The organism is Ferdinandcohnia salidurans (assembly GCF_042680725.1).
Taxonomy (GTDB): Bacteria; Bacillota; Bacilli; order Bacillales; family Bacillaceae_L; genus Ferdinandcohnia; species Ferdinandcohnia salidurans.
This window is the reverse complement of record NZ_JBHUEK010000029.1, coordinates 1-57,671: the sequence shown is the minus strand read 5'-3', so window position 1 is coordinate 57,671 and position 57,671 is coordinate 1. Positions and strand designations below refer to the sequence as shown.

General features: G+C 37.4%; 56 protein-coding genes and 2 pseudogenes (1 of these 58 running past the window's edge). 21 read left to right on the top strand and 37 right to left on the bottom strand.

Going from position 1 to position 57,671, the window contains the following annotated elements; translation table 11 throughout:
- From ACFSFW_RS19705 to ACFSFW_RS19690, 4 genes are all read left to right on the top strand, one after another.
- On the top strand, positions 1–282 hold the 3' portion of the coding sequence (locus tag ACFSFW_RS19705) for a cytosolic protein (protein ID WP_388040874.1). 63 nt of this gene lie to the left of the window's left edge; 282 of the gene's 345 nt are visible here — the last part of the coding sequence; its start codon lies beyond the left edge, outside the window; its stop codon occupies positions 280–282.
- 144 nt (positions 283–426) lie between these two features.
- Entirely contained in the window at positions 427–1,038 is a 612-nt protein-coding gene (locus tag ACFSFW_RS19700; protein WP_388040871.1) for a hypothetical protein, read from the top strand.
- Positions 1,039–1,161: 123 nt separating this feature from the next.
- Positions 1,162–1,389 (top strand): hypothetical protein, encoded by a 228-nt coding sequence (locus tag ACFSFW_RS19695; RefSeq protein WP_304219873.1) that lies wholly within the window; start codon positions 1,162–1,164, stop codon positions 1,387–1,389.
- A complete protein-coding gene (locus ACFSFW_RS19690) occupies positions 1,379–1,630 on the top strand; it encodes a LexA family protein (RefSeq protein ID WP_388040700.1) in 252 nt (83 codons plus the stop codon). The genes ACFSFW_RS19695 and ACFSFW_RS19690 overlap by 11 nt, the downstream gene beginning before the upstream one ends.
- Before the next feature lie 249 nt (positions 1,631–1,879).
- Here the strand turns inward: ACFSFW_RS19690 and ACFSFW_RS19685 are convergent, their stop codons facing one another.
- The 7 genes from ACFSFW_RS19685 to ACFSFW_RS19655 all read right to left on the bottom strand — a co-directional run bounded on the left by ACFSFW_RS19685 (position 1,880) and on the right by ACFSFW_RS19655 (position 10,074).
- Positions 1,880–2,248, bottom strand: coding sequence for a YkvA family protein (locus ACFSFW_RS19685; protein ID WP_304219874.1), 369 nt, complete (start codon positions 2,246–2,248; stop codon positions 1,880–1,882).
- A gap of 168 nt (positions 2,249–2,416) precedes the next feature.
- Positions 2,417–4,207, bottom strand: coding sequence for an oligoendopeptidase F (gene pepF / locus ACFSFW_RS19680; protein ID WP_388040698.1), 1,791 nt, complete (start codon positions 4,205–4,207; stop codon positions 2,417–2,419).
- A gap of 150 nt (positions 4,208–4,357) precedes the next feature.
- A complete protein-coding gene (gene lsrF, locus ACFSFW_RS19675) occupies positions 4,358–5,239 on the bottom strand; it encodes a 3-hydroxy-5-phosphonooxypentane-2,4-dione thiolase (protein ID WP_388040697.1) in 882 nt (293 codons plus the stop codon).
- 78 nt (positions 5,240–5,317) lie between these two features.
- On the bottom strand, positions 5,318–6,403 hold the full coding sequence (gene lsrB, locus ACFSFW_RS19670) for an autoinducer 2 ABC transporter substrate-binding protein LsrB (protein WP_099361000.1): 1,086 nt from the start codon (positions 6,401–6,403) through the stop codon (positions 5,318–5,320).
- On the bottom strand, positions 6,396–7,403 hold the full coding sequence (locus ACFSFW_RS19665; protein ID WP_388040695.1) for an ABC transporter permease: 1,008 nt from the start codon (positions 7,401–7,403) through the stop codon (positions 6,396–6,398). Before ACFSFW_RS19665 ends, lsrB begins: the two co-directional genes overlap by 8 nt.
- Positions 7,404–7,411: 8 nt before the next feature.
- Positions 7,412–8,413, bottom strand: coding sequence for an ABC transporter permease (locus ACFSFW_RS19660; protein WP_388040693.1), 1,002 nt, complete (start codon positions 8,411–8,413; stop codon positions 7,412–7,414).
- A gap of 152 nt (positions 8,414–8,565) precedes the next feature.
- Complete coding sequence (locus ACFSFW_RS19655) at positions 8,566–10,074, bottom strand: sugar ABC transporter ATP-binding protein (protein ID WP_388040692.1); 1,509 nt, start codon at positions 10,072–10,074, stop codon at positions 8,566–8,568.
- 512 nt (positions 10,075–10,586) lie between these two features.
- On the opposite strand from ACFSFW_RS19655, the gene ACFSFW_RS19650 reads away from it, so the two are divergent.
- Genes ACFSFW_RS19650 through ACFSFW_RS19635 form a run of 4 tightly spaced genes read left to right on the top strand, consistent with a single transcriptional unit; the run spans position 10,587 to position 14,490 of the window.
- On the top strand, positions 10,587–11,504 hold the full coding sequence (locus tag ACFSFW_RS19650; RefSeq protein ID WP_388040690.1) for a sugar-binding transcriptional regulator: 918 nt from the start codon (positions 10,587–10,589) through the stop codon (positions 11,502–11,504).
- Positions 11,505–11,543: 39 nt separating this feature from the next.
- Positions 11,544–13,112: an autoinducer-2 kinase gene (gene lsrK / locus ACFSFW_RS19645; RefSeq protein WP_388040688.1), complete on the top strand. Its 1,569-nt coding sequence runs from the start codon at positions 11,544–11,546 to the stop codon at positions 13,110–13,112.
- A gap of 59 nt (positions 13,113–13,171) precedes the next feature.
- Entirely contained in the window at positions 13,172–13,525 is a 354-nt protein-coding gene (locus ACFSFW_RS19640) for a cupin domain-containing protein (protein ID WP_304219882.1), read from the top strand.
- Positions 13,526–13,554: 29 nt separating this feature from the next.
- Positions 13,555–14,490 (top strand): aldo/keto reductase, encoded by a 936-nt coding sequence (locus ACFSFW_RS19635; protein ID WP_388040686.1) that lies wholly within the window; start codon positions 13,555–13,557, stop codon positions 14,488–14,490.
- Positions 14,491–14,567: 77 nt separating this feature from the next.
- On the opposite strand, the gene ACFSFW_RS19630 is transcribed toward ACFSFW_RS19635, so the two are convergent.
- Positions 14,568–15,347, bottom strand: coding sequence for a Cof-type HAD-IIB family hydrolase (locus tag ACFSFW_RS19630; RefSeq protein WP_304219884.1), 780 nt, complete (start codon positions 15,345–15,347; stop codon positions 14,568–14,570).
- Between the two features lie 359 nt (positions 15,348–15,706).
- Between ACFSFW_RS19630 and ACFSFW_RS19625 the strand changes: the two genes are divergently transcribed.
- Together ACFSFW_RS19625 and ACFSFW_RS19620 are read left to right on the top strand one after the other, a co-directional pair.
- Complete coding sequence (locus ACFSFW_RS19625) at positions 15,707–16,882, top strand: SLC45 family MFS transporter (RefSeq protein WP_388040685.1); 1,176 nt, start codon at positions 15,707–15,709, stop codon at positions 16,880–16,882.
- Between the two features lie 193 nt (positions 16,883–17,075).
- A complete protein-coding gene (locus ACFSFW_RS19620; RefSeq protein WP_099360992.1) occupies positions 17,076–17,480 on the top strand; it encodes a MarR family winged helix-turn-helix transcriptional regulator in 405 nt (134 codons plus the stop codon).
- A 39-nt stretch (positions 17,481–17,519) separates the two neighbouring features.
- Here the strand turns inward: ACFSFW_RS19620 and ACFSFW_RS19615 are convergent.
- A pseudogene (locus ACFSFW_RS19615) lies at positions 17,520–17,924 on the bottom strand (MFS transporter); the annotation flags it as partial.
- Between ACFSFW_RS19615 and ACFSFW_RS19610 the strand changes: the two are divergent.
- Positions 17,924–18,640: pseudogene (locus tag ACFSFW_RS19610) on the top strand (MFS transporter); the annotation flags it as partial. The pseudogenes ACFSFW_RS19615 and ACFSFW_RS19610 overlap by 1 nt on opposite strands.
- Positions 18,641–18,683: 43 nt before the next feature.
- Here the strand turns inward: ACFSFW_RS19610 and ACFSFW_RS19605 are convergent.
- From ACFSFW_RS19605 to ACFSFW_RS19595, 3 genes are read right to left on the bottom strand one after another with little or no spacing between them, the layout of a single operon-like run.
- Positions 18,684–19,337: a TetR/AcrR family transcriptional regulator gene (locus tag ACFSFW_RS19605; RefSeq protein WP_304219887.1), complete on the bottom strand. Its 654-nt coding sequence runs from the start codon at positions 19,335–19,337 to the stop codon at positions 18,684–18,686.
- A gap of 18 nt (positions 19,338–19,355) precedes the next feature.
- Positions 19,356–20,417: an ABC transporter permease gene (locus ACFSFW_RS19600; protein WP_388040683.1), complete on the bottom strand. Its 1,062-nt coding sequence runs from the start codon at positions 20,415–20,417 to the stop codon at positions 19,356–19,358.
- Entirely contained in the window at positions 20,414–21,139 is a 726-nt protein-coding gene (locus tag ACFSFW_RS19595; RefSeq protein WP_388040682.1) for an ABC transporter ATP-binding protein, read from the bottom strand. Before ACFSFW_RS19595 ends, ACFSFW_RS19600 begins: the two co-directional genes overlap by 4 nt.
- 176 nt (positions 21,140–21,315) lie before the next feature.
- Between ACFSFW_RS19595 and ACFSFW_RS19590 the strand changes: the two genes are divergently transcribed.
- A complete protein-coding gene (locus ACFSFW_RS19590; RefSeq protein WP_099360987.1) occupies positions 21,316–21,579 on the top strand; it encodes a phage holin family protein in 264 nt (87 codons plus the stop codon).
- 84 nt (positions 21,580–21,663) lie between these two features.
- Here the strand turns inward: ACFSFW_RS19590 and ACFSFW_RS19585 are convergent, their stop codons facing one another.
- The 3 genes from ACFSFW_RS19585 to ACFSFW_RS19575 are packed head-to-tail and all read right to left on the bottom strand — an operon-like array spanning position 21,664 to position 23,673.
- Positions 21,664–22,080 (bottom strand): hypothetical protein, encoded by a 417-nt coding sequence (locus tag ACFSFW_RS19585; RefSeq protein ID WP_304219890.1) that lies wholly within the window; start codon positions 22,078–22,080, stop codon positions 21,664–21,666.
- A 56-nt stretch (positions 22,081–22,136) separates the two neighbouring features.
- Positions 22,137–22,595 (bottom strand): hypothetical protein, encoded by a 459-nt coding sequence (locus ACFSFW_RS19580; RefSeq protein ID WP_304219891.1) that lies wholly within the window; start codon positions 22,593–22,595, stop codon positions 22,137–22,139.
- A 19-nt stretch (positions 22,596–22,614) separates the two neighbouring features.
- Entirely contained in the window at positions 22,615–23,673 is a 1,059-nt protein-coding gene (locus ACFSFW_RS19575; protein ID WP_388040679.1) for an LLM class flavin-dependent oxidoreductase, read from the bottom strand.
- Positions 23,674–23,941: 268 nt separating this feature from the next.
- Here ACFSFW_RS19575 and ACFSFW_RS19570 point away from each other — a divergent pair, with 268 nt between their 5' ends.
- Positions 23,942–24,304 carry a hypothetical protein gene (locus tag ACFSFW_RS19570; RefSeq protein ID WP_304219893.1) on the top strand — a complete coding sequence of 121 codons (363 nt, stop codon included), beginning with the start codon at positions 23,942–23,944 and terminating at the stop codon, positions 24,302–24,304.
- Between the two features lie 83 nt (positions 24,305–24,387).
- Here the strand turns inward: ACFSFW_RS19570 and ACFSFW_RS19565 are convergent, their stop codons facing one another.
- From ACFSFW_RS19565 to ACFSFW_RS19555, 3 genes are all read right to left on the bottom strand, one after another.
- Entirely contained in the window at positions 24,388–25,461 is a 1,074-nt protein-coding gene (locus ACFSFW_RS19565; protein ID WP_388040677.1) for a branched-chain amino acid aminotransferase, read from the bottom strand.
- Positions 25,462–25,708: 247 nt separating this feature from the next.
- Positions 25,709–26,695 carry a Gfo/Idh/MocA family protein gene (locus ACFSFW_RS19560; protein ID WP_388040676.1) on the bottom strand — a complete coding sequence of 329 codons (987 nt, stop codon included), beginning with the start codon at positions 26,693–26,695 and terminating at the stop codon, positions 25,709–25,711.
- Positions 26,696–26,813: 118 nt separating this feature from the next.
- Positions 26,814–28,550 (bottom strand): methyl-accepting chemotaxis protein, encoded by a 1,737-nt coding sequence (locus ACFSFW_RS19555; RefSeq protein ID WP_388040674.1) that lies wholly within the window; start codon positions 28,548–28,550, stop codon positions 26,814–26,816.
- Between the two features lie 230 nt (positions 28,551–28,780).
- Between ACFSFW_RS19555 and ACFSFW_RS19550 the strand changes: the two genes are divergently transcribed.
- Positions 28,781–29,560 (top strand): ABC transporter ATP-binding protein, encoded by a 780-nt coding sequence (locus ACFSFW_RS19550; protein ID WP_304219936.1) that lies wholly within the window; start codon positions 28,781–28,783, stop codon positions 29,558–29,560.
- A 43-nt stretch (positions 29,561–29,603) separates the two neighbouring features.
- Here the strand turns inward: ACFSFW_RS19550 and ACFSFW_RS19545 are convergent, their stop codons facing one another.
- Both ACFSFW_RS19545 and ACFSFW_RS19540 read right to left on the bottom strand, forming a co-directional pair.
- Positions 29,604–31,004 (bottom strand): tyrosine phenol-lyase, encoded by a 1,401-nt coding sequence (locus ACFSFW_RS19545; RefSeq protein ID WP_304219897.1) that lies wholly within the window; start codon positions 31,002–31,004, stop codon positions 29,604–29,606.
- Between the two features lie 336 nt (positions 31,005–31,340).
- Positions 31,341–31,841, bottom strand: a complete 501-nt coding sequence (locus tag ACFSFW_RS19540; RefSeq protein ID WP_304219898.1) for a cupin domain-containing protein — start codon at positions 31,839–31,841, stop codon at positions 31,341–31,343.
- A gap of 119 nt (positions 31,842–31,960) precedes the next feature.
- Between ACFSFW_RS19540 and ACFSFW_RS19535 the strand changes: the two genes are divergently transcribed.
- On the top strand, positions 31,961–33,283 hold the full coding sequence (locus ACFSFW_RS19535; protein ID WP_304219899.1) for a DUF2254 domain-containing protein: 1,323 nt from the start codon (positions 31,961–31,963) through the stop codon (positions 33,281–33,283).
- Between the two features lie 57 nt (positions 33,284–33,340).
- Here ACFSFW_RS19535 and ACFSFW_RS19530 read toward each other — a convergent pair whose 3' ends face one another.
- Entirely contained in the window at positions 33,341–34,330 is a 990-nt protein-coding gene (locus ACFSFW_RS19530) for an ornithine cyclodeaminase family protein (protein WP_304219900.1), read from the bottom strand.
- Between the two features lie 78 nt (positions 34,331–34,408).
- A complete protein-coding gene (locus ACFSFW_RS19525) occupies positions 34,409–35,698 on the bottom strand; it encodes an MFS transporter (protein WP_388040672.1) in 1,290 nt (429 codons plus the stop codon).
- Between the two features lie 201 nt (positions 35,699–35,899).
- Here ACFSFW_RS19525 and ACFSFW_RS19520 point away from each other — a divergent pair, with 201 nt between their 5' ends.
- Complete coding sequence (locus ACFSFW_RS19520; protein ID WP_165439160.1) at positions 35,900–36,067, top strand: hypothetical protein; 168 nt, start codon at positions 35,900–35,902, stop codon at positions 36,065–36,067.
- Between the two features lie 85 nt (positions 36,068–36,152).
- A complete protein-coding gene (locus ACFSFW_RS19515; RefSeq protein ID WP_388040670.1) occupies positions 36,153–37,151 on the top strand; it encodes a dimethylarginine dimethylaminohydrolase family protein in 999 nt (332 codons plus the stop codon).
- Between the two features lie 46 nt (positions 37,152–37,197).
- On the opposite strand, the gene ACFSFW_RS19510 is transcribed toward ACFSFW_RS19515, so the two are convergent.
- Positions 37,198–38,391, bottom strand: a complete 1,194-nt coding sequence (locus ACFSFW_RS19510) for an ornithine--oxo-acid transaminase (protein WP_388040868.1) — start codon at positions 38,389–38,391, stop codon at positions 37,198–37,200.
- 334 nt (positions 38,392–38,725) lie between these two features.
- On the opposite strand from ACFSFW_RS19510, the gene ACFSFW_RS19505 reads away from it, so the two are divergent.
- Positions 38,726–40,120: a sigma-54 interaction domain-containing protein gene (locus tag ACFSFW_RS19505; protein WP_388040669.1), complete on the top strand. Its 1,395-nt coding sequence runs from the start codon at positions 38,726–38,728 to the stop codon at positions 40,118–40,120.
- Positions 40,121–40,337: 217 nt separating this feature from the next.
- Entirely contained in the window at positions 40,338–40,955 is a 618-nt protein-coding gene (locus ACFSFW_RS19500; protein WP_388040667.1) for a hypothetical protein, read from the top strand.
- Positions 40,956–41,526: 571 nt separating this feature from the next.
- On the opposite strand, the gene ACFSFW_RS19495 is transcribed toward ACFSFW_RS19500, so the two are convergent.
- From ACFSFW_RS19495 to cyoE, 14 genes are all read right to left on the bottom strand, one after another.
- Positions 41,527–42,669, bottom strand: coding sequence for a trans-sulfuration enzyme family protein (locus tag ACFSFW_RS19495; protein WP_388040665.1), 1,143 nt, complete (start codon positions 42,667–42,669; stop codon positions 41,527–41,529).
- Positions 42,670–42,779: 110 nt separating this feature from the next.
- Positions 42,780–43,340: a hypothetical protein gene (locus ACFSFW_RS19490; protein ID WP_304219907.1), complete on the bottom strand. Its 561-nt coding sequence runs from the start codon at positions 43,338–43,340 to the stop codon at positions 42,780–42,782.
- 4 nt (positions 43,341–43,344) lie between these two features.
- Complete coding sequence (locus tag ACFSFW_RS19485) at positions 43,345–43,977, bottom strand: SCO family protein (protein WP_304219908.1); 633 nt, start codon at positions 43,975–43,977, stop codon at positions 43,345–43,347.
- A 309-nt stretch (positions 43,978–44,286) separates the two neighbouring features.
- Positions 44,287–45,978: a cbb3-type cytochrome c oxidase subunit I gene (locus ACFSFW_RS19480; protein WP_304219909.1), complete on the bottom strand. Its 1,692-nt coding sequence runs from the start codon at positions 45,976–45,978 to the stop codon at positions 44,287–44,289.
- A gap of 14 nt (positions 45,979–45,992) precedes the next feature.
- Entirely contained in the window at positions 45,993–46,460 is a 468-nt protein-coding gene (locus ACFSFW_RS19475; RefSeq protein WP_388040663.1) for a cytochrome c oxidase subunit II, read from the bottom strand.
- A gap of 12 nt (positions 46,461–46,472) precedes the next feature.
- On the bottom strand, positions 46,473–46,622 hold the full coding sequence (locus ACFSFW_RS19470) for a hypothetical protein (protein WP_180271122.1): 150 nt from the start codon (positions 46,620–46,622) through the stop codon (positions 46,473–46,475).
- Between the two features lie 420 nt (positions 46,623–47,042).
- Entirely contained in the window at positions 47,043–48,335 is a 1,293-nt protein-coding gene (locus ACFSFW_RS19465; RefSeq protein WP_388040661.1) for a TRAP transporter large permease, read from the bottom strand.
- Positions 48,332–48,787 carry a TRAP transporter small permease gene (locus ACFSFW_RS19460; protein WP_388040660.1) on the bottom strand — a complete coding sequence of 152 codons (456 nt, stop codon included), beginning with the start codon at positions 48,785–48,787 and terminating at the stop codon, positions 48,332–48,334. Before ACFSFW_RS19460 ends, ACFSFW_RS19465 begins: the two co-directional genes overlap by 4 nt.
- Before the next feature lie 97 nt (positions 48,788–48,884).
- A complete protein-coding gene (locus ACFSFW_RS19455; RefSeq protein WP_388040659.1) occupies positions 48,885–49,922 on the bottom strand; it encodes a TRAP transporter substrate-binding protein in 1,038 nt (345 codons plus the stop codon).
- Positions 49,923–50,096: 174 nt separating this feature from the next.
- Positions 50,097–52,331 carry a helix-turn-helix domain-containing protein gene (locus tag ACFSFW_RS19450; protein ID WP_388040658.1) on the bottom strand — a complete coding sequence of 745 codons (2,235 nt, stop codon included), beginning with the start codon at positions 52,329–52,331 and terminating at the stop codon, positions 50,097–50,099.
- Between the two features lie 286 nt (positions 52,332–52,617).
- A complete protein-coding gene (locus ACFSFW_RS19445; RefSeq protein ID WP_388040656.1) occupies positions 52,618–53,223 on the bottom strand; it encodes an SAM-dependent methyltransferase in 606 nt (201 codons plus the stop codon).
- Between the two features lie 25 nt (positions 53,224–53,248).
- Complete coding sequence (locus ACFSFW_RS19440; protein WP_388040655.1) at positions 53,249–54,133, bottom strand: RNA polymerase sigma-70 factor; 885 nt, start codon at positions 54,131–54,133, stop codon at positions 53,249–53,251.
- Between the two features lie 15 nt (positions 54,134–54,148).
- Positions 54,149–55,399 carry a phytoene desaturase family protein gene (locus ACFSFW_RS19435; protein ID WP_388040654.1) on the bottom strand — a complete coding sequence of 417 codons (1,251 nt, stop codon included), beginning with the start codon at positions 55,397–55,399 and terminating at the stop codon, positions 54,149–54,151.
- A gap of 141 nt (positions 55,400–55,540) precedes the next feature.
- Positions 55,541–56,443 (bottom strand): heme o synthase, encoded by a 903-nt coding sequence (gene cyoE / locus ACFSFW_RS19430; RefSeq protein ID WP_388040653.1) that lies wholly within the window; start codon positions 56,441–56,443, stop codon positions 55,541–55,543.
- A 288-nt stretch (positions 56,444–56,731) separates the two neighbouring features.
- Here cyoE and ACFSFW_RS19425 point away from each other — a divergent pair, with 288 nt between their 5' ends.
- Both ACFSFW_RS19425 and ACFSFW_RS19420 read left to right on the top strand, forming a co-directional pair.
- Positions 56,732–57,178: a hypothetical protein gene (locus ACFSFW_RS19425; RefSeq protein ID WP_099360960.1), complete on the top strand. Its 447-nt coding sequence runs from the start codon at positions 56,732–56,734 to the stop codon at positions 57,176–57,178.
- Positions 57,166–57,453, top strand: a complete 288-nt coding sequence (locus ACFSFW_RS19420) for a YxcD family protein (RefSeq protein WP_388040651.1) — start codon at positions 57,166–57,168, stop codon at positions 57,451–57,453. Before ACFSFW_RS19425 ends, ACFSFW_RS19420 begins: the two co-directional genes overlap by 13 nt.
- The last annotated feature ends 218 nt before the right edge of the window (positions 57,454–57,671 follow it).

Below are 57,671 nucleotides of genomic sequence, written 5' to 3'. Positions count from 1 at the left end.
TTATTTGAACTTGATACAAATATTGGATTTTTTGTCTTTTTCGATGGCGCGGATGCCGAGGGAAATATCCATTATCTTGCCCTTCAATATGAAGAAAATAGTGAAGAACCTACATACTGTTTCTCATTTGAGCTAAAGGATTTTTATGAATTTATGGCATTGTACCTTAATGACCTTGAGTTCTCAGATGAAGAATCAGAGGACGAAGAGCAGGAGTATGGAGCAATCCATCATCTCGCTCACCTGCTATACCATATCGTTGAAGATGCAAAACAAGCATAAGAGGAAGGCCACATCAATGTGGTCTTTTTCCTTTTCAAAAAGCCAAAAATATGAAAAAATAGATATATAGAAAATAATGTAAAAATCAAGGTCGGTGATTATTTGTTTGTAGATATCTTTTTTTCGATTGTTTTCATACTTGGTGTGTATTATTTGATTCAATACAGAATCAGTATTAAAAAGGCAGTCGATCTTTCAAAAGAAGCCCTTTTCCCGCAAACGGAAGAGGAGTTCCGTGGCCTCCTCATCCCAAATGAGTATAAGGAAATGGAGCCACTTTCTAAATCAACGAGATCTTATAAAATTGTCAAATGGGGAACGGCGGCTGTAATCGTAGTTCTCATAGGACTATTACTTGTCTTTCTTACAACAGATTATTTAGGGTCTTCCTTTTTTTCTATGGCCTATTTCTTTTTTGCACTCATTAGTGCAGTTCGCCACCGTGGAAACCTCTTTTTATTACCAAAAGGTATTATCCTTCAGGGCCGATATTTTTCCTATAGCCGAGTCAAGGAATATGAAGTCGAACGAATTGTCCGCTGGCATGATTTGTATGGCATTGATGACCGTATAAATTTCGGATATAAGTTAACGATTAAGGTCAAAAGTATATTCCCATTCTTCAATTTCGTTGTTGTTGAAAATGAAGAACATCTTGATAAGATCATCGAATTGCTGGAGACAAACGGCATTCCTGGAAAAAGGATTGCAGACCCAACGCAACAATCAGCTCCAACCATTTCATCCAAATCATAAATCACCAGGTCTTCTAGCCTGGTGTTTTTTTATTTCACATCTCCCAAAATGCGAATAAATGTTCTTGTTTTTGTTGATAATAGAATATACGTTCGTATATAATATAAAAAAGGAGATGATTACATGCGCGGGATTTTACAGCGTGCACTAATTCAGCACACACCTATCGAAATCATCTATATCTCACAAAATGGCATACTTACACAACGTCTAATCAAAGTTTACGAAATCAATGAACATACTATCAATGCCTTTTGCTTGCTTCGTCATAAAAAAAGAACCTTTAAAATAGATAGCATTTTGTCTGCAGATGTACCAAGGAAAAAAGGAGTTGTTAAGTTTGCAAATTAGAACACTACAGATGCGAATGGAGGACACCGAACAGGAATTACTTGAACAAATTGAAAAATATATGAAGAAATTCCACAAAGCTCCGACGATCCGTGAACTTTCTAGACTCTGTACTTCGGTGAGTTCAACAAGCACAATCAAAGCATATCTGGATCGCCTTAAAGAAAAAGGAGTCCTTCATTATGAGCCCAGAACACCACGATCCATCACCCTAAAAAAAGAACTACCCCAGGCAAAATAAGGGTAGTTCTGTTAAACTTAATCAAATACGCCTTGGCGTATTTGCGCCCAGATTTATTGGGCCCACACGATGTGGGTCACAAAGACGTTGCCACAGGAAGTGGCGTTTTTAGTCTTTGATCTTACGCTCGAAAAATTACCTCTGAAAATCTGTGGCATCCGCCGGAGGCATTAACTTTATTCAGTCTGGATTTGAACCATAATCAAACAACTCTTGCTTACATAAGTAGAGGACCTCTGCTGAATAAAGTTAGAGTTTTTCATCCACTTCTGAGGTATCGACATCATCGCCAAACCAGTCAACTAACTTTGCTTTTGCCTTTGCTTTGACATTGTCATCAATATGGATGGCCACTTGGAATAGGGCAACACCCAAGGCACCTAAGTCATCTGTAAAGCCGATACCTACTGCAAGGTCTGGAATGAGGTCCACTGGAAATATAAAATACCCCAATGCAGCAAGAATCGTCACCCTTGCTTTTGCAGGTAAATCAGGTTTTTGAAGTACATAGTACAACAATAGTGCCGTATATACGACTGAATGGCCCGCTCTTAACGCAAACTTTTTAAGTTTTTCCCAAAATTTATGGTCTGAATAATGCTTTTCCATTTCATCCATGTGAATCCCCCATTTTAAGTTATCTGAATCTTTTACTACTATTGTACTACATAGGCGAATAAATGAATCATTGTACAAGCTTTAAAATTTCACTTTCCTTATCTTATGCCTCAAAATCATTTTTACACAAAAAAACCTAGCCAAAATGACTAGGTTGAATCGTTTTAATTAAAAACTTCTTTCAAGCTCATCTACCAATGAACCAACATAGGCAACTGCTTTTTTAATTGGTTCTGGAGTTGACATATCCACACCTGCAAGCTTCATCAACTCAAGTGGTTTCAGTGTTCCACCTGCTTTTAATGCAGATAACCAGCGATCGACTGCAGGCTGGCCCTCTTCTTGAATCATCTGGGAGGCAGCTGTTGAAGCAGTCAGACCTGCTGAATACGTATATGGATATAGACCCATGTAATAATGTGGCTGACGCATCCATGTTAAAGCAGCCAGCTCATCCATTACCACATCATCTCCCCAGAATGTCGACAGCAGCTCTGTTTTTTGTTCACATAACAGTTTTGCTGTAATAGGGGTTCCTTTATCAGCCAACTCATAGATACGACGTTGTAATTCACCTTCTAATATATGTGTGACGAAATTATGGTAGTAGGTGCCTAACGATTGTAAAATCACCCAGCGCTTCATCTGTTCATCATTGGATTGTGAAAGAATATGTCTACTCAACAGCATCTCATTCATTGTCGAAGGCGCCTCGATAAAATATCGTGAAGGGCGATTGTTTGAGATGCGTTGATTACGCCCCGCTAGCACAAAGTGACCAGCATGTCCCAATTCATGTGCAAGGGTAAACGTATTTCGCATAGAATTATTCCATGTCATTAAAATATATGGGTGGGCGCCATATGGGCTCGAACAGAATGCACCCGATCGTTTCCCAACATTATCAGCTAAATCGACCCAGCGATTATGGATGCCTTCCTCCATAATCTTACTATATTCCGGCCCCATAACCTGGATGGCATCAAGAACATACCTTGAAGCCTCCTCATACGTTACCTCTGGGTCAAAGTCTGGATCAAGCGGAGCCTTTAAATCACTATAATACATTTTTTCAAGCCCTAGTACGCGCTGCTTTAATTTAGCGAGGCGTCGCATATGTGGCGCTAACTCAGTTTGAATGGTATGTAACTGATTATGGTACATTTCCTTTGTAACCTGTTGTTCATCAAGTAGCATATCTGTTACAGACTCATACCCACGTAAGCGCGCTTCAATGACTTGCTTTTTTACCTCTGTAGCCAATGTGGCAGCATAGGTGTTTTTATATTTATCCAGTGTTTCAGCAAAAGCTGCAGAAGCCTTACGACGCAATTCCGTATCCGGAGAGTCCTCATATTTTGGGAATGAGTTAAAGGAAAGTGGATGTTCGATGTCATCATCCGTCTTAAATGCTGAAAACTGCATATCTGATGTTTTGCTTCTTTGGTAGATCATATATGGCGAATCCATCACCTCTCCAAACGCAGCTAAAACTTCCTCTGCATCAGGGGATAGTGTATATTCCTTGGCCTCTAAGATATCTGATAACGTTTTTATGAATTCTTGTAATCCTTGTTCCTCTTTTATGTAAGTTTGGATGGTTTCTGAATCTAATGCAAGTAGCTCTGATTTTATAAATGACATACTCGCACTTACACTGGAGACCAAGGATGCAGCCCGGGCAGCATTTGTTTGATAAACGGAATTTGTACCGTCTACCGACATATGTAAATCTGCATAGCTCACTACACGCATAACTCTTTCATGAAGTGCGTCTTTTGCCAATAAGCAATCAAGCAAGTTCTTAGCACTTTTCCCAACAGTCCCCTTAAATTGTGTTACGGTTTGGATGTCAATTTCAACAGACGAAAGCTCTCTTTCCCAAGCTTCATCGGTTTCAAATAAACCTTGTAGGTTCCATGTTTGCTCAACAGGTACTTCTGAACGTAATAATGCCATTTGAATTTCCCCTTTCAATATTTCGTAAAACGAAATATAACTAAATTATATCGTACTAATCTAAAAAGTTAAAATACTTTTTGAAAAGACCAACAAAAATCAAGCTTCTACCTTTATCTAGGTAGAAGCTTGATGTCTAATAATTTTAGATTATTGATTCGTTAAATCTAAGAAAAACTCGTATGCTTCTTTATCCGTATATCCTTCATGAACAACCTTTCCAACAGCCTGAATCATTTCCTCAGGGTATTCTGATTGGAAGATGTTTCTTCCCATATCAACTCCAGCTGCTCCTCCCTGTATCGAATTATAAGCTAAGGAAAGTGCATCCTTTTCAGGAATCTTCTTACCTCCCGCAACTACTAATGGTACAGGACAAGCGGAGGCGACCTTTTCAAAATCATCACAATAATAGGTTTTAACAATTTGCACACCAAATTCTGCTAGCATCCTAGTTGCTAAGAGGAAGAATTGGGTTGTGCGTTCCATTTCCTTCCCGACTGCAACAACACCCATAGTTGGTATGGAATACCTCGTTCCTAAATTGACTGCTTTATTTAATTGTTCAATTGTTTCCTTTTGCCCATCAGCTCCGATGAAGGTTTGGATTGCTATCGCACTTGCGTTCATTCGAATAGCATCTTCAATATCAACAACCATCGATTCATGACTCAAGTCATCCTGCAATACACTTGAGCCTGATGACGCCCGGAGTGCTATTGATTTATTAAAGGTTGGGGGGACACTACTTCTGATTGCCCCTCTAGTTCCCATTAAGCAATCAGCGTAATTGGCTAATTTCGGAATAAGGATATCTAATCTTTCTAAGCCAGATGTAGGTCCCATAAAATATCCATGGTCGAAAGCCAACATGACTGTCTTTTGACTTTTAGGATTAAAAATTCTAGATAATCGATCCTTCATTCCCCAATCTAAATTAGCTGCTCCTTTCACATGAAAGGTGCCGTTATTGGCAAAAGGAGTTTCCTCTAAAAATTTCTTTGCCGCTTTGTTTCCAATTACATCTGCCATTTTTTTCTTCCTCTCCTTACTATATATCTAGAATCGTATCAAAAAGAAAATAAGCGAAAATTCGTTCAAAGTAAGGTTTTAGAAATCATAGTCGCCTGTATTATCCTTCGTGAATACGATCCTTTCAGGTAATACAATAATTCCGGAATCTTCGGCCTCGTACTCATAACCTTGAACAGTATTTGGCTCTACTTTTACTTCCCCTAGTTCCGGAACATCTACAGTGTCACCTACTTTTAGTTCATTTCCTTGAGCTAAATAGTATGCAATATAGACTGCGAGAGCCCCTTGGTCTTTTACGTCCCATAAACCATGGTTTTCGATCGTATCATTTTCAATATACTGTCTCATAGAATTTGGAGATGCAAATCCAGTAATGATCACATCATCCTTATTTAGTCCTTTATTTTGTGCCGCTTGTGCCATTGCAGGTAGAGCAGTTGAGTCAGGACAAATAATGATATCGATATCTGAATATGAATCTAAAATACTTTCACCCACTTGGAGAGATTTTTGTTCATTCCCTTCACCAAATTGAGTTGTTACAACTTCCCATTTAGGATATTTTTCTTTTATATATTTATTTGCATAATCAACCCATGAATTTTGATCAGGCACAGTTGGACTTGAGTAGAACCATGCGACCTGTTGTGCTTCATCAGGATTTTCAAGTTGACTTGCTGCCATGTCGACTAGCATTGCACCGAGGATGTCTGGTGTACCTTGATTTATATATGCAGTTCGATATTTCGGGTCAACATCTGAATCCCACGTAACAACTTTAATTCCTGCATCTAATGCTTTTTGTAAAGCTTGATTTAAACCATCTGAGGTAACTGATGATATCGCTATTGCATCAGCACCACTATTGACTGCACTATTAATAATCTGCACCTGATTTGCAACTGTACCCTCTGGTGCACCATCATATTTCACATTAAATCCAATCTTTTCGGCCATTTCTTGTGCTCCATCATTTCCTGATTCAAAAAATGCATTCCCCGTCATTTTCGGAATAAAAACTACTTCAATATCTCCTGCATCTTTTTCCCCACCGGAACCATTATCTGTACTGTTTCCAGCATCTTTACCGCTACAGGCTGCTAATAATAATGTGGAAAGAGCCACTCCCGTTAATAGTTTAAAAAACTTGGATTTACGCATGTAGATTTCCCCCTCTGTCCTTTTTAATCGTTAAGAACCTTTTCACCTTGGACTTGAATCCTGGAACACCTAAGAATGCAACCGAAGTAATTAAGAGCAATCCTGTAGCTAAGCCTATATATTGTGTTTGAACTCCTCCCATTTGCAATCCTAGCTTTAAGAAACCAACAACTATGCTTGCAAGTGCAGTGCCGATAACACCCCCTTTACCTCCAGTTATTAATGTTCCTCCTAGGACAACGGCTGTTAAAATTGGCATTAAATACTCCGCACCAAAATCAGCTCGAGAACTTCCCAAATACGAAGTTAAAATTACCCCAGCAACACCTGCACTTAACCCTGATAAAATATAGGTACTAGTGATAATCTTCCTAGTATCAATACCTGAGTACTCCGCAGCATTTTGGTTGATTCCAGTTAAATAGATGTATCTCCCATATCTCGTTCTATGAAGTAGAATATAAGCAATTACTAGTATTACAAGAAAGAGAATAACAGAATGTGGTATTCCAAGAATTTTTCCATTTGCTAGATTTATAAACTCTTGCGAAAATCCAGAAATCCCCTCATATGTGCTTGTTCCTGATAAACCAACTAATACAATTGCAATTCCACTATATAAAAGCATTCCCCCTAGCGTTATAACCATGGCCTGAACTTTGGTATATGCGATAAGTACTCCATTCAGCAAACCACAGAGACCTCCAACTAGTACTGCTAAAAGGGCTGCAATCCAAATATTCATTCCAACAAATTGTGCTAGCATACCCGTTACTACAGAGGTTAGCCCAATAATAGATCCCCCTGAAATATCGATACCACCTGTAATTACGACAAATGTCACAAAAAAAGCAATGATGGCAATTCCTACAAAGTCATTAAAACTATTTAAAAGAACATTTATATTCCAAAACCTTGGGTTAATTAAACCAAAGATAATAATTTCACCAACTAACGTTAGAAAAAGGATCAAATTCCACTTTGGTATTTTTTTCAGCATCTCAAACTTCACACCTCCTCCTTTAAAGTTAGCACTCTCGCATTTAATCTTTCCTTTTTCGCCTTCTTATTAGCTCTATGGAAAATGAGCACATCAACTACGACAATAATGATCAATAGAGACCCTGAGATTGTGGCATTCCAAAATGCTGGAACTTTTAAGAATACTAAAGCCGAATTAATTGAACTCATAATAATGGCTCCAATCGCCGCACCAATGACAGAACCTATGCCCCCGCTTAAGGAGACTCCTCCAAGAACAGCGGCTGCAATTACCGTCATCTCTATCCCTAATCCCGCAGTGGTTGAAATAAAACCAACCTGACTTGCAAAGATGAGGCCGGCTAAACTAGCTGAGATTCCGCAAATGACAAATGATATGATTTTATACCTTATTACGGGTATTCCCATTAATATAGCTCCATCCTCATTATCACCAATAGCCGAGAAGTACCTCCCTTTCCTACTATTTGACAAGTAAAGATGTAGGATAATAACGGCCGAAATCACAATAATCCCTAATAGATTCATTCCCAGTAGATTAATCTGTGAGATTTGCTTGAAATTTGCAGGCAGATTTTCAATCCATTTTCCATCTGTGTAAATTACTTGTACAACCCTTACGATTTCCAACATACCTAGAGTCATAATGAACGAAGATATTTTAAGTTTTGTAACCCCTATTCCATTGACTAAACCGATTAATGCACCAATGGCAATCGCTACAATAATCGCTAGGAAGATGCTTCCTCCATCCCTTACAATGACACCGCTTACTGCAGCGCTAAGTCCCAAAGTACCTCCAACAGAGATATCAATTTCTCCAGTCAATAGAACAAAAGTCAATCCAACAGCAAGGACTATATATAACAAACTATTTTTCACAGAATTTAGTATGTTTTCCAGAGTAAGAAAGTCAGAGTTAACTAGACCTACCAGCAAAAAAATGATAATCAAGAAGATAATGGTTCTAAACTCCCTATGCTTTGTTAGGTTATTGATTTTAGACATGCCTATCACTTCTTCCTTTAAGAGGATGTTCAAAAAGTCGGGTAAAAATGACGCATCGAATTTCTGCGTTGGCTTGCTTCTCCTTTCCTCACGTATTAACTGCATACGCTCCGGTACTCAAAGCTGCACCGCCTTGATCTTCTCGGTCCTTTTCATCCTCCTTTTTGAACTGGATTCTTATATGTTCCAAATGCAGCACTCATCACATTTGCTGCATTAATCTCATCAAATCCAAGACAGTCCTCACACGTTCCACGATAAATGGCATATATTCGATCACTAATTCTTTCAATTTCTTCTAAATCTGAAGAGACCAATAAAATCGAATATCCTTGTTCTTTTAGTTGTGTGATAATCGAGTAAATATCACTTCTGGCTGCTGCATCAATTCCCCTAGTAGGTTCATCCATTATGATAAGCTGTGGATTCGTTGATAAAATCCTTGCTATGATTACTTTTTGTTGATTTCCGCCAGACAATGATTTAATTTCTTCATTTTGGCTACTTATTTTAATGCTTAACTTTTTAACATATTCATTCGTAATTGCTTCTTCCAACTTTTTATTTAGGAAAAAGCCTTGATTTTTGATTACTTGTGCAGTGATATTACTACTTACTGAACTAATTGAAAAAGTTCCGTTTAAAAACCGATCCTCCGGAATATAAGCTAAGCCACTTTCAATTGTTTCGTTTGCGGGTAAGTCCGTAATATCCTTTCCATTCAAATAAACTTTCCCGCTAGTTATCTTATTAATTCCATATATAGCCTCTGCAATTTCAGTTCTACCTGCCCCAACGAGTCCTGCAAGGCCGACTACCTCACCCTTATAAACATCGAAGCTTATATTTTTAAAACCATCACCACAAATATTTTTGACCTTAAGGATCGGCTCTTCTTTATCACGATTGATGAAACTTTTCCGAAACTCTTCTTTACCATTTCGTTCGCTTTCTACTGGTAACAAACCATTAATTAACATTTCTTTTGTGAAGTCTTGGATTTCTCCTTTTAACGTCACTTTACCGTCTCGTAGAATGACAGCATGTGTCGATATCTGAAAAACCTCATCAAGTCTATGAGTGATATAAAAAACTCCTACACCATCGGCCTTTAATTTCTCAATTAGTTTGAATAAGCTTTTCGTCTCTGCAAATGTTAGCGAAGATGTTGGTTCATCTAAAATAAGAATCTTCGCATTCCTTAACAGACCTTTTATGATTTCTACTTGTTGCTGCTCAGCAATTGACAATGAAATTGCATATCTATTCAAATCCAAATCCCAGCCTAGTTGGTGAATTAATTTCTTTGCCTGCTCCCTTACCTCTTGTTTTTTCCTATTCAACCCAATTGTGAGATTTTGCTCAACTGACATATTTGGAAATAATAAAGGTTCTTGAGGTACCAAATAGATTCCTTTTTCGTGCGCAATCGACGGATTAAACTGGTTCACTTTCTCTCCATTAACCTCTATACTTCCACTATCCGCATTATAGACTCCTGTAAGAATCTTCATCAGTGTACTCTTTCCAGCACCATTTCCGCCGATAATCGAGATTACTTCAGATTCATAAATTTCTAGAGAGACACCCTTAAGGACTTCATTTCGATTAAAAGTCTTATAGATATTGTCTAGCCTTACCAACCTTTTTTTCACTTCCATAAAAACCCCCCATACCTACAAATCTCTCTATTTTTGTAATCGCTTTCTTTTAACGGTTTTAGATTGATTATCAAATGCGCCTTAGCGTATTTGCGCCCGATTTTTTTCGAGCTCGCTCGAAAAACTACCCCTGAAAAATCGTGGCATCCGCCGGAGGCTTTCACTTTATTCAGTCGGGGTTTAAACCCACCACTGATTGAATACTCAAAATTTCATTCATCCCCCACTTATAGAAGTAGGGACTTCTGCTGAATAAAGTTAAAACATTTTATTAAGGCAGAATAAAATTATTCATTTTCATAATTATTAAAATTTTATAGGCCATAGAACTTTTATATTACATATATATTCCTAGTCTCGAGATTATTCGCCTAATAATAAAAGGATTTTTCTGTAAATGGCTTTTCATGAACTTTGGAAATAGGGATGTTATGTTTGTATCATTTTTGAACATTTGTTGGCATATGAATAAATTGTATTAACCAAAAATATAGTTAAGAAGAGTGATTACAATGAACTATGAAAATGACTTAATCGTAAAAATTGCGTGGCAATATTATATTGAAGGTTTAACGCAGAATGAGATATCAGAATCTCTTAATTTATCAAGAATGAAGGTTATTAAATACCTTGAAAAAGCAAAAACAAACAATGTGATTCAATTTAAAATCAACCTGGAAGAAATCGAGAATCTTAGTCTCCAAAATAAGATTAAGAAAAAATATAACCTAAAGGATATCATCATTGTACCTACATCAAATCAAAAGAATGTTGAAAGTTTAACGATAGCTGCTGCCCAGTATATAGAAGATCGTATTACAAGTGATACGATGTTAAGCATTGGTTACGGAGAAGCTGTATCTAGAACTTTAGGACATTTGCGTATCTCAACAAAATACAAAGTGACATTTGTTTCTCTCTCTGGGGGTGTAAAATTCTATATGCCTACCGCTATCGATACGAGATCAGACTATTATACGAACCCTAACTACAATCATTACATTGTTCCTTCCCCCCTAATCGTATCCTCTAAAAATATTGCAGAGCATTTACGAAAGGAACAATCAGTAAGCAAAATATTAGATATGATACCGTATACGAATTTAACAGTAATCGGAATAGGCGCTCTGAATGATCGAGCCACCTTGATTAAAGAAGGCTATTTCAATACAAATGACTTTGAAATATTAAAGTCAAAAGGCGCAGTTGGCGATTTATTATGCCAGTTTTACGACATCAATGGCAATGTTTTAGATTTAGATTTTCATAAACAACTAATTAGTACTGAAATTGATGTACTAAAATCCCTTAATCATGTAGTAGCTGTTGCTGGCGGCCTTGAAAAAAAGGATGCAATAATTGGTGCACTTAAGGGGGGATATATTGATGTTCTAATTACTGATGAAGCAGTTGCCCAAGGATTGATATAAAGAGAGAACACTATCTTTTTCGATAAGGGGGAAATAGGAATGAAGGGGAAATTCCTAATGGCTATCGATGCTGGAACTGGCAGTGTGAGAGTAATCTTATTTGACACAACTGGCCAAGAGGTTTGCGTTTCACAGGCTGAATGGACACATCATGAAGATAATAGATATCCTGGCTCTATGGATTTTGATATCAATAAAAATATCAGTATCATTACGGACCTCATCAAAGAAACAATCGACAAAAGTAAAATAGACCCAAGTGATATACTTTCCATTTCTACGACTAGTATGAGAGAAGCCATTGTTTTATATGATGACAAAGGCAAGGAATTATGGGCATGTGCGAATGTTGACTCACGTTCTAATAATGAAGTTGCAAATCTATATAGCCAGAGCGATTCACTAGAATCCGAGATTTATAAACTCTCTGGTCAGACATTTTCCTTAGGTGCCATCCCTCGAATACTTTGGGTTAAAAATAACCTCCCTGACACATACGAAAAGATTAAATACGTAACGATGCTTAATGACTGGATAACCTATCGTCTCACAGATATAATCTCAGTCGAGCCGTCAAACGGCTGTACAACTGGACTCTTTGATTTAAAAAGCAGGTTATGGGATCCAGGTATCGCCGAAAAAGTAAATTTGAGAAATGATATTTTTCCAATTGTATACGAAAGTGGTACGGTAATTGGAAATGTAACGAATAAAATGGCAACGCTTACAGGATTAAGCCCTCAAACAATGGTTGTTGCTGGAGGTGGAGACGCGCAGCTTGGTTGTATTGGCGTAGGGGTTATTAATGAAGGAGATGCTGCTATTTTTGGAGGGAGCTTCTGGCAATACGAGTATACGACAAATCATGTTGAAATCGACGATGAATGCAGAGTTCGAATTAATTGCCATGCTGCACCTAATACTTGGCAATACGAAGCAATTGCCTTTTTTCCAGGCTTAGTGATGAGATGGTTTAGAGATAGTTTTTGTGAGCTTGAAAAGGACATTCAAGATAAAACCGGAGAAAGTATTTATGTTCAGATGGAAAAACGAGCACAAAACATTCCTGCCGGAAGCTTTGGGTTGCTATGCACTTTTTCAGATCAAATGAACTATAAATCTTGGAAGCATGCCTCACCTGGTTTTATTAATTTTAAACTTGATTCCCAGAAGTATAACAAAGCAAGCTTTTATAGATCTATTATGGAAAATGCAGCTTTTGTAACTAAGGGGAATATCGAATTGGTTAATGCTCTAACAAATACTTCCCCTGAATCGATTATTTTTGCGGGTGGAGCTTCGAATAGTGAGTTGTGGTGCCAGATTGTTTCCGATGTCCTTAATAAACCTATAAAAGTTCCGGTTGTAAAGGAATCGACTGCCCTAGGTGCCGCTATTTGTGCAGGTGTGGGCGCGAAGGTTTATGAGGATTTTAATGATGCTATAGCAAAAGTCATTCATTTCGAAAGAACCTATTTACCGAATCAAGAAAATCGGGAAGTGTATGAAGAGTTATTCAGTAAGTGGAAGGACATTTACAAGCATCAGCTTGAATTAGCAGATAGTGGTTTAACTGAGCATATGTGGATAGCACCTGGAATCAAATGAGCCACGGCGAATTTGCGCCCGATTTTTAGGCTTAAAATAAGCGACTTGGAGTGATAACAATGACGGTTATTAATGAGAACGAAAAGGAATACAGATTTGGTGATAGTGGTCCGAAATATCTTCAAAGAGGTCCAAGAATGAACTTCGGTGTAGTCGTTTTAAAACCTGGTCAACACTTCCCTGCCCATTACCATAATGTAATGGAGGAAAATTTCTTTATTCTTGAAGGCGAATTGGAAATCCACATCGATGGCGAAGTTTTCAATTGCACTAAAGGGGATTTTATCCATGTTGAGCCGAAAAAAGTTCATTATCTTGTGAATAAAGGGGAAACAAATTTTAAAGCTGCATTTATGCTCTCCCCTTATCAAGAAAAGGATAAAGTTGATGTTGATTATAAGCCCTTGAAATAAAATGTTTTCGCTTAGAGGAGATGCTTAACATGACAAAACGAATTCGTTTAGGTAAAACCGATATATATATTAATCCAATCGGGTTGGGAGCAAATGCGGTTGGTGGTCATAATATCTATTCAAACCTCGATGATGAGGTTGGGAAAGATTTAGTTAGAACAGCATTTCATCATGAAATCAATTTTATAGATACGGCATATAGCTATGGGTTTGGAAGGTCAGAAGAATTGATTGGTGACGTTGTAAGTGAGAAGAAAAATCGCGCTGATGTCATTATTGCAACAAAGGGCGGCCCTAAGCTTATTAATCAAAAAATACAATTTGATAACTCCCCTTCTTTCCTAAAGCAAGAGGTTGAAGAAAGCCTAAAGCGCTTAAAAACAGATTATATTGATATCTATTATATTCATAAACCCGATAAAACAACGCCTAAAGCTGAGGCTATCGGTGCTTTGAAAGAGCTTAAAGACGAAGGGAAAATACGAGTAATCGGGGTGTCAAACTTTTCGATAGATCAACTAAGAGAAGCGAACCAGGACGGTTACGTAGATGTATATCAGGGTGGATATCATTTATTAGATAGAGGATTAGAAAATGACATTATACCTTACACGATTGAAAACAATATTTCGTTTATACAATTTTATCCTTTAGCAGCAGGTTTACTAACCGGTAAGTTTTCAAAGGACTCCACATTCACTGACCTTCGAGCAAGATTACCTTATTTTAAAGAGGAATCATATCTGCAAAATCTTGAAAAGGTAGAGCAATTACGAACTATATCCGAATCAAAAAATGTTGAAATGGCACATCTTGTCCTTGCCTGGTACTTAACTCGTGATGGAATTGATTCTGTTATCCCTGGGGCAAAACGACCGGAACAAATTGTTAGTAACCTTAAAGCTTTAGAAATAACATTAACACCAAAAGAAATTCAGGATATAGATGATATCTTTAAATCATGAATGATGAAACATAAAAAGAGCGAAAGCAACAAGGTTTTTCGTGCTTTTGCTCTTTTCATTTTGGTTCACGATTATTTCTATAACAACCCTACCATTTTTAGTCCGTGTAGGATTCCGTCTTCCTCAACTGATTTGGTTACGTACTTCGCTACTTCTTTTACTTCGTCCAGTCCGTTCCCCATGGCTACACTATTTTGAACAGTAGTTAGCATTTCCATATCATTCAACCCATCGCCAAAGGCATAAATGCGTTCTGAAGGAATCCCTATTTTTTCAACAAGTTTCTCTATTCCGTTCGCTTTTGACCCCCCACTTGGGATAACGTCTACGGAAACCGGATGCCAGCGCACAAAATCAAAGTCCTTGTATTCTTTTTCGTACTGCCCTTCTTCACCTTCTTGGACAAATAATAACGATTGGAACAATTTACGTCCTTCATAATACTTTGGATCATAGGTTGGAAAACTTTTGATTTTTAATGTTGCAATGCTTTCCGTAATAAATTCATGTTCAGGCACATTTGCTTTCATGTCCTCGTGGTCCATGTAAACGATCGGATGATTGTTGGCAAGTGCCTTTTCGGTTAATTGAATAAGGGCTTCTTCATTTAAAGGGTTTGTATAAATTTCTTCACCGTTTAACACAACATACTGCCCATTGTAGCTAACATATGTACCGATTCCTAGCTCTTCGCGAAGGTCTTCAAACATAAAAGGAGCACGGCCAGTAGCAATCGCAACTTCGTGTCCGAGTTCCTTTAGTTTAAAGATGGCTTCCTTCGTTGAAGATGGCAGTTTTTTATCATGATTCAAGAGTGTTCCATCTATGTCAAAAAAAATTAGGCTACGTTCTTTCATTTCATCTTCCCACTTTCTATCTCACTTTTGCTCAATCACATATTGTCTACGATACATTATTTTCGCGCTTTAAACAAATGAAACAATTCTTGAAGATTACTAAATCAAATACGCCCCAAAGCGTATTTGCGCCCAGATTTTTTCGAGTTTGCTCGAAAAACTACCTTTAAAAATCTGAGGCATCCGCCGGAGGCTTTAACTTTATTCAGCAGAAATATCCGCTTGCTGAATAAAGTTAAAAACAGGCAAAAAGTACTATTACCTGGCATAAATTAGAAGTATGTTTGATATATTCAGTAGAAGTCCCAATGGGCACAAATACGCCAAGGCGCATTTGATCTACATCAAGGAGAGCGAGCATGAAAAAAACTTGGTTATTAGGGTTTGGCTTTTTTAGCATTAGTCTAGGATGGTCTTTGTATAACGGATTTGTTCCTTTTTTTCTGGATAATTTCATCACAAGTACTGCTTTGATTGGGTTTCTTATGACCATCGATAATTATATTGCTCTCTTTTTACAGCCATATATTGGACAATTAAGTGACCGAACTCGAACTCGCTTCGGACGCAGGATACCTTATTTACTTGTTGGTGTGCCACTTGCAGCCCTATTTTACACTCTCATTCCCTTCCACACTGGGCTAATATCCTTACTCATTTTTATGTTATGTATGAACTTATCGATGGCGATTTTCCGTTCCCCTACGATTGCATTAATGCCCGATATCACCCCAGAACAAGACCGTACAAAAGCAAACGGAATCATCAATTTTATGGGGGGCTGTGGTGCTATCTTAGCATTTAGTATCGGATCATTCTTATTCAGCGTCGATGAGACTCTCCCATTTCTTGCCGTTTCCGTTGTTTTCCTACTCACCCTTTGGATTGTATTTAAACAGATAAAAGAACAGCGTGATTCCATTTCCTATACAGAAACAGTTATACCAAAGATTAATTATAAGGAAGAATTGAATGCCTCAACGCTGTACCTTTTGGCAGCTATCTTTTTTTGGTTTATTGCCATTCAAGGAATGGAGGCTTTGTTTACCCTATATGGTGTAAATGAATTAGGTCTTTCCAGAAGCGCTTCTGCTTTTTCACTTACTTTTTTTTCATTAAGCTTTGTGATTTCAGCCATTCCAAGTGGCCTCCTAGGTGCAAAGATTGGCAAGAAAAAAGTAATTGTCGTCGGTGTCATTGGGCTAATTGTTTCGTTTTTACTATTAAACTGGGTTGATTCGGTTATTCTCTTAAGAGCGATTTTATTTTTGGGAGGCATCTTTTGGGCATTTGTTAACATTAACGCATACCCATTTATTGTTTCGACGGGAAGTGAAAAAAGCTTCGGAACCAGAACGGGGCTTTATTATTTAGTTTCCTCATTGGCAGCGATCACGTCACCGCCGACTCTTGGATACTTAATTGACCTGTTTGGATTCAGTGTGTTATTTCTTGCTGCAGCAGGGAGCCTAGTTCTTGCATTGGTCTTTATTACCAGGGTAAAAGAGCAGAAAAGCGCGGTGCTTGGCTCATAGCGTATTCTCAAGGAGATAATCATAAGAGGCGTGTAAACTGGAAACAGTTTTATCACGCTTTTTTCATTTTTATTTGTTTATTTCATAGACTATTACAATGATGTCTGATATTATAATCAAATGGTTACCCTTGATAACTATTACCTTGAGTAACTATTTCCAAAAGAGGTGAAGTCCAATCGAAAATTTTCAATTGTTTTTTCAACAACTAACTCAATTATATCGACCTTTTGAGAGTAAGCTGAATGTTGAACTCGGTAAACACCAGCTTTATAGAGCACAATGGTCCATTCTGTACTACATTGTAAACTTTGGCTCACCTACACTCGTGGAAATCTCTAATTACCTAGGAGTCGAAAAGCCAACTGTTACAAGAACCATAAATCGTTTAGAAGAACTAGGATATGTAGAAAACATTCCTGGGAAAGACAAGCGAGAAAAAAGAATGCAGCTTACTGACCTTGGTAAAAAAGTGTATCTAGAAGTCAGGGAAACAGTTGATGAATTTGAAAAGGAAATAATAGAGGGGGTATCTGAAAAGGAACTACTCCAAGCCATTCAGATTATGAAAACAATACGAAACAATTTAATAAAGTGAGGGGATTTTCAACTTGGATAATCAAAAACTATGGACGAAATAGCTTGTATGCTGAGACATAAATAATCCGATAAATGGTCCGATCGCCGTTGCTAATGTCGCACTCATACTAAAATAGCCAATTCCTTCACCTCTACGTTTAGGCGGGATGATTTGAGCAACAATTGTACCAGTCGCGGTGCTAGCGATGCCGAGAGTAATGCCGTGAATGAAACGATTGATTAGGAGAAACGTGATTCCGGCATGTACGAAGTATAAGAAGGTTGTAATTGTAAAAAGAATCAACCCAATAAATAATGTTTTTTTACGACCAATCATATCGATATAACGGCCAATAAAAAGTCGGCCAATTAACGTTCCGACAATAAAGATACCTGTGACAAGCCCTGCTTGGCTTGTAGAAGCACCATATTCATCAACTGCATAAACGGCAATGATGACAACAGGTTATCTTCGGTCTATGTCTTGTGATTGGGGTCATCACTCTTCTCACTTCACTCATCCTTTATGTGCCACCAGTTGAAATACAATCAAATCAAACTCAAGAGAAAAAAGGCTTTTCAATTGCGAATTATGTGGAACCGAAAGCACTTCCGATTGCGATTGTTACTTTTGCAATTTCGCTTTGTTATGCAAGTGTTCTTTCGTTTATCAATTTTTATGCAATTGAAATTGAATTAGTAACTGCAGCAAGCTTCTTCTTCCTTGTGTATTCTATTGCGATTCTGCTTTCTCGTCCTTTCACTGGACGGTTAATGGATATAAAAGGTGCAAATTACGTCATGTATCCAGCCTTTATCCTATTAGCAGTTGGTATGTTTCTATTAAGTATTGCTCACAACAGCATAACTCTCCTACTTTCTGGTGCACTTATCGGGCTAGGATTCGGAAATATGCAGTCATGTACTCAAGCAGTTGCGATCAAGTTAACACCAGCACATCGTATGGGGCTTGCGACCTCTACTTTCTATATCTTCTTAGACGCAGGGCTTGGGTTTGGCCCTTATCTATTAGGATTTCTTGTTCCAATTACAGGGTACAGCAAGCTATATTCCATTCTAGGAATTGTGGCTTTAGCGAGTATAATTCTTTACTTCTTTATGCATGGTAAGAAAGAATCTGCAGGTCGAAAAAATCAAACATTACCATTATCCATGTAAAAATAAAGCCTTGCTCGGCATGTTTTGTCGGGCAAGGCTCTGTTTATTTTCTGATACCATCCATCACAAAACGGACTAAGTTTTCCGCTTCTTGGTCGATATCCATTTTTTCTTGGGATGGCTTAAGCACAAAATGAGTGACGAGAAAACCACCGAATGTTGTCATTAGTATTTTCAACAGTGTATCTGTAGAAAGATCCTTTATTTCTCCACGGCTCTTGAATAATTCGATTGCATGTGCAACGCGATTCATGACATTGGAAGAGAAATACGGAACCAGTTCCTTTCTCAATGCTTCACTATATAATATTTCCTTGACGATGATTTGAAAAATTTCCTGATTTTCATTAATAAATTCAATTCTGTTTTTGAGGATCCGCCTTAAAAAATCTTCAAAATACAGTGTATCCTCAGTTAGTACTTCTTTAAATACTTTTTCAGCCATTCCTGGTAAAGCCTCTTTTAAGAACGGAATCATAACCGAAAGCAGTAAGTTATCTTTCGTACCATAATGACGGAAAATGGTTCCTTCTGCAACTCCTGCTGCTTTTGCGATTTCATTTGTAGACGTATTGGCATATCCCTTTTCTGCAAACATTTTTATGGCTGTTTCAATTATTTTCTGTTGTTTTTCAGTTGGTTTCTTGGATAGCTTTGTTTGTTCAATTATGGCATCTAATAGATTTTCTTTAGACAAATTCCTTTCACTTCCTTACTATAATGCGCGATACTTTTTCAATGCGAAAACATTTAGGATAATAAAAATGGCTGCAAACATGATTAACACAAATAAATCAAAGCCGATATCAGCTAATCCTAAACCTTGATACATGACTCCCTTTAATGCATGCGCAGCATAATAGATAGGCATGATTTTTGCAACAATCTGCAGCCAATCAGCCATTCCCTCTAGTGGAATAATTCCTGAGAAAAATATTTGTGGGATTATGACAATCGGTATAAATTGAATCATTTGAAATTCAGATGCTGCAAATGCCGATAACAGAATTCCTAGTGATAAAGCAACTAACGCTAGCACTAAATTAATGAGAATAACATTCCATATTGAGCCTACTAGCACGACATCCAACACATTAATGGTAAAAAACACAACAATAACTGTTTGAATGATAGCAAATATGCCAAAGCCAACTAAATATGCAGTCACAATTTCTCCCCTACGGATAGGAGTTGACATTAATCTCTCTAACGTACCTGTTGTTCTTTCTTTTAACAAACCAATTCCTGAAATTAGAAATACAAAAAAGAATACGAAATAACCGATCAAAATCGGACTAAGCACATCAAAAAATACAGTATCATTATTACCGTAAACATAGTTTATTTCCAAATCGGTTGTAGGTAAATCCTTGAGTGTAGGTATTTGATTGACTAGATTTTCCTGTGCCTGTGAGGCAAATGCCTGGTTGACTTTCATCTGCAACGCCTTTGCAGATGATGGGTCGCTGTTTGTTAACGTTAAGACTACCTGATTATTCTCCATCACAAGCAATCCATCAAGTTCTTGGTTTAGGATCATTTGTTCAGGATTTGTCGCTTCGTTATATTCTTCTATTTGAATATCTGCTTCTTTTATGCTTTCAACAAATTTATCCTCAATATTTACAACTCCTATTGTAGGATTAACAGAAGGTCCATCAAACAATACGTTCATGAGAGACAAAATGAGCAATGGGGCAACAAATAGTAAGGCTAATGTCCGCTTATCACGGAGCAACTGCTGAAAAATTCTTTTTATGAGTGCAACGATTCTCATTGCCTCACCCTCCCTGCTTGTAAAAATACTTCATCAAAATTGCTGGCACCATATGCCTCTTTCAGATCACTTGGCGTACCTCTCGTTATGATCTGACCATCTCGGACCATTGCGATATAATCGCAGCGTTCCGCCTCTTCCATGACATGAGTTGTGACGATAATCGTTTTACCTTCTTCCTTTTTTAACCGGATTAATTCATTCCAAATAGAGAGCCTCAACTCAGGGTCAATGCCAACAGTTGGTTCATCAAGAATTAATATTTTCGGGTTTTGTATCAACGCAATGGAGAGAGACAAACGTCGTTTCATCCCACCGGAGTACGTAGATACTTTTTTATTTAAGTCATCCGTCAGATTGACTAGGTTTGAGGTATATGCAATTCGTTCTTTCGTTTGGGCACGATTCAACTTATAAAGTGAAGCAAAAAAAGCAAGGTTTTCCTTCCCTGTTAGCTCTGTATACAATGCATCGGATTGAGCCATATAGCCAATATCCTGCAAAAGCTCAAGATTAGGCACTTTCTCTCCTAACACTTGGATAGAGCCTTGATCTGGCGAGTCCATTCCTACAATCATTTTGACTAATGTGGTTTTACCTACACCTGAGGGTCCAATAAAACCGTAAATTGTTCCTTCCTCAATAGATAGGTCAATTTCATTTAGCACCACGTTTTTCCCAAAGCTTTTACTTACTTTATTAATTACTACCGTATCGGCCATCAAACTGCCTCCTCTTCACAAAAAATGAGTGATTACTCACTTTTATTATCGTTTGTATTTTGGAGAACGTCAATAAAAAAGTGAGTATTCACTCACATAAAAATTTTTATTATTGGGATATTCGAACAAGCACATTTTACTTACCTTTCATACCATGCACTAAGGAGGTGACAACCATGGACTTGCTTGAATTTTTAAATGAAAATTATTATATGTTGGTCCCTGTACTTTGGGTGATCGGGTATTTCCTAAAAACAACGCCGACTATTCCGAATTGGGCTATTACATGGATTCTTTTAGGAGTTTCTCTAGCAGGTGGCACATTTTTCTACGGCTTTACTGCAGAGGCTTTATATAACGGAGTAATTGCAGCTGGGGTTGCTGTTTTCGGTCATCAGCTGTATAAACAAACGGCTGAGGCAAGAGTTAAAAAAATATAATTCACTCTTACGCACTAATCTATTTTCCACATATTAAAAACGCGAAACGCTTGGATTTTTTTCCAAGCGTTTGTTTGCGTTATTTTATTGATTTCTGTACCAGACAAACCAACCATTATCTTTACTTTTTGAGACAAAGATTTGGCCATCCGCTGCTACGTCACTTTTTCCTTCCCATCTTGGAAAATGCAATGTAACTAACCACGACTTGTCTGCCACTTCTTGTCCACAATATTTGGTAGACATTTGGTACTCTTTCGCAACTTTTTCATCTAAAGGTTGCGCTGTTACGACTTCCCAATCCGAGAAATGATTTCCATAATCACTTTCGCCAAATGTACGAGGAATGATTGTTTCTAATGCCTGGATGAGTTCATCTTTATTAGTGTTTGATGTATCCTCTAACAGACTCACACTTGGGCATTCAACTCTTGCTTGTGCACCGACTTGGAATGGGAACAAGATGACAAGAGTAAGCAGGGATATTACTATTTTTTTCATAATTATTCACCTCAAGTAGTAATATCCCAATTTTTAACATAAGTTATGCATGCCGGTCATGATATTTTATTCATTAGTTCTGCTAAATCTGCCAATAAGAGCTTCTTACTTTCTTCAACTTTTACAAGTTCTGTGTACTTTTTTACTTGAATAATGGTTTCTTCAGCTTGGCTTATTTCATCTAGAACGATATAAGACCTCGCCAACGCTTCGTATGCGTAAGCAATATAAAATGGTGCTAGCTCTGCCTTCTTACTGATTTCTACGCATCGCTTTGCAAAGTATAGGGCCTGAACTCCATTTTCCACGACAGCATAAACCCGTGAAAGTTGCCAATAGCCAATTGATCGATTTTGTTCGGTATGATCTGTTACCTGCGTCCAATGCCAAAACGAAGCATGACTTAGATGCATCATTTCCTCTGTTTCATATTCTGTACGATTCGTATTTTCTAGTAGATCCCACACTTTATTAAAGCATTCCGTTGCTAACTGTTTATGAGATAGATTCCCCATTACCTTCTCCTCTATTTTCTTATTTCGCTTCGTTCTCTGCTTCCCATTTCGCTACTTCTTCCCTGACACGTGGTGCTACTTCTTTCCCTAGTAGTTCAATTGAGCGCATGACATCCTTATGCGGCATTGTTCCAACAGGGCAATGAAGCATAAAACGAGTAACCCCAACGTTTTTACGTAAGTGTATGATTTTATTGGCAACATATTCAGGGTCACCTACATATAATGCACCTTCAAAGCTTCGGGCATGGTCAAAGGTATCCCGGGTATATGGCCCCCAGCCACGCTCTTTTCCTAATTTACTCATCGACTGCGCTGTTGATGGGAAGAACTTTTCCGCAGCTTCTTCCATGCTTTCACCGACAAACCCGTGCGAATGGGAGGCAATCGCTAATTTTGAAAAATCATGTCCTGCATGCGCAACAGCTCTCTTGTATAGTTCAGCAAGTGGCGCAAATTGAACAGGTCTTCCTCCAATAATTGCGAGAACGAGTGGTAGTCCTAAAAGACCCGCGCGTACCACTGATTCTTGGTTTCCTCCACTTCCAATCCAGATTGGTAATGGATCTTGAACAGGTCTTGGATAGATGCCTCTATTGTTAATGGATGGTCGGTGCTTCCCTTGCCAGGTTACTTTCTCCGACCTTTGAATATGTAGCAGCAGATCTAATTTCTCTTCAAAGAGCTCATCATAGTCCTTTAAATCATAGCCGAATAGAGGGAATGATTCGATGAAAGATCCTCTTCCCGCCATAATTTCAGCTCGTCCATTCGAAATAGCATCAACGGTTGAAAAATCCTGGAACACGCGAACAGGATCGGCCGACGAAAGTACGGTAACCGCGCTTGTTAGACGAATTTTCTTTGTTTGCGATGCAGCCGCTGCTAGTATAATAGCAGGTGCTGAAGCTGCATAATCCTCACGGTGGTGCTCCCCCACACCGAATACATCTAGACCGACTTGGTCGGCTAAAACAATTTCCTCAACCACTTCGCGAATTCTTTGCGCATGGCTAATGACCTCACCAGTTCGAGGATCCGGCGTTGTCTCAACAAAAGTACTGATTCCTATTTCCAATGTCTGTACCCCCTATTATTGTTTCATTTATCTTATTGCTAAACTACTTCTATTATTTAATATTGTTGGTTTTGAAGCAAATTTTTTAGACTTTTGAATGGGTACCGAGGTGGGACAGATTGAATCATACTTTGGTCATCATTCACAAAAATCTAACGATTTGGAATATTATTGTATAAATGTAAAACTTTTTACTGTTTATTTCGTATACTATATATATAGGATTTTTTTACATACCTCATATACCATTCTATTAGGAGTGATGAACATGCAATTAGTTCCTGAGAAAATTCGTGAACCACTCTCACATTTTAATTTCAGAATTTTTGAAACAGAATCTCTTAGTACGTTTTTCTTAGCCTTCCGTCTTAAAAGTTATTTCTTGCTTCTTCTCTCTCCTTTTGGATTAGGAGCGTCAGCTTATCTAGCCAAAGTTTCATTAGGAGTCGGCTCTATCGGTATGTCCCTCGGATTGATTTTCCTAAGTCTATTACTTTTACTACCTTGGACACTAGTACCTATCACATTTCTATTTACAACTTTTCAACCAGCCACATGGCAACGTAAGCTTTCGTGGGCATACACTGGTCTGTTAGTAGCATCTTATATTTATTGGCTCGTTATCTTTTAAAATAGCATTGTGCTTCTGGGACAAGGAACCTTTCCACGCCGCAAAAAAAGTGCCTACCGCATCGGTAAGCACTTTTTTATTCCTTATAATTTCACAGTCCAGCCAAACGGATCTTCTACTGTACCGTTTTGGATTCCAGTAATCGTATCGTATAGTTTTTTCGATAACTCTCCTGTTTCACCATTGTTAATAATAGATTTTTCATTATTATAGAAAAGCTCTCCAACTGGTGAAATAACAGCAGCTGTTCCTGTTCCAAAGACTTCTTCAAGCACGCCATCGTTATAAGCTTGTTGAACCTCTTGAATAGAAATTTTTCGTTCAGTTACAGGAACATTCCAGTATTTTAAGAGTTCAATAATCGACTTACGAGTGATTCCATCTAAAATACTACCGTTTAATGCTGGTGTGACAACTTCTCCATTGATTTTAAAGAAGATGTTCATACTGCCTACTTCTTCAATATATTGTTTCTCTCTACCATCAAGCCATAATACTTGTGAATAACCATTTTCACTTGCAATTTCTGACGCTAATAAACTCGCAGCATAGTTCCCTGCTGTTTTTGCATCACCTGTACCACCTGCAACTGCACGAACATATTTATTTTCTACTGCAATTTTTACAGGATTGATACCTTCTTTATAATAAGAACCAACTGGGGATAATATAATCATAAATTTATAGTTTTTAGCCGGATTAACGCCAAGATGTGCTTCCGTAGCAATCATAAATGGTCTGATATATAATGAAGTACCCGGAAGATTTGGCACCCAGTCTCTATCGATTTCAATTAGCTTCTTCAAAGCCTGAATGGCAAATTCTTCGTCAAACTGTGGCATGACCAAACGCTGGTTAGACTTATTGAATCTTTTCATGTTTTGATCCGGTCTGAACAATAAAATTTCTTCGTCCTTTGTACGATAGGCCTTTAATCCTTCAAATACCGATTGACCGTAGTGAAAAATAGTAGCTGCAGGATCTAAAGGAATCGATTGATAAGGTACAATTCGTGCATCGTGCCAACCTTTTCCTTCCGTATAATCCCACATAAACATATGGTCAGTGAAGCTTGTTCCAAACACCAACTGATCGAATGGGGGAATTTCCTTCTTGTCAGTTGTAAGGGTGATATCAATTGTAAAATCTGTCGTCATGTTAATCCCAGCTTTCATTTAATTTAAATCTTTTAAGTTTTTATTAATCGAAATCTTATATTATTCTGATAATAATATCAACTATTTTATCACAATATTGCTAAAAAAAGTGTATTAAAGTATAGCATTCTTTTAATTTTTGTTTCCATTTAAAGTTAAATACAAAAATCGAGTAAAATCAGTGGTGGTTAGCAACAAAAAAATAAGCCCTCGAAGAAGCAATATGTACTTCCCGAGGGCTAGACTTTTACTGATTTGAATAATATCCTTTAACCATTTCTCCCATTACCCAGTTTGTTCGAGCTCCTGATTCGCCAGTGCTTGGGCAGTTGACACCCTTACCGGTCAATTCAGCAACAATGGTTTCCACTAATGGTTGGTGTACATGCTGAGGGCGTTTAAAGCTCCACTCTTCCGTTCCTTTAGTAGTTGTTAACACGACAGGCTCATTTCCGAAAGTAGAGAACGTAATTTTTCCTTTGCTACCCACAATCTCATTCACGTCTTCATTTTGAAATGCTGTAAAACACCAATTTCCAACACCATGTACGCCAGATTCAAATACATAGGTACCCGTTACAATATCCTCTGCTAGATATAGGCCACCATGATTGGAAGCAAAACCATGTACCTCTTTAATGGGTCCAACCAAAAAATCTAATATATCAAGAGTATGGCTTGCTAAATCAAAGAACAGGCCACCACCTGATAACTCTGGCTGAACTCGCCATGGAAGGTTGTTCGGATCTTCTGATGCTTTACGATATTGTGTAGTTGACACAAATCGGATATCCCCCACTGCACCGTTATCCAGTAGTTCTTTGATTTTCAAAAACCGCTCTTGTGCTCTGCGATAATAAGCGACATACAAAGGAACATTCGCCTCTTTACATGCCTCAATCATTTCTAGGCATTCTGCATAAGTACGAGCCATAGGCTTTTCAACATATACTGGCTTTCCAGCCTGAGCTGCTTTCAGTGTATACTCTTTATGGGATCCCGGCGGAGTTGCGATATAGATTACATCCACCTCTGGATCATTGATAAGCTCGTCCGCATTATCATACCACTTCGATACATTATGCCTTTTTGCATAATCTTCCGCTAACTCACCTGTTCTTCTCATGACTGCAACCAACTCGGAATTTGTGATTTTTTGAAATGCTGGACCACTCTTTACTTCCGTCACATTCCCACAACCAATAATCCCCCACCGAATCTTGTTATATGCCATATTAAACTCCCCCCTGTCAATTATCTCCATCATAAAGTATACCCCAAAAGGTTTAGCCATCACAAAAATGGCCACTCTACAATTTAATTTTGTAAAGTGACCTGGAGATTGACTTCCCTTATTTGACGTGAAATCGTTGGGTTATTTCTAAAAGTGATTTGGACAGGGTATGCAGTCTTTTTCCTACCCCGTTTGTATTTTCCATTTGTTGAATTTGACTTTCACTAAAGGCCAACATTTCTTCGACGCTCGCTAATGTCTCCTGTGACACAGATGAGAATTGAGTAACAGATTGCTGTAGTTCTGGAACAATACTCTCGAGTCCAGTTATTTCTTCCTGCATCGTTTCAATGTTTCCACTGACCTCATAAATCCCCTGCATTAACTCATTAATCGAGATTTTGGAGTCATTTGCTAATTGGAGGTTAGAATTAATCTGAATAAGCATTTGGTCAAATTCCTTTGAAGCCAATATTGTAATAGATTCCATTTTTGTAATCGCATTTGTAATTTCATCAGTTGCTTTCGTTGATTGCTCTGCAAGCTTCTGAACCTCTTGTGCCACGACAGCAAATCCTCTCCCCGCATCACCTGCTCGGGCTGCTTCGATCGTCGCATTTAAAGCTAATAGTTTTGTTTGTTTCGCGATATCCGTAACCAATTCCACAAGCGATGTAATTTCAAGTGAATATTCTTTCACTTCTCTAATTGTTTTTGTGAGACGATTGAAGTCACTTTCAAATGATTGGATCGTTGCAATCAACTGACCTATATTTTGTTCACCGCGGCCAGCTGAGAGATTCATACTCTTTGAGCTATCAATGACAGTTTCCATGTTTCTCATAATATCCACGATCCGATTCGACATGGTCCTAAAACCGTAAGCACTTTCCTCAGAGCTGCTTGCAGTATGCTCCGCACCTTGTCTTACTGTATCAATCGCCGAGATTAATTGATGACTAGATTCAAGCGCATCCCTAGATGAAACATTTAATTCATCGCCAGTCGTTTCTAATTCTTTCGTTGAGGTCTTCAATTCATTAAGCATACTTCTCATCTGATCAATCATTGCATTATAGCTTTTATTCAATGAAGTAATTTCAGGAATCGTTGTACGTATATCAACGGAGTGCTTGAGATTCCCTTCCCTTACTTCTTTCATCGTATTACGCAAGGCACTTAATGGTTTTACAATCGTTCGCACTAATAGGATAATCACGACCGTCATCACTACGATACTGATTGCCATCACTAGTAATGTAAAATAGGCCATTTGGTTAATCGGACCTGTATAGGATTTCGACGGGATGAGGATCCCATAAATTCCACCTATCTCTTCAATCTTATGGAACGAAATCGTGTAATCATCGCCATTAATTTTCTCATGAATGACTCCATCTTTGAGATCAATAAGTGTCGTAATTGTTTTTTCTGAAATAGCAGGAAGCGCATCTTTACTCACCTTGAAAGGCACGACTTCTTCATTTTTAATATAGAAAAATTCCGCCTGCATCCCATCTCCTTCAAGCTTATCCTGCTGCATTCGAACATTCCCATCTATCTGTTGCATAAAATAATCATCTTGACTAACATAAACAAATTTTAAACTTTCTGCAATATATCCCATTAGTTCCGCTTCACTTACTAATCTATTTTCAATCGACTCAATTGTCATTTCTTTAGCCTTTATGTATGAGATTGTTCCAACCGTTACTACAGAAATCACGAGTAAAGAAACAAACAGGATAAATAACCTTGCACTTAAATTAATCTTTTGAAGAAACGTTTGAAAAATGCGTTTTCCACCATCACTCTCTTTATCTGGCATTTTTGGCTTTCGTAACTTTATTCCCATATGTAGAACCCCCAAATCCGAGACTTTTAACCTATTACATTATAATCAAGCTATGTAAAGCCATTGTAAAGATTATGTAAAGGGTGCATTAACAGGCTTACTCAAGCACCTAAAACCGCCCTATATGGTTCCAAAACCACTATCTTTTGTTTCGCTTCCTTTTAATTTCTAGTACACCTTTATCTGAATTATTTGATATTATTAATTTATTAAACAAGGAGGGATCTATGGTGGTTTTAGATTTGATGAATGTTACACTACAACGTGATGATGCGCTCATCCTACAGAATATTAATTGGCAGATAGAACAAGGCGAGCACTGGGTGCTTTATGGGTTAAATGGTTCTGGTAAGACTGCATTATTGGATTTAATCAACGCCTATAATTTCCCTACGAGCGGAGATGCGACTGTACTTGGGTTTAAGTTCGGTAAGGTTTATTTAGGTGAGGAGCTCAGGAAGAAAATTGGCTTTGTGTCTGCTTCCTTACAGGAAAAGTTCTACCCTACTGATAATGCGTTTGAGGTTGTTTTAAGTGGAGCTTTTGCATCCATTGGCCTGTATGATACCCCTACGGACGACATGAGAGAAAAGGCAAAGGGACTTCTTGAGGAACTTGGATGTCTTACTTATGCAAACCGTGAATATTCGACCCTGTCCCAAGGTGAAAAACAACGAGTATTAATTGCACGCGCATTAATGGCAGATCCATCCATACTTATTTTGGACGAACCTACCAATGGGTTAGATTTTATCGCCAGAGAACAATTATTAGATTCAATCGAAAGACTAGCCATCAAAGAAGATGCACCAACGATTATATATGTCACCCACCATGTGGAAGAAATTCTTCCTGTGTTTACGAAAACTTTGCTTTTAAAAAGTGGTGAAGTATTTTCTTCAGGGCAAACCGATCAAATCATTACAAGCGAGACTCTATCAGACTATTTTAATCTCCCAGTTCAGGTGAAATGGGAAAATTCCCGTCCTTACCTAGTAAAAGGAAAATAAAAATTGCCAGCCCCACATCTAGATAGGGCTGGCTTTCATTTTATTATTCTGGCATCAATTCTAAGTCCTTTGAAAGTGGTGAAAACCTCGCATTAAAGAATCGTAACGTAGGAGGTTCATAATCCATTCGCAAACCACTTATCTGATGTCTCTTTTCAAAAAGTGCAATCACGGAATCAGCAACAACATCCATGTGATTATTCGTATAGACCCTTCTTGGTATCGTTAAACGAACGAGCTCTAACTTCGGTTTGTTATGTTCTCCCGTTTCCTTATTTCGACCCGCTGAGACAATCCCTCTCTCCATCGCTCTAACACCCGAATCTAAATAAAGCGCCGCTGCCAAGGCTTGTGCAGGAAACTCTTCTTGGTACAAATGAGATAAAAATTTTCTTGCATCCAAATAAACAGCATGGCCTCCAATTGGTTGAACAACAGGTATTCCTGCTTCAATTAACTGCTGACCAAGATAACGGACCTGCCCTATCCGGTGATGGATATAATGGTCATCGACAGATTCATAGATTCCTTGTGCCATCGCTTCCATATCGCGTCCCGCCATGCCGCCATACGATGGCATCCCTTCATAAACAACCACCAACTCACGCGACCTTGCATATAACTCCTCATCATTCATTGCCAAAAAGCCGCCAATATTCACTAAACAATCTTTTTTACCACTCATCGTACAACCATCTGAATATGAAAACATCTCCTTTAAAATATCCTTAATCCGATGACTTTCATATCCCGCTTCTCTTTCTTTAATAAAATAGGCATTCTCTACACATCTTGTGGCATCAAACATCACATCAATTCCATAGCCTTTACACAAGTTATAAACCTCTCTCATGTTCTCCATGCTAACCGGCTGTCCACCAGCCATATTCACGGTTACCGCCACGCAAACATACGGAATCCGTTCTGCTCCAACCTCTTGAATGAGAGAGTTTAATTTAGAAAGATCCACATTCCCTTTAAAAGGATGCTCTGTTGTTGAATCATGTGCTTCATCAATGATGATATCAACAAATCGTGCCCCATTTAGCTCCTGATGAGCACGTGTTGTTGTAAAATACATATTCCCTGGTACGACATCACCTTGTTTTATTTTTAGCTGAGATAAAATGTTTTCTGCACCACGTCCCTGGTGAGTTGGCAACACATATTTATATCCATAAATCTCTCTAACGGCCTGCTCGAGTTTCTTCCAGCTTTTACTCCCTGCATAGGCTTCGTCACCAACCATTAGAGCACCCCATTGCCTGTCACTCATTGCACTCGTCCCGCTATCTGTTAGAAGGTCAATATAGACATCCTGAGAATCAATCAAAAACGTATTATAGCCTGCCCGCTTTAGCGCCTCTTTTCGTTCCGCATAAGTTAACATCGCTAATGGCTCTACCGCTTTAATTTTATATGGTTCTGCCGTTCTTCTTTTCACCCTAACCCCTCCACATTTTTGAAAATTCAGTCTATCTATAATGTAGAATATTCTATGCATCATTTTCAAGAATTCCCAGTGCACGATAAACGCTTTAAATCAGTAAAAAAACGCCTTCCAGAGTTAAAGGATAGGCGTTTGAAAATATTATTGAAATATGGTTTCAAAACAATCTGTTTCATTTTGCAATACTCATTTCAAACAAACGTTTGTTTAGCACCCTATGCCAAGCGGCTCAGGCAACTTGAATTTCAATCAAGCGTTTGTTTATACGAGATTCTGTGATGCAAAAAATGGCTGTTATATATCGTAATACAGCCATTTTATTATTCTACTCTACTTCTTTTCCAACGCGAGCCTGCGAATGACCTCCTCATGCTGCGGATACTCTTTTAGTAATTCCTCTTGTGAAAATAATTCAAAATCCTCAAATTCAAATCCCGGAGAAACCATGCATCCAACAAGTGAAAATGTATCCTCCTCTTTAACTGAAGACCCGAATATCGAATTTTTTGGCACAAGAACTTGCGGAACCTCTCCCTCGTCAAGCTTTAAGCCAAGGTTTACTTCTTTGTATTCTCCTTGTTCGTCAATTATATGTACGGTTAAGGAACTTCCCCCATGGTAATACCAGAGCTCATCTGATTGCAATCTATGTAAATGAGAGATATCTTCAGATCTCAACAGAAAATAAATACTTGTATATAGTTTTCTTTGTTTTTCTTGCTCCGTATGAATCGTCACATCTGAAGCAAAGATTTGTTTATAAAACCCGCCCTCTGGATGTGGCTCAAGCCCGAGATGTGATATGTAGAATTGTGCATCATTTGTGTTCATTAAAATATTCCCTCCACGTATACTCTTTGATATTCTGAAACATCATTCCTCTTACAATGAATAATACCTCTATTTGGTAAAAAACTATATATATTCACTTCTCTTAAAGGAGGATATCTATGTCTTTTACCAACTTATTTTTAAAAATTCGTTCAAACTTCATGTATCTTCCTACCTTGTATGGCATTGTTGCTTTTATAATGGCACTTCTTAGTATAAAGCTAGAAGCAATTTTTATGAAACAAAGCGCCCTTCAACACATCATACCAAGCGCGCTCTTTACAGACATTAGCCTAGCTCGTACGATTTTAAGTACCATTTCCGCTTCATTACTGACCATTACAACCATAACATTTTCAACAATCCTAGTGGTTTTGACGACTTATCTATCGAACTTTTCTCCACGGACACTTCAGAACTTTATTACAAACCATAGCACTCAGCGTGTTTTAGGAACGTTTGTAGGTGGTTTTGTTTATTCCATTGTTTTATTACTTGTGTTAGAGGATACTGGTTCTGGTACGAGGTATATTGTTCCTTCATTAGCGATTGCGATTTCAATCATTTGCTTATTTGTATTTGTTTTCTTCATTCATCATGTAACAAGCTGGATTCAAGTGAGTAATCTTATTTACAATATAACGCAAAGTACAACAAAAAGAATTGAGAATGATCTATCTGACTTGAAGGATGTTAATGAAGATCCTCCTTGGGATGATTGGGAAGGTGAGGAAATTAAGCATATTAATCCTCAACCAATTTTTTTGGACAAAGCAGGGTATATACAGTTTATTGATACTAATGGGATTATTGAACAAGCTTATCAAGATGACTGTATTATTCGAGTTGAAAGAAACATCAATGATTTTGTGGATGAGCAGACGGTTGTCCTATCAATCTGGGGTAAAAAAGAAGAAACTTCATTAATGGATTATAAAACATTTATCACTATCGGTTCAAAGCAATCGCCTTTTCCCAACATCGAGCTTGGTATGACAAAAATTGTAGAAATCGCTATACGGGCACTTTCACCTGCAATAAATGATCCCAATACAGCTATTAACTGCATTGATAATTTAGGACGAATTTTAATAAAACTGAGTAAAAAGCACTTACCTAAATCCTATTTTAATGATAAAAATAGGAACCTTCGTGTTATTTTTGACCAGCCAACTTATTCTGATTATTTATATAAAAGCTTTTCTCAAATACTCAGTTATGGTGTCCATGATGTAACGATCCTTTTGGCAGTATTTCGTGTACTTACTTCGATTGCCGATTCCTCCCAACACTCTAGAAAGACGATATGGGACTTTGCCCAGTTTGTGGTAGAGAGAATTAATAAAGGGGAATTGCTATCACTTGATCGACAATATCTAAACAAACAACTTAAAAGACTTGCGAATGCTACAGGACATAGCAAAGAATATCAATCATTATAATAAGTGGTATTTGTAAAATATTGAGGGAGTAGCTATTCTTCTCCCCCAATTATTCACCTAAATTTCAACCTGAGTGCCTATCCCTGTCCTCAATGCTTTCTCATAGACAGCAGCTGCTACCGCGAGATCAAAATAGGCGATTCCAACGGATTTAAAAAATGTAATCTCCTCGTTGTCTTCACGACCTATAATCTTTCCTGAAGCGAGTTCTCCTACTTCGCCATGTAAGTCTGAGAAATTCCATAGCCCTTTTTCCGCTGGAATAATCAAATCACCTGCCTCATCTTTTACCCCTTCAATCGTATCCGCAACGATCTTCGAACACCTCAAGACCGTTCCTTCATCGACTTCTTGCATATGCGGAAGATAAGAACCTACCCCGTTTATATGGGTTCCAGGCTGTAATGATCTCCCTGAAAAAACGGGTTTATCGGATCGAGTTGCACAGATAACAATATCTGCTCTAGAAACCGCTTTATCAGGATGATCCATGATTGTAATCGAACCTGTATATCCCGGGCTTAATTCTGCAATTCTTTTTTCAAACATTATAGCCTTTTCTTTTGTTCTGTTATATAGCATGATTTCCTTTACTTCACGTACCTCTAAAACCGCTTGTAGCTGTTCCTCTGCCATCGCACCCGTTCCAATTACAGCAACAGATGAAGCGTCTTTCTTCGCTAAATGCTTCGTTGCAATCCCACTAACAGCCCCGGTCCGCAAACGAGTTAAATACGACGCATTAATACAGGCTAGATGCTCCCCATTTTCAGTATCACTTAGTAAAATGACACCTTGTGTCGTTTTCTTGCCAATGGAAGGATTCTTCGGAAAAATGGTCACAACCTTGACGGCCGATTTACCAACCGGTTCCATTGAACTTGGCATGTATAAAGTAGATGCTTCTTTTTCTGGAAAGACCAAAACCGTACGGTGAGGATTCATTACCTTACCATCAAGATTGTGTATAAGTGCAGCTTCTAAATCTTGAATTGCATCCGACATAGAATATAACGATCGAATTTGAGATTCTGATAAAATGAGCACGGTATCCCTTCTTTCTATTTTTTACCATCATATCATTAAAAAGAAAAAGGAACCGCCACTTGCGATCCCCTTAAACACCTACGCGATTTCATCATGATCTAAGGCTTCATTCTTACGATCACGTACAGTGGCAACTGCAATAAGTGATATAGCAGCGGTTAAAATGATATATAACGCAACTGGTACATAGGAATCATTAAAGGTTGCGAGTAATGCCGTTGCAACAAGCGGAGCCGTGCCACCAGCAACTGCAGCCCCGATTTGATACCCCAATGTAATTCCTGTGTAACGGACATTTGATTTAAAAATCTCTGAAAACATGGTGCCTAGTACGGCTGTAATTGGAGCCCAAATGATTCCTAACCCTAAAATTGTTGCAACAATTAATAATGCAACAGACCCTTGGTGTAGCAACCAAAAATAAGGGAAGGCATATAACATCATTAAAATCGTTCCGCCGACATAAAGTTTTTTACGTCCAAATTTATCGGATAGTCGACCCATGATAGGAATTAATAAAGTCGTAACAATCGTTGCAATGGTTACGGCATTTAAGGTTGCTGTGCGAGAGAAACCTAGCTGCGAAGTTGCATAAGAGACGATAAATGTACCGAAAATATAAAATGGTGCCGTTTCAACAACCTTTGCCCCCACTGCAATTAAAACCTCTTTCCAGTGCGTACGCATTGTTTCAATAAATGGAATTTTAGCTACCTCACCCTTCTCCTGTACCTTTTTGAAAGAAGGAGTTTCCTCTATACCTTTACGAATCCACAAGCCGAAAATAACTAAAAATGCACTTAGAATGAACGGAACACGCCAGCCCCATGACATGAACGCAGCCTCTGGTAGTAATGTCATTAATGATAAAGCTAAAGTTCCAAGTAATAATCCTACGGTAACACCCATTTGTGGAATACTTCCGAAAAGTCCACGCTTTTCTTTTGGGGCATATTCCACAGCTAATAAAAGTGCTCCACCCCACTCACCGCCTAGTCCAATTCCTTGAATAAGACGAAGTAAAATAAGTAGAACCGGTGCAATTACCCCGATTTGATCATAGGTAGGAAGAAATCCCATGAGAACAGTTGCCCCACCCATAAGTGAAAGAGTTAGGACCAGTGTTTTCTTTCTCCCAATTTTATCGCCAATATGACTGAAAATGACCCCGCCAAGCGGTCGGATGAAAAATGACAAAGCAAATGAAGCGTACGCTAGCATTAATCCAACCGTTGGATCATCACTATGAAAGAATGCTGTATTAAAGACAAGCGCCGCAACAGTCCCATATAAAAAGTAATCAAACCATTCAATCGAACTACCTACAAGGCTTGCAACAAGTACCTTCTTCTCCACCTTCGTTCGCATCCTGTTTCCCCCTTTTTCCTGAGTTAAGAAAAATAAAATATTCCAATACCGTATATATTTCAAATTAAGGACAACTATTCGCATATTACAAATATTAGGAGGTAAGCCCTACTTTCCGCGATTTACCAATTAATCCGGAATACATACAAAACCCATGAATGCAAAAACTACGAAAGATAGCATCTGAAAGGAGAAATGAATATGGGTCGTGGAAAAAGTTTTAACCACAAAGAAAAAGGCCATCCTGGCAACTTTCCAAAGAACAGCATAAGTGAAGAAAAAGACCATAGTCGCCAATTTGAGCAAATGGAAGGCATTGTCTCTCATGAAGCTTTTAAGAACCGAGTGAAAGAAGACGAAATGCCTTAATGAAAGCATTTTAAAAAGAAGAACCCCCATGATGGAACCAAGGGGGTTCTTTAGATATAAGACTAAAGTAAAGCAGGTAATCCAAATGAATAATAAAAAGCTAAATTTTTCAAAAAATCTTGTACAGGAACCCTTTCAAGACATTACACTTATCAAAGAAGTTTGGGGCGAAGCTTGGGGTATTACAAGTGATATTGGGCAGCTAAGAAAAGTATTAATGCATCGGCCTGGAAAGGAAGTTTTAACACTTCATAAAAATCAAAAGGAAATTGAAGCAGGTCCATTGTTAGGAAAGTATATAAAGGGCATACAACCTGAAGAACTCGAAAACAATTCAAAACCTAAATTACAGATCTTGCAAAATCAACATGACCAATTAGTAAAAGTTTTGAAGCATGAAGGAATAGAGGTTGTCTTTCTTGACCGTACTGAGCATGAGGAATTACCGGAAAGGACCTTTACAAGAGACTTAGGAATGGTAATTCCTAGTGGTGTCATTTTATCTAGGCTTGCCCTTTATATTCGATATGGTGAAACCCGCTTGGCCGAACAAACCTTTAGTAAATTAGGGATGCCTATTCTGGGTTGTATCCAAGGCAATGGTTTTGTGGAAGGCGGAAGTTTTACCATGCTTAACAAAAACACTGCCATTATCGGTCGCTCGGAACGCGTAAATCCTCTAGGTATTGATCAATTGCAGTACATTCTTTCGCTACAGAATATTGATTTAATAACAGTTGATTTACCATCCACTATCATTCATCTTGATGAAGCATTTCTTCTTATTGATCATAATAAAGCACTTATTAATAAAGCTCTGCTTCCTTATTGGTTTATCGATGAACTTCATAAAAGGAAGATCGAATTATTCCATGTTCACCCTGAAGATCCCCCTTTAACAATCAATGTGTTACCGATTTCTCCTGGAAGGCTCATTTTCCCCGCTACTGGTGTGAAAACAATGGAATTACTTAAAGCAAATGGGATAGATATAATCCCTGTAGACATCTCTGAGTTCTATAAACTAGGGGGAGGAATACACTGCTTAACACTTCCGCTTATTCGTGAAACCATAAACCAATAAAAAAGGATCAAGCGCAATAGTCTTGATCCTTTTTTCAAATACAAGATTATCCTAGAACCTTCGCAATTCGTTCGATTGCCCAATCTAACTCTTCTTTCGTTACAATTAAAGGTGGAGCAAAACGGATAACTGTGTCATGGGTTTCTTTACAGAGGAGCCCCTCCTGCTTTAATGCCTCACAATACGGGCGAGCAGCTTCCGTTAGTTCAACTCCGATAAACAAGCCACGACCTCTGACTTCTTTAATGATTGGATTTTTTATCTCTTTTAATTGATTTATGAAATATTCACCAAGTTCAAGAGAACGTTGTGCTAAATCTTCCTCAATTAAAACGTTCAAGGAAGCAATAGAAACTGCACAAGCCATTGGGTTTCCTCCAAATGTAGAACCGTGTGAACCTGGGTTAAATACACCTAATATATCTTTATTGGCAACAACACAGGAAATTGGAAATACCCCGCCTCCTAGAGCTTTACCTAAAATATACATATCAGGCTCTACATCATCCCATTCACATGCAAACATTTTTCCAGAACGACAAAGCCCCGCTTGTATTTCATCCGCAATAAACAAGACATTGTTTTGTCTACATGTTTCAAAAGCTTTCTTTAGAAAACCTTCTGGTGGAATAATGATTCCAGCCTCTCCTTGAATGGGTTCAAAGAGAAATGCTGCTGTATTTTCAGTTATCGCATTTTCTAGCGCTTCAATGTCACCATATGGTACTAGTTTAATTCCCGGTAGCATTGGACCGAATCCTCGCTTGTATTCTTCTTCCGATGATAATGAAACGGCCGTCATTGTACGCCCATGAAAATTGCCTATACACGCAATGATTTCGGCTTGATTATCCTTTACTCCCTTAACATCATAGGCCCATCTACGTGCCGCTTTTATAGCTGTTTCAACGGCTTCTGCCCCTGTGTTCATTGGTAGTGCCATTTCTTTATTTGTCATTTTACAAATTAATTCATACCATGGACCAAGCTGGTCATTATGAAATGCTCGTGAAGTTAATGTAACGCGATCCGCCTGATCCTTTAAAGCTTGAATAATTTTGGGATGACGGTGACCTTGATTCACTGCAGAATATGCACTTAACATATCCATATACTTGTTTCCTTCAGGATCCTCTACCCATACCCCTTCTGCGTTTGAAATGACAATTGGTAGTGGATGATAGTTATTTGCACCAAACCTTTCCGTTTGATCAATGATTGTTTTTGAGTCGCCTTTCATTTGAGCCATCTATTTAACCTCCAGTAGCTATAGTTCTAATGAGAATTTCTTCTTGTCTACTATCTTATGCAAGAATCATGCCAACTTCTCACGTTGGAGCATTTTTCGTTTTTTTCTTTAAAAAGAGCACATTATACTCAATTTTTCATACAAATGACCAGCTTAAGAAAATAAGATAATTTAATAATCTCCATTCGTGAGTGCAAATTTTCTTTGCACCTACTATGTTTTTTGCGCAAAAATCCTTTTCAGTTTTCCTCAGATAATGCAAAAATAATTTGCCCCTATTTTTATTTCTCGTATAATAGGAATTAAGGAAAAAGGTGGGGATATCATGAAACAAGTTGAGCTATTAAAAAACAAAGCAACTGAACAATTAATGAATGAAGTGGACGTTGGTATACACGTTGTTGACTCTCAAGGCACAACGATTATTTATAATCAAAAGATGGCTCAGATTGAGGGGATGAACCAAGGTGATGTTCTAAACAAAAAGCTTGTTGATGTATTTTCATTTCACAAAAATGAGGATAGTACGTTGCTTCAAGTACTTAAAACGGGTGTTTCCATAAATAATGCTAAACAGACCTATTACAACAATCGCGGTCAGGAAATCACCACCATCAATAACACAATCCCGATTATGGATGGCAAACAACGAATTGGAGCGATGGAAATTGCCCGAGATGTTACAAAAGTTGAGAAATTATTACGTGAAAATATGAATCGGAGAAGTGATACTCATTATACATTTGATAGCATCATAGGAAAAAGCGCTGCAATTTCGGAGGTAATTGAAGATAGCAAACGTGTTACCAGGACAAGTTCCTCCGTTCTCATTATTGGGGATACCGGTACAGGAAAAGAGCTTTTTGCTCAAAGTATTCATAATGGAAGCAGCAGGTCATCTGCCCCTTTTATTTCTCAAAATTGTGCTGCCTTACCGGATAATCTAATTGAGGGTCTCCTTTTCGGTACAACAAAAGGGGCTTTTACAGGTGCCATTGATCGCCCTGGTTTATTTGAACAAGCAGAAGGCGGCACTTTGCTTTTAGATGAGATTAATTCATTAAACCCTGCTCTACAAGCAAAGCTTCTACGAGTTATTCAAGAAAAAGTGGTACGAAGAGTCGGTGATACTAAGGATAAAAAAATGGATGTGAGAATCCTGGCTACAATGAACGAGGACCCCATTGATGCCATTTCAGAGGGTAGACTTCGAAAGGATTTATACTACAGATTAGGTGTTGTAACCCTTTTTATTCCACCATTACGAAATCGGAAAGAAGACATTAAGGAACTCGCTTTTGCTTTTATGGAAAAATATAATCATCTGTTTGGTTTGCAAGTAACCAACATAGATAATGAGGTATTACAGACATTGATTCAATATGACTGGCCTGGGAATGTTCGGGAGCTAGAGCATATTATTGAGGGAGCATTAAATATCATTACCTATGAGGATACGATTTCTTATAACCATCTCCCCATGCATTTTCGAAAAAAAATACATATTAAACCTGCACCTACAAAAACAAGTCCACAACCTTCTGTGCTCGTAGAGGTTCAGCCGTTAGACAATTACATGGAGGAAGCAGAAACCTTATACCTAAAACAGGTACTTGAACACTTTAATTTTAATGTCACAAAGACTGCCGAAGCACTTCGCATGAGTCGTCAAAACCTCCAATATCGGTTAAAAAAATATGAAATTAAGAAGCCAAAGTGAGATATCCTTGTCTTAATTTCACACTTTTACTCGTTATCTAAGATCCTACAAATATCCTCATATTCCCTCTTTTTCTACAAATATTGCTCGGGAAATGAGTTGAAATAAGTCGAATCAATAATATGTTATAGATTCTAGTGAAAGTGCAGCTTTTGTAATGTACTATTCAAGAAAGGGATTTCGACGTATGATTATTAATTAAAGGCTGGTGATTCTAGTGAAACAATATGTCTGGTATGCAAGTTATGGCTCAAATATTAACAGTGAACGATTTCTTTGTTACATAAAGGGTGGCAGACCAAAAGGTTCTACTGAAACGGAGGTTGGGTGTAAAGATCCCTCATCTCCAATTGATGAAGGAATCTTTACCATCCCATACCCATTATATTTTGCGAAGGAAGCTCGGAGATGGGACTCAAAGGGTGTTGCCTTTATTGATGGATTCCCTAATGAGGATGCAGCTACCTATAGCAAGAAGTATTTAATTACATCTGATCAGTTTATTGATGTGTTAAAACAAGAGAATAGCGGTTTGCAATTTGAAATCGATTTACAAAAAGTGAAAGAATCAGGTTCGATGATATTCCGTGAAAAGGCATGGTATGGGAGAATTCTGTATCTTGGTGAAGATGGCGGTTATCCAATTTTTACGTTTACCGCCCCTTGGGACATAGATACGATTGCTTTTAATAAACCTTCCTATGAATATTTAGATACGATTATTTCAGGTCTTAAAGAGTATTATTCTAAAGAGGAAATCATTTTGTATCTAGAAAACAAACCGGGTATACGAGGAAATTACTCAACCGAGGAGCTTGCAAGATTTTTCAGGTAAAAGGATGCTTAACAAGTGACAAAAGCATACGTAGCATAGAATTGCGTATGCTTTCTTAAACATTGCTGGATTAAAAACATTCACAAAATCCATAAAATGGTATAAAAGTTTTCGAAGAATTGAAAAATGTAAAAATAATCCACTTGCGTATCATTTTTGAGAAAAAAAGTGACAAAAGCATACGTAAAATTGAAATGCGTATGCTTTTTTATACATTGCTAGATTCAAATCATTCGCAAAATCCATAAAATGGTATAAATGATTTTAAAAGAATTGAAAAATGTAAAAATAATCCACTTGTGTATCATTTTTAAGAAAAAAAGCAACGAATGCATACGTAAAATAGAATTGCGTATGCTTTCTTAAACATTGCTAGATTAAAACCATTCGCAAAATCCAAAAAAAGTAAAAGTGATATCATAAACGACAAAAAAAGTTCCTCGAGAATTGATAAGCAAACTAACAGCACCCTTATTCGCACGACGACAGTAGCCTATCGTCAAGTTGCAAATAAGGGTGCTATAACATTATTATTTTTGTGTCTTGTAATTATTATGGATACTCGTTTTGTTTATCTCAATGAATTTTCGATAGCTTGTTCAAATACAGAAATGATATCTTCGGAATGTTCGATTCCCACCGAGATTCGCACAAGTTCGTTTGTAATTCCTAATGATTCCTGTGCCTCTGGCGGTAGTGCACGATGGGAAGTCTTTAGAGGATGAGACACAGTTGTCTCAACTCCAGCTAATGTAGGAACTAGCTTCACCCAGCCTATCGATTTGAAAAATTGGTTCACATCAACAGTTTTTGCAAGTTCGATAGATACCATTGCTCCATATCCTGTAGCTTCTTCATCAAACGGATAGTACACTCTTGCTATGTTAGGATTGTTACGCAAAGCGTCCGCAAGTTTTCGAGCATTCGAAGACTGTACCTGCATGCGAACGGCCAATGTTTTTAAGCCACGAGTTGTAAGCCAAGCTTCAAAAGGACTTACATTTGCACCTATATTCACAACCTTTGCACGCGCTTTTGCAACCAAGTCCTCTCTTCCCACAACAACTCCTGCAGTTACATCGCTATGTCCACCAATATATTTTGTCGCACTGTGAACAACTACCTCCACTCCAAGCTCATATGGGTTGCAATGATATGGTGTCGCGAATGTGTTGTCCACGACAGTGACTAAGTTGTTTCGTTTCGCAAGTTCGACCACTGCTGGTAGGTTTTCTACTCGTAAAAGTGGATTTGTAATCGATTCAGTATAAAGCAGTTTCGTATTCGGTTGGATTGCCTTTTCTACTTGTACAAGGTCTGCGAAGGAAACAAAGGTAGTTTCAACGCCTAGATTACGCAACTCTTCGTGTAGAAGATGAAAGCTTCCCCCATATACGTCCTCTGCTGCGACGATATGGTCTCCACTTTTTGCAACAGACAGAATTCCAGCTAAAATTGCAGATAGTCCTGAAGATGTAGCGATACCGGCTGGTGCTCCTTCAATTGCTGCTACCATTTGACCAAGCTCGTCCGTATTTGGATTTCCAGTTCGCGAATATAAGTAATTTCCTTCTCCTTGGTAATAACCCTCTAAATCTTCAAGGTTATCAAAGGTAAAAGCCGATGTTTGATAAATTGGTGTTACCTTGCTTCTAATAGGTAATTTCGCTTTTTCTATACTATGTATTAATTTTGTCTCAAACCGTTTTACCATCTTTGTCACCCTTTTTTAGTTATTTATTGCTATTATTCTGAACCTTATTTTAAACCATGTCAATCAGAATACACTAAAAAAGAAGAAGCTGCACCTGCAGCTTCTCTCACCTATTCTTTATAGATTGATTGGTCCGTATAATTGTTATAAACCAAATAAATGACAATACAAATCGCGGTTGTAATAAAGCCCCAGCCCAGAGTGATTTGATCGATTACGAGGTAATTATTACATAGTTGCATATTTGTATTTATATATAACACGCCCATACCCAAATATTTCAATGTAAAAAAGATAAAGACGAGATTTTTTGCACGTTCACTTAGTTTCTTCCAGCTATCTCGTAGAGGAACTCCCGCTAAAAAAGATAGACTAAGAAACTTAAATACTTCCATGCTTGTAATCGTTAATGTCTCATCCATTGTTTTTGGAATTGTCCAATACACCATGATTACAGTGAATAACAAAATCCCTGGTATTCCGTTTTGGTTCCATTTTTCAAAAAACTGCGGGAATTTTTGTTGAAACAGTTTACCCATAAAAAATCCGGCAATTACGATTGAAGGCATTTGCATATGCATATGAATGATCATGATTGACTCTAGTAAATTAGCAACAGGAGGAAGCGCTAATACGAATAACAGTCCTAGTCCGATTAAAAATTGTTTCATAGCCCTATTCCCCCTTATGATTTTCTAAAATACTAGTCACATTTGTAGCGGCTTGATCAATTTCCTGATAATCCATTACTTCAATCAGCAAACCATTGGGATCCACTAAATAAAAGGCTGAATTATGTGCAAAGTTTCCTTTTCCATCAGGGATTACGATTACGCCAAATGTATCAAGTAAGGTTTGTAATTCCGTTTCGTTCGAAATCCTAGCCATTCTCCATGTTTCCCCGTCAGATCCAAAGAAGGTGCGATATTTACTTAAAGTTGTTGGATCGTCCCTTGTGGGATCGAAGCTTATACTTAAAAAGACGATATCTTTACCGATGTATTCTTGAGGAATCTGCTCATAAACTTGCGCCATATTCATTTCTAATTGTGGACAAACTGTTGTACAGGCTGTGTAAATAAAGGTGATGAACACATATTTATCTTCAAACTCAGAAATAGGATATGTCCGCCCCTCGCTATCCTCAAATGTTACATCTGGAAATGCTGGCTTATCCTCTATTAGTTGGTTTACTCTCGCTGTTTCTGCAGTAAATGCCCGTAATCCATCGGTTCCCGTATAGAACAGCACACATCCAAATAATAAGATTAGAATACAAGCGAATGTCGTTCGATTTTTTTTGATCACGGAGATCACATCCTATTTCTAGTTTTTCCTTTACTAATATTAGAAAGAGATAGCAGAAGTGTCGCTATCTCTATCTATTAAGGAACTTCCGGTTTTCTATTTGTCTAGCTACGGCTCGCAGCGACTTGCGAGACTTCCCTCACCCTCCGTACGATAAGGTCAACATCGGCTCGCTTCGCTCCCCGTGTTTCCTTTATCTCCTTAAAGAACACAGACTAAGTACGCCACGTCCTGTGGCAACGTCTGTGTGACCCACTTCGTGTGGGCCTCAGTCCGTACGTCGCTAAATGCTCGCCTTCGCTTTTCTTTTTACCAAGTCTTAAATGGTGGTGATCCTGGAGGTGCGTTTACAATCATTTCTGTTAATGGTAATACATATGCCATTGCAATTACTAGAATCATAAGCACAACCCATAGTCCCCAACGTTCTGTCCAGAATGGAGTTTTTGAAGCTGTTTCTTCTACTTCAGCAATTGGGAATTCTGTTTCGCCTTTTGGTGCAAAGAACATCATATTGAATACTGCATATACTTGGATGATTACCGCTACAAGTAATAGTGTTGCACCGATACCAATTACCATCATAAATGGTTCCCAGCCTGCAGCTTGTGCACTACCGAAGTAGTCTGTGAAAGATGTTCTTCTAGGTGAACCAAGAAGTCCAACCCAGTGCATTGTGATCGCCATGATAACCATACCAGTTGTCCAGATGATGGTTTGAACAACACCTAATTTATTCATTCCTTTTGTTAATACACGGCCAGAAATATGTGGGACTAACCAGTAACTAATTCCGAAGAATGTCATTACGACTGACATACCTAGTGTTAAGTGGAAGTGTCCAACAACCCACATTGTGTTGTGAATAACTTGGTCAAGTTGGTTCGTTGTTTGTGCAATACCACCAGCACCCGCTGGGATAAAGGCAGCCATTGCGATAAATGGTGATAGGAAGCGAACGTCTCCCCAAGGTAACTTTTTAAACCAACCTAAGGCACCTTTACCACCTTTTGCTCTTCCAGTACGTTCAAATACTGCAAACATTGCCCATGCTGTCATTAATGATGGGAAACCAATTGCTAAACTCATGAATACGTGTAGGAATTTTACTGATAAATTAATTCCTGGGTCAATAATTTGATGGTGGAATCCACCAGTTATGTTCATGATAACTAAGGCAATAACAACTACACGAGTAAGTGTGTCACTCCAACGTTTTCCGCCAATGATCTTTGGTATAATGACATACCAAGCAGATACAGCTGTTAAATACCAGATATTAACTGCTGTGTGTCCGAATGCCCAGAAAAGTGTACGAGAAACCATTACGTTAATTGTATCTACCCAGCCTAGTGTCCATGGTAGAATCAGGAATAATACTTCAACTGCGACAAATGCTGTTGCACCAACTAGTAGAATAAATACACCAGTTGCAAAGAATGAAAGGATTGGTAAATGCTGACCCTTATGTTTCTTTCTCCAGTTTGCTACTTGTATAAATGCACCAGCTGCTAAGATCCAAATACCTACTACCACTAATGCTAACCCGATATAGAACACTGGGTGTGCTGCCATTGGTGGATAAAAAGTGTACATAACAGATGCTTCATTCATTAGAACAGGAATGACGACTAATACGATTCCAAGGATTTTCGTCCAAAAGCCAACCCATGCCATCCTTCTAACTTTAGGTAATAATCCACCTAAATCATGAGAAAGACCTGCGTAAAAGTAACCAATTGTAACAAATGCTGAAAATACTACTACTAATAATAGACCATGTGCTGTTAATACTTGATAATAATTAAGCCAACTTGGTAATTCTAGAAGACCTGCACGATTTAATCCTTGGAATAATCCAAAAAGTCCACCTAATAATAATGCGATAAATGCTACTGATAAATAGGATTTCGAAATTTTTGCATCTTCTAGATTAACCCCTAAAACTTTGTTTGTTTTTTCTTTAAATGTCAAATCTGAATTTTTTAATATAGTTGCCAATGGTCTCCCCTCCTTTATTTAACCGTAATTGTTGTAGACATTAATTGGTGACCAGAACCACAATATTCATTACATAGAATTAAATACTCACCAGGCTCATCGAACGTTTGAGTGATTCTTTGAATATGTCCTGGCATTACCATTGCGTTTAAGTTTGTACCTGCAACTTGGAATCCGTGAACAACGTCTTTAGATGTCATGATAAAGTGAACCTTTGCACCCGCAGGTACTTCGATTTTTGCTGGGGTAAAACTAAATATTTGTAACGTCATAACTACTTCATATTCATTTTCTCCGATTTGATAAACACCTGGTTTATCGAATGGAGCTGTTTCATCAACTTTCTGAGGATCGATTGTTTCCATATTGCTTGGTGGTCCCATTTCTAATGCAAATGTTTGATATCCTGTTATAAGCATGAATCCAATGATAAGGCCGAAACTAATGGTAAGCCATATTTTTTCATCACGATGCATCTTCATTTTTTTCCCCTCCTAGAATCTAGCCATAAATAGGCCGAATAGTAATAGATACGTAGCAAGAATGACTGCTCCAACAACACCAACTGAAATCCAGGTTCCAACTAATCGTTCCGAATTTCCCCCGTTTGTGTTTTTATTTCGGTTAACTTTTGAAGCTCCCATCCAACTCAACCTCCTTATGTTCTTCTTACTTACATCATAATTAGGAACGGTTCTCAATGTTGTGAACTGAATCACACATCAAGTGTAATTTTTAATACACTCATGAAAAAAAGACGAGAAAAAATGCTATTTCTCGCCCCTCGACATACTAATAAAACTCAATAAAACCGCTCTAATTCGGCATTTTGTAGACGGTTTCTTCCTTGTACCCTTCCAAGAAATTCAAAAATGACAAATTGGTGAACTAACCCCACTTCAAAACATTAAAAATACAAGTACCTTATACATAAGTAAGTGAACCTCAAAAAAAATATTTCATAAAAAGGCTGGTTTCAATTAAGAAACCAGCCTTTTAAGAAAATCTAGAAATATTTTTATATTGGTATTAACCATATTCAAGCTGCACAAATAATATCGTTATTATTTCATCAACAAATCCGGTAAAAACAGTGATACTTGCGGGATGAAAGTCACAATAAGTATTGCTAATAAGAACAATATATAGAAAGGAATCATATTTTTAGATAAAGCCCCTATTTTTTCCCCCGAAATAGCGCTACCGATAAATAGCGTAACCCCTACCGGCGGTGTTACTAATCCAAGTCCCAACGTAAGCATCATAATGATTCCGAAATGAATAGGATCTACTCCAATCGAAGTTGCAATTGGAAGAAATATTGGTGTTGCAATCAAAATAATCGCTGCCATATCCATAATCATACCTAGTAATAAAAGTATAAACAAAATTAATAGCATAATAGCTACCTTGCTTTCAGTGGCTCCTAGAATAGCTTCAGATACAAGCTTCGGAATCCTTACATAAGTTAATAACCAACCGAAAGCATTAGACGTTGCAATTAGTATCATAACCATCGAAATTGTTTGTAAAGCTTTTCTAAGAATTGCTCCAAATTGTTTTAATGGGATATCCCGATAAATAAAGAAGGTTACAATGAATGCCCAAACAGTTGCAATTGCTGCAGACTCTGTTGCAGTAAATACCCCTGTGACAACTCCTGCCAGAATTATAACAATCGTTAATAGCCCCCATATCGCACTTGATATGATTTTAAACGTTTGCCCTGCTGGAGATTCAGACTTAGGATATTTTCTCTTAACCGCAATAATATAGGTATAAACCATTAAAATAAGGCCTAATAGAATCCCTGGTATTAAACCAGCTAAAAATAGACCACCAATTGAAACTCCTCCTGCAGCTAACGAAAAAATAATCATATTATGACTTGGAGGTATAAGAATGGCTTGGACTGAACTTGCCATTGTAATTGAAGTAGCAGTTCTAGTATCAAATCCCTCTTTTTTCATCATCGGAATAAGAACTGGACCTAGAGATGCCGTATCGGCAGCAGAAGAACCAGAGATTCCACCAAAAAATGTACTTGTTAATATATTAACTTGTCCTAATCCACCTCGGAATCGGCCAACAAAAATTTTCGCTAGAGCAATTAGCCTATCTGAAATACCACCTTGGCTCATTAATTCTCCTGCTAAAATAAAAAAGGGTACTGCTAGCAAAGAGAAGACATTGACCCCATTAACAATGGACTGAACAAGTTGCATTAAGGGAATTCCTAAATAAATTGCTGTAATTACGGAAGAAAATCCCAATGCAAAAGCAATAGGTATTCTAAGAAGGATAAGAAGCAAAAAACTTCCAATTAAGATTAATGCTCCAATTGCCTCTACACTCATAATAGACTCCTCCCTTTATTTATTAACTGGATAATATTAAGGACCCCTGCGACTGGAAATATACCATATATCCAGGCAGACGGAATTCTAAGCCCTGGCATTGTACTTCCCATAGCTAATTTCGCCATATTAAATCCTTCAGTAATCATAAAGAGAGAAAACAAGAAAAGAATTATAATACTAAACCAGTCTAAAAGTTTTAACATTTTAGGTGAAAGAAAATTATCAATTGCATTTAATCTTATATGTGTATCGTTTCCTAATCCTAAACTTGCTCCTAAAAATGTCAGCCATACAAGCATTAGTCGTACACTTTCTTCTCCCCAGACAGGAGTATCTGCCATTACATACCGCATAAAAACAACATAGGTTACGACCAATGTCATAGCTACTAATAATATTTTACAGACTTTTTCTATCGTACTATTAAATTGATTAAATAGTTTACTCAACTTTTGTCTCACCCCAAACCCTACTATTAAAGAAAAATAAGGAATATATTGTGTTATATTCCTTATTCCTTCACTTTCAAAGTGATTTTCTTATTTATTATTCTGTTGCAATAATTTGTTTAATTAAGTCCTCATATCCAGCTCCATGCTTCTCATATAACGGCTGGACAGCATCTTGCCATACTTTTTGATCTTCTACTTCAATGATTTCAACACCCTTTTCTTTCAACTCCGCGAGCGCTTCATCATCAGCCTGTTGTGATCTTTCTTTTACATATTCTTGTGTTTCTTTTCCTGCTTCTAATAAAAGATTTTGATCATCTTCACTTAACTTTTCCCAAGCTTTACTTGAAGCTAAAATAAAGTTTGGCGCAAAAATGTGCTGATCAATGGTTAACTTATCAGCTACTTCGTAAAATGCATTTGCTAGATAGGCTGCTGGTGGGTTTTCAGCGCCTTCAACAATCCCAGTTTGTAATGCACTATATAATTCACTGTAAGGTATTGGAGTTGGAGAAGCACCCAGAGCATTTACTAAATCGACCATTAATTCATTCTCTTGCACACGTACTTTAAGCCCTTTCATATCAGCAGGTGTTTTGACTACCTTGTCGGTGAAGAAGAAGTTTCTAGCTCCCTCCTCCACATAGAAAACACCTTTAACTCCAGTATCACTTGAATTAATATCATTCATTAATTCTGTACCAATATCACTATCTAAAACCTTCCATAAATGCTCACGGTCTCTAAATAAGAATGGAAGTGAAGTAACATTCATCTTTTCAAGACCAAAAGATGCTAATACATTGGCATTTGCTCTCATGAAATCTACAGATCCCATTTGAAGACCTTCCACATTCTCCGTTTCATCCCCTAACTGACCTGCAGGATAAACATTTATTGTAATTCGACCATCACTTTTTTCTTTAACTATTTCTGCAAACTTCTCTGCTGCATCTGTCATAGGATGCCCTTCTGGATTTACTTCTGCAAATTTAAGTTCAATCTTTTTTCCAGACCCCTCTTCTGAATCACTCGAATTTCCTTCCGAGCTGGAACCACTTGAACAAGCACCAAGTAATAGAATTGTTGCTAACAAACTGACTAACACCAAAAATGATTTGTTTTTAAACATCGTTTTAAATCTCCCCTCTGTAATATGAATGTGTTTGCGTTTTCAACTTTAAATGAAAGGGGTTTCAGTGTAAATTAACAATTTTCAAAAACCATTCACATTACTTTTTTGTTCATGAATATCTGATTATGTTAATAAAAAATATAGATTAATAGCAACAAATTTTGAAATTTATTACACTTTTTCACGATACTGGCCAGGAGTTATACCTTCATACTTTTTAAAGACTCTCATGAATGTTTGAATATTATTAAACCCAACCTTAAAACCAATTTCTTTACTTGTTAAATTTGTACTTGCTAACAATAACTTCGCTCTTTCTATTCTTTTACTATTTACATATTCCAAATAACTTTTGCCAGTAGTCTCTTTTATGACTTTGCTAATATAAGTAGTACTTAGCCCAATCCAATCGGCAACATCATTTAACGAGATGTCATTTTGAAAGTGGTTATTTACGTACTCTAAGATTCTTTCAACTGTTTTTGGTAATTTATCACTATTCATATTAGAAATTTCTATAGCAATAGCATCTGTTATTTCCAGAAAAAATGTTTTAATATCATGAATTGTTTGTTTGCTCCTGTACATATCATAGATATCGTAATCTTCACCAAACACCTTATTCATATCTATGTTGTTATTAATTGTTAGTTCAATAACCAAACTAACTAAGTGTAAAAACATTTGGTTTGTATAATCGTATGGCATCCTACCACTCGTAGTTATCTCATCGAACAAAAGGTCCAATTCTTTCTTGACGCCTTCACGATCTGCGATTGTTAAATTATTCATTAGTATTTTGATTCGATCACTATTGTAGTAATACAATTCATTTTTTGCATCATCAATATCATCTACATTAATTATTTGATCTTTTCCTTGATAAAATTTATATTTAAGTGCATTTAACGAATCCTTAAAAGACTTATGAACCTTTAGGATTTCTGGATATGAACGTCCTATCCCAATCGTTACAGTAAATGGGTATTCTTCATTTACCTTTTCCTGCAATTGATGTACCATCGGGACAATACTTTCATTAATATGGCTTGACAAGATTTGATTAGAATAATTAATTATGACTGCAAGCTTATCAGTTTCAACTTCACCACAAATACACACAAATCTCTTGTTGAAAAACTGTTCAATTAGTTTCGTAAGACTTGCCTTATGAATACTACTCTCTAACTCATTTCGATTTTGGTAAAATGTAATATAATCATCAATTTGCAACGTTAGCACAATAAAATATTTATGTTCAAAATTTATATTTAATAGTGTTAGTTTTTCCTTAACTTCACCAATCGTGATCTTTTTATTAGAAACTAAGGTGTCAATTAACTTTTCTTTAATCAAGGGTTTAATATCTGATACAATTGTTTGTAAATTTTTATTATCAAACATTATACTACTGTATACATTATCTAAATACTCATATTCATTCCTATACTTTTTCGGATTAAACTTTTCATTACTATTTTTACGGATTAAACTTAATAATCTTTGCAAAGGATTACTAACATATCTGGTGATAATATACGCTAGTAATAAACTTAATAGCATGGCGACTATAATATTGAGAACAACTACTATTTTAATATTTCTAAAACTTCCATTTAAATCTTTTGCAGAAACCTCATATACATATTTCCAATTATTATTCATTGAAGTTATATATGTAAATAATTGGTCCCCCTTTTTCGTTTTCTCAATAAAATTATCGGATTTATTTCTAAACGTCGAAATAGGGATATTAAGTTCCTGTATATTTCTATATAATGCCCTTTGTTTGGGGTGCAAAATAACTTTACCTTCTTGGTTAATTACGTAAAAAGTCCCGTTTGAATTGTTATTTGGCCCGACGATTGTATTATATAAACGGTCAACATTTACGTTGATAACAATTGCACCTTTCTTATCAGATGATCCATATGGAAGATTTCTAATAAACGTCAACACATTAAACTCATTTCCATATCCATCTTGGATTTTTCGTGTTTCCATAATATGAGTCCCTACCAATTCATCATTGTAGAATTGGAGCCAGTCTGTATCATAAAAACTATCCGTACTATAGCTTTTTTGATTAGAACTGACAATCATTTTTTTATCAGTTGAATAAACATAGGCCGAAACGATAACTTTATTCGTATTAGCAACATTCTTTAAGTTATTTAATAGTCTTACAAGATAAATATTGGCTTGTTGTTCCTCATTTGGTAGCGATTCCAAAATAAAGTTTTGAGTATTCGAGTTTTTTGCTGTTAGCTCTATTATTTCTTCTACTTCTTTGAAAGTTAAGGAAAGCATATTTTTATATTGATTTAAAAGGTTGGTTTCTGCGTCATGTTGATTTCTTTTTATAGTTGTCACCGAATGATTATATATAGTAATGGTTGAAACCAAAATAATCGTACTTAGTATCACGATATGAATAATGAAATACCTTACGAATAGACTGTTAAGCCTATTCTTCCACTTACTTAGTATGTGTTTGAAATTCTTCAACATTTTTCTCCAATCTTCCCATTCCTATTATTAAAGCATAGTCCTTTTTTTATATTACAATTATAATATCATTTTTTTCTAAACCATCTAGCACTTAATTTATATCTCCATTCAACTTAGTCAAACTATAACATTTCACTATATTTAAAATAGATACAAAAAAGCTTCCAATAGGAAGCTTTTTTCATAAGAGTTGATAAACTAAAAACCGCTCATATGTGTTTTTCTCAAACAATCCGGGAATGATGATCTCTTTCTTCATTTGAAAAGGTGTATTGGTTTCAATAAAATAGGTATACTCGGTTGATCCATAATAAAGAATGATTTCTATGTTTCGTGGATTCTGTTCATATGAATGAAGGATATTAGACAATGTATGTTTAAAAACCTGAATCGAAAAAGGATTAAAAAAGTAAAAACGATTATCAAGGGAGTTGATTTCATAATCCTGTGCGGCACATTGGTGAATTTCAATTTCACCTTTTTGATAACCTGACTTTTTTAGATAGCGCACTCGATTTTCAACCGCTTCATGATAGAGACTTTTGTCAATCTCAATCCCTACAACCGATGCCCCAAAATGGTGATGAATATAAAAAAGAAGTCTACCCTTGCCACATCCGAAATCCACCACCCGGTCTGTTTCCTTCAATTGATAATGCAAAAATAATGCATCGAGCCCTTCATATGGTGTCGGTTCATAACGGTGATAATGAACGGATGGGCTAAATCCCTTTTGTCCTCCACTTGTTTTTACATGTAAAAGTGCATCGTAATACTTATCATCCATTGGTAGTCTCCTTGCCATGATCTGATTAAAATGGTATCCCTCTCAAAGCAAATGTTAGCTTTTCAGGATTACGAATGGAAAAGATATGTTTGATTTGATTTTTTTCTATTTCAAAGCATACCACATTTTCTGGTTTGTTATCTCGTTTAATCAAGATGCCAATTTGTCCATTTACGTTGACTAATTCAAATTTTAGTTCATCATCCTGCCCAAACTTTCGAAGGAGCCCAAAGATAAATTGTGCAACGCGTTCTCTTGTTTCGATAGGTACTAAAGCAGCCTTCACCTTGCCCCCACCATCTGAGTATAGGACTGCATCATTCGCAAGTAGGGTAAGGAAACTCTCAGTATTTCCGGATGTTGCGGCGACCAGAAAAGACTGGACCAAATGCTGCAATTCCTCCTGATTCACCTGCAAAGGGTCTACATCATCCTTATAATCTATCTTTTTTCTTGCTCTACTTAAAATTTTTCTGCAGTTTGCTACCTCTTTTTCTAGAATAGAAGCAATTTCCTCATATTCATAGCCAAATGCTTCTCTTAAGACAAATACCGCTCGTTCAACAGGCGTGAGTTGTTCCATTAAGCACAAGAGAGCATATGAAATACTATCATGCATTAAGACTTCATGCATTGGATTCACATCATGGATAATGAATGGTTCTGGTAACCATGTTCCTATATATACCTCTCGTTTTTTTCTCGCCGATTTCAAGTAATCGATAGAGCGATTTGTCACCATTTTGCATAGGTATGCTTTTATATTTTCAATTTGCTCTCCATTCAACTTCCCAAAATCGAGCAGAACATCATGTGTAATGTCCTCAGCTTCTGTTATCGCACCAGTCATTCGATAGGCAATCGAAAACAAAAGAGGCTTATATTCCTGGTAAAACTGGTCATCTAACATATTGCCCCACCCCTTTTAATGCAAATTTTCAAGGATTAACATGGCTGCTTTTCTAGCACTTTGAAACGAAGCATCTACAAGCATTCCATCGCCTACCCAGTCCCCCGCAAGATAAACTCCAGGTATCTGTTCAACTGTTGGAGACTGCCTTTCCTTTTGATTGGCTACAACTAAACGATTGGAAACAGTCATTCTTGGAAGATATCGTTTATACACTACGCATTCCTTCCAGCCTGGTTGAACGATTTCCATAAAGTTCTCTAACTCTCCTTCTGTATCTTCAGTTGAGGTTATATACTTCATCACATGAACAACCTGGTAATCTCGCTCGCTTAACTTTGCTATTTTGGAATGATTCGAATAATAAAAGGGCTCCTCAACGCCCAGAGCAAAGTTAATTTTCGGGTTAGGTAGTCTAGATAGAATGAGGTCCAAACAGGCTGCATGTACTGGTTTACAATCTTGGATTATTGTCTCTGGAGTTCTTTCTGTTTCTGAAAGCATTTTAGCTGTTTCATGAGGACTTGAAGCGGATAATACATTTCGAGCACGTATGGTTTCTTCGTTTGTATGCACAGTTAACTGCGGAATTGAACCATTCACTTTCTTTACGTTTTTACTCATTTGAAAATGGACTCCTAAACCAGTAGCCTTATCTTCTAAAGCATCTATCATACTTTGCCAGCCATGATTTAGGTAAAAAGCATTCCCTAATTGAAGCTGCTTTAGTGCTGCACCTGCACTTAGTAAATCAGGTTCGTTCGAATATGTTGACAAACGAGACAGCATTAATATCAGTTGACTTGCCACTTCATCCTTTATCTTATGCCGCAACCACTGACGTAATGGTAAGTGATTTATATTATTTGTTTCTATTTTCTTATATTCAAGAAAAAAAGTGAACAATTCTTTCTTGGCATTCCAATTTAAGATGGGGCTGGTCAATAGACTAATAGGTGTGGATGGAATATCATAGATTTTATTTTTATAGATCATCTTTCCTTTTGTCGGCACAACGCCCCCTTCTATTTTAATACCCAATTCACGTAAGACCTCCATCGATTTTCCTTTTGAATATAGTGCATGGGGCCCAAGATTTAAATAGGAATCTATTTTTTCCGTCGTTCTTCCTCTGCCACCTAGTTTATTCGATTTTTCTAAAACGAGGACTGACTTTCCGGCACGCGCCAAGTATATAGAGGCAGTTATTCCAGCGATGCCACCGCCTATAATGACACAATCCCACGTTTTTTCATCAAGTTGCATAATATCCACTCCCACTGATTGTTTTAAAACCAAGACGAATATGGGGTGAAATTTGTGACAAAAAGATTTGAATTTGGTTGTAAAGTTTTTCTGGCACAAAAAAACCCCGCTACATGAAATGTAACGAGGTTCGGGCCAAGCCTATCCAAAATATTTCGGTAATGTAACAACGACCATTAATAGGAAGATGATCAAAATATAATTCACGGAATAAAGAAAATTCCAGCGAGCCCATTTCATATCATCCTTAACCGTAAATCCTTTGACACTCAATATAATCCAACCAATATTAAGCGATGTAGAGAGTACGACGAAAACCATTCCAAGTTCCCCTAAAAAGAAAGGCATGGGCAACAAACAGATGACCCAAAACAGAAAATGCTTCTTCGTAACCTCAAATCCACGAACGACTGGGAGCATCGCGACCTTAGCCGCTTTATACTCTTCATACTTTCTCATCGCAATCGCATACGTATGAGGCATTTGAAAAACAAACAAGATCAAGAAGAGCATAATTGGAACGATATGATCGATAGGTGCCACCGCGGCCCACCCCATTAAAGGAGAAACGGCGCCAGAAACACTTCCAATCACTGTATTAATCGTAAATCTGCGCTTTGACCACATCGTGTATAACACAACATACGTAAACCAACCAATAAATGTAAAAAAGACAGCCTCGAATGTTGTGAAAAATAGAAAAATGAATCCTAAAACAGTACATATAATTCCTAATACTAGAACAAAATTCAATGAAAAGTGGCCTGTTACAGTTGGTCGCTTTTTGGTTCGATCCATAACTGTATCAATGTCAACATCATACCAGTTATTTATGATGAGAGCCCCCGCCATAACGAGCGTACTTCCGATCATTGTATATAGAAACAATCCCAGGTTGTCCTGAAAAGATGCACCTGTAAAGTAAATGGCTAACCAAAATCCTGAAAATACGGGTAGAACATTGGCTAATAAAACCCCTGCCTTAAAAAGTGATTTAAGATCAGCTATGAGGGATGTTTTTTGTATTTGAATTTCTGATTGCATGGATATCCTCTCTCCTACAGTTCTATTAGAAGAACATTATGCTTCAAATATACTATACCATTTTTATCGCCCTTAGGATAAGAAAACTACTTTTTACCTACCTCTATAGTGAATTTCCCTAGTCATTATTTACCAATCCTATTTTTTCTTAAAAAGCGAAACCAAAACCCGTTTTCATCGTATATAAGGGAGAAAGTATAAGAGGAGGTATTACGAAGCGCATTAGTTTGAATAATAAGGTATACTATTATAAATAAAACAACTAACTTATGGAGGTATTTCTATTATATGAAAAAGGTATTATCAGCATTAGTTGCACTTACTTTGATTTTTTCCCCGCTTGGGAGCTTTGTTTTCCAAGACCAACCAACATCTGTTGAAGCAAAAGGATACAAATCAGGTAAAAGAGGATTCAATAATAATATTGGGAACACAAATAAATCAAACTTCCAACAACAACAGAAAAAACAAGACAACAACGTTACAAACAAATCTACTACTCCTACCACTCCTAAAGGTGGATTCATGTCTGGTGGATTAATGAAAGGTCTTATGCTTGGTGGACTTGCAGGATTCCTATTCGGAGGTCTATTAGGTGGAATGGGTATGCTTGGTTCATTTTTAGGATTAATGATTAACGTTCTTGCGATTTATGTTCTGATCGTAATCATTCGAAAAATCTTCGTCATGATTAAAGATAGAAAGAAAAACGAGACTGATCCATGGCAACGCTAATTCTTTCTGAACAAGAAATTATAAATGCAGTTTGTGTTTATATCGGCTTAAAAAAGCAAGTAAAACCTGAAGAAGTTGAAGTGGAACTGATGTATGACGACGATTACGGATTCTCCGCAGAAGTATATGTAAACGATCGAAAACAGGTTCTCATTATGGCGAACTTAATCGAAGCAATACGTTTATGGCTTGGCGAATTTCTTAAGCGTGACCCATATGCCGGAATCAAACTTGTCTTAGACGACGAAGAAGGCATTATTGCCCATATCAACTAAGAAAAGCGCAGGGCGCCCGCCTATCGGCGACAAGCACAAGACGAGCGCTGACAGAAGGTGATTTTTACCTTCAGAAGCGATTGGCTTGTGACCTCGAGCCGATGGTGCCTGGAGCTGGACAACGAGTAAAAAGCTCATCCATTTGGATGAGCTCAGAGTGTAGACAAAAGGCATTTGGGAATCCTCTTATTCCCAAATGCCTTTTATTTTTTTCTATT

What these genes read in the sequence shown, in the direction of transcription:
- ACFSFW_RS19695 (WP_304219873.1), top strand. Translation starts at nt 1,162, where the DNA reads ATGCGCGGGATTTTACAGCGTGCACTAATTCAGCACACACCTATCGAA.
- ACFSFW_RS19685 (WP_304219874.1), bottom strand. Translation starts at nt 2,248, where the DNA reads ATGGATGAAATGGAAAAGCATTATTCAGACCATAAATTTTGGGAAAAA.
- pepF (WP_388040698.1), bottom strand. Translation starts at nt 4,207, where the DNA reads ATGGCATTATTACGTTCAGAAGTACCTGTTGAGCAAACATGGAACCTA.
- lsrF (WP_388040697.1), bottom strand. Translation starts at nt 5,239, where the DNA reads ATGGCAGATGTAATTGGAAACAAAGCGGCAAAGAAATTTTTAGAGGAA.
- lsrB (WP_099361000.1), bottom strand. Translation starts at nt 6,403, where the DNA reads ATGCGTAAATCCAAGTTTTTTAAACTATTAACGGGAGTGGCTCTTTCC.
- ACFSFW_RS19665 (WP_388040695.1), bottom strand. Translation starts at nt 7,403, where the DNA reads ATGCTGAAAAAAATACCAAAGTGGAATTTGATCCTTTTTCTAACGTTA.
- ACFSFW_RS19660 (WP_388040693.1), bottom strand. Translation starts at nt 8,413, where the DNA reads ATGTCTAAAATCAATAACCTAACAAAGCATAGGGAGTTTAGAACCATT.
- ACFSFW_RS19655 (WP_388040692.1), bottom strand. Translation starts at nt 10,074, where the DNA reads ATGGAAGTGAAAAAAAGGTTGGTAAGGCTAGACAATATCTATAAGACT.
- ACFSFW_RS19650 (WP_388040690.1), top strand. Translation starts at nt 10,587, where the DNA reads ATGAACTATGAAAATGACTTAATCGTAAAAATTGCGTGGCAATATTAT.
- lsrK (WP_388040688.1), top strand. Translation starts at nt 11,544, where the DNA reads ATGAAGGGGAAATTCCTAATGGCTATCGATGCTGGAACTGGCAGTGTG.
- ACFSFW_RS19640 (WP_304219882.1), top strand. Translation starts at nt 13,172, where the DNA reads ATGACGGTTATTAATGAGAACGAAAAGGAATACAGATTTGGTGATAGT.
- ACFSFW_RS19635 (WP_388040686.1), top strand. Translation starts at nt 13,555, where the DNA reads ATGACAAAACGAATTCGTTTAGGTAAAACCGATATATATATTAATCCA.
- ACFSFW_RS19630 (WP_304219884.1), bottom strand. Translation starts at nt 15,347, where the DNA reads ATGAAAGAACGTAGCCTAATTTTTTTTGACATAGATGGAACACTCTTG.
- ACFSFW_RS19625 (WP_388040685.1), top strand. Translation starts at nt 15,707, where the DNA reads ATGAAAAAAACTTGGTTATTAGGGTTTGGCTTTTTTAGCATTAGTCTA.
- ACFSFW_RS19600 (WP_388040683.1), bottom strand. Translation starts at nt 20,417, where the DNA reads ATGAGAATCGTTGCACTCATAAAAAGAATTTTTCAGCAGTTGCTCCGT.
- ACFSFW_RS19595 (WP_388040682.1), bottom strand. Translation starts at nt 21,139, where the DNA reads ATGGCCGATACGGTAGTAATTAATAAAGTAAGTAAAAGCTTTGGGAAA.
- ACFSFW_RS19590 (WP_099360987.1), top strand. Translation starts at nt 21,316, where the DNA reads ATGGACTTGCTTGAATTTTTAAATGAAAATTATTATATGTTGGTCCCT.
- ACFSFW_RS19585 (WP_304219890.1), bottom strand. Translation starts at nt 22,080, where the DNA reads ATGAAAAAAATAGTAATATCCCTGCTTACTCTTGTCATCTTGTTCCCA.
- ACFSFW_RS19580 (WP_304219891.1), bottom strand. Translation starts at nt 22,595, where the DNA reads ATGGGGAATCTATCTCATAAACAGTTAGCAACGGAATGCTTTAATAAA.
- ACFSFW_RS19570 (WP_304219893.1), top strand. Translation starts at nt 23,942, where the DNA reads ATGCAATTAGTTCCTGAGAAAATTCGTGAACCACTCTCACATTTTAAT.
- ACFSFW_RS19565 (WP_388040677.1), bottom strand. Translation starts at nt 25,461, where the DNA reads ATGACGACAGATTTTACAATTGATATCACCCTTACAACTGACAAGAAG.
- ACFSFW_RS19560 (WP_388040676.1), bottom strand. Translation starts at nt 26,695, where the DNA reads ATGGCATATAACAAGATTCGGTGGGGGATTATTGGTTGTGGGAATGTG.
- ACFSFW_RS19555 (WP_388040674.1), bottom strand. Translation starts at nt 28,550, where the DNA reads ATGGGAATAAAGTTACGAAAGCCAAAAATGCCAGATAAAGAGAGTGAT.
- ACFSFW_RS19540 (WP_304219898.1), bottom strand. Translation starts at nt 31,841, where the DNA reads ATGAACACAAATGATGCACAATTCTACATATCACATCTCGGGCTTGAG.
- ACFSFW_RS19535 (WP_304219899.1), top strand. Translation starts at nt 31,961, where the DNA reads ATGTCTTTTACCAACTTATTTTTAAAAATTCGTTCAAACTTCATGTAT.
- ACFSFW_RS19525 (WP_388040672.1), bottom strand. Translation starts at nt 35,698, where the DNA reads ATGCGAACGAAGGTGGAGAAGAAGGTACTTGTTGCAAGCCTTGTAGGT.
- ACFSFW_RS19520 (WP_165439160.1), top strand. Translation starts at nt 35,900, where the DNA reads ATGGGTCGTGGAAAAAGTTTTAACCACAAAGAAAAAGGCCATCCTGGC.
- ACFSFW_RS19515 (WP_388040670.1), top strand. Translation starts at nt 36,153, where the DNA reads ATGAATAATAAAAAGCTAAATTTTTCAAAAAATCTTGTACAGGAACCC.
- ACFSFW_RS19510 (WP_388040868.1), bottom strand. Translation starts at nt 38,391, where the DNA reads ATGAAAGGCGACTCAAAAACAATCATTGATCAAACGGAAAGGTTTGGT.
- ACFSFW_RS19505 (WP_388040669.1), top strand. Translation starts at nt 38,726, where the DNA reads ATGAAACAAGTTGAGCTATTAAAAAACAAAGCAACTGAACAATTAATG.
- ACFSFW_RS19495 (WP_388040665.1), bottom strand. Translation starts at nt 42,669, where the DNA reads ATGGTAAAACGGTTTGAGACAAAATTAATACATAGTATAGAAAAAGCG.
- ACFSFW_RS19490 (WP_304219907.1), bottom strand. Translation starts at nt 43,340, where the DNA reads ATGAAACAATTTTTAATCGGACTAGGACTGTTATTCGTATTAGCGCTT.
- ACFSFW_RS19475 (WP_388040663.1), bottom strand. Translation starts at nt 46,460, where the DNA reads ATGAAGATGCATCGTGATGAAAAAATATGGCTTACCATTAGTTTCGGC.
- ACFSFW_RS19470 (WP_180271122.1), bottom strand. Translation starts at nt 46,622, where the DNA reads ATGGGAGCTTCAAAAGTTAACCGAAATAAAAACACAAACGGGGGAAAT.
- ACFSFW_RS19465 (WP_388040661.1), bottom strand. Translation starts at nt 48,335, where the DNA reads ATGAGTGTAGAGGCAATTGGAGCATTAATCTTAATTGGAAGTTTTTTG.
- ACFSFW_RS19455 (WP_388040659.1), bottom strand. Translation starts at nt 49,922, where the DNA reads ATGTTTAAAAACAAATCATTTTTGGTGTTAGTCAGTTTGTTAGCAACA.
- ACFSFW_RS19445 (WP_388040656.1), bottom strand. Translation starts at nt 53,223, where the DNA reads ATGGATGATAAGTATTACGATGCACTTTTACATGTAAAAACAAGTGGA.
- ACFSFW_RS19440 (WP_388040655.1), bottom strand. Translation starts at nt 54,133, where the DNA reads ATGTTAGATGACCAGTTTTACCAGGAATATAAGCCTCTTTTGTTTTCG.
- ACFSFW_RS19435 (WP_388040654.1), bottom strand. Translation starts at nt 55,399, where the DNA reads ATGCAACTTGATGAAAAAACGTGGGATTGTGTCATTATAGGCGGTGGC.
- cyoE (WP_388040653.1), bottom strand. Translation starts at nt 56,443, where the DNA reads ATGCAATCAGAAATTCAAATACAAAAAACATCCCTCATAGCTGATCTT.
- ACFSFW_RS19425 (WP_099360960.1), top strand. Translation starts at nt 56,732, where the DNA reads ATGAAAAAGGTATTATCAGCATTAGTTGCACTTACTTTGATTTTTTCC.
- ACFSFW_RS19420 (WP_388040651.1), top strand. Translation starts at nt 57,166, where the DNA reads ATGGCAACGCTAATTCTTTCTGAACAAGAAATTATAAATGCAGTTTGT.